The 56,513-nt window shown below is 63.6% G+C and carries 55 protein-coding genes and 1 pseudogene (1 of these 56 running past the window's edge); 23 read left to right on the top strand and 33 right to left on the bottom strand.

Going from position 1 to position 56,513, the window contains the following annotated elements; genetic code table 11:
• Positions 1-190 precede the first annotated feature (190 nt).
• Together GRX66_RS00660 and yciH are read left to right on the top strand one after the other, a co-directional pair.
• Positions 191-436 (top strand): hypothetical protein, encoded by a 246-nt coding sequence (locus GRX66_RS00660; protein WP_159524781.1) that lies wholly within the window; start codon positions 191-193, stop codon positions 434-436.
• A 34-nt stretch (positions 437-470) separates the two neighbouring features.
• The gene (yciH, locus tag GRX66_RS00665) at positions 471-764 is read left to right on the top strand and encodes a stress response translation initiation inhibitor YciH (RefSeq protein ID WP_058980746.1); all 294 of its coding nucleotides are present in this window, start codon (positions 471-473) and stop codon (positions 762-764) included.
• Positions 765-970: 206 nt separating this feature from the next.
• Here the strand turns inward: yciH and GRX66_RS00670 are convergent, their stop codons facing one another.
• Together GRX66_RS00670 and GRX66_RS00675 are read right to left on the bottom strand one after the other, a co-directional pair.
• Positions 971-1,357 carry a rhodanese-like domain-containing protein gene (locus GRX66_RS00670; protein WP_159524782.1) on the bottom strand — a complete coding sequence of 129 codons (387 nt, stop codon included), beginning with the start codon at positions 1,355-1,357 and terminating at the stop codon, positions 971-973.
• Between the two features lie 150 nt (positions 1,358-1,507).
• Positions 1,508-2,080, bottom strand: coding sequence for an NUDIX hydrolase (locus GRX66_RS00675; RefSeq protein ID WP_159524783.1), 573 nt, complete (start codon positions 2,078-2,080; stop codon positions 1,508-1,510).
• Positions 2,081-2,291: 211 nt separating this feature from the next.
• On the opposite strand from GRX66_RS00675, the gene GRX66_RS00680 reads away from it, so the two are divergent.
• Complete coding sequence (locus GRX66_RS00680) at positions 2,292-2,723, top strand: metal-dependent transcriptional regulator (protein WP_159524784.1); 432 nt, start codon at positions 2,292-2,294, stop codon at positions 2,721-2,723.
• Positions 2,724-2,771: 48 nt separating this feature from the next.
• Here GRX66_RS00680 and GRX66_RS00685 read toward each other — a convergent pair whose 3' ends face one another.
• The 5 genes from GRX66_RS00685 to GRX66_RS00705 all read right to left on the bottom strand — a co-directional run bounded on the left by GRX66_RS00685 (position 2,772) and on the right by GRX66_RS00705 (position 8,210).
• Positions 2,772-3,191 (bottom strand): DUF5809 family protein, encoded by a 420-nt coding sequence (locus GRX66_RS00685; protein ID WP_159524785.1) that lies wholly within the window; start codon positions 3,189-3,191, stop codon positions 2,772-2,774.
• Between the two features lie 24 nt (positions 3,192-3,215).
• The gene (locus GRX66_RS00690) at positions 3,216-3,767 is read right to left on the bottom strand and encodes a DUF5810 domain-containing protein (protein ID WP_159524786.1); all 552 of its coding nucleotides are present in this window, start codon (positions 3,765-3,767) and stop codon (positions 3,216-3,218) included.
• Positions 3,768-3,789: 22 nt separating this feature from the next.
• A complete protein-coding gene (gene rimI, locus GRX66_RS00695) occupies positions 3,790-4,290 on the bottom strand; it encodes a ribosomal protein S18-alanine N-acetyltransferase (protein ID WP_325063888.1) in 501 nt (166 codons plus the stop codon).
• 157 nt (positions 4,291-4,447) lie between these two features.
• A complete protein-coding gene (locus GRX66_RS00700; RefSeq protein ID WP_159524788.1) occupies positions 4,448-6,433 on the bottom strand; it encodes an aconitate hydratase in 1,986 nt (661 codons plus the stop codon).
• Between the two features lie 202 nt (positions 6,434-6,635).
• Positions 6,636-8,210, bottom strand: coding sequence for a S8 family serine peptidase (locus GRX66_RS00705; RefSeq protein WP_159524789.1), 1,575 nt, complete (start codon positions 8,208-8,210; stop codon positions 6,636-6,638).
• A gap of 177 nt (positions 8,211-8,387) precedes the next feature.
• Between GRX66_RS00705 and GRX66_RS00710 the strand changes: the two genes are divergently transcribed.
• The 3 genes from GRX66_RS00710 to corA all read left to right on the top strand — a co-directional run bounded on the left by GRX66_RS00710 (position 8,388) and on the right by corA (position 10,121).
• Entirely contained in the window at positions 8,388-8,864 is a 477-nt protein-coding gene (locus GRX66_RS00710) for a deoxyuridine 5'-triphosphate nucleotidohydrolase (RefSeq protein ID WP_159524790.1), read from the top strand.
• Positions 8,865-8,979: 115 nt separating this feature from the next.
• A complete protein-coding gene (locus tag GRX66_RS19355) occupies positions 8,980-9,144 on the top strand; it encodes a hypothetical protein (protein ID WP_201292867.1) in 165 nt (54 codons plus the stop codon).
• Entirely contained in the window at positions 9,141-10,121 is a 981-nt protein-coding gene (gene corA, locus GRX66_RS00715) for a magnesium/cobalt transporter CorA (RefSeq protein WP_325063889.1), read from the top strand. The genes GRX66_RS19355 and corA overlap by 4 nt, the downstream gene beginning before the upstream one ends.
• A gap of 100 nt (positions 10,122-10,221) precedes the next feature.
• Here corA and GRX66_RS00720 read toward each other — a convergent pair whose 3' ends face one another.
• Positions 10,222-10,773, bottom strand: coding sequence for a DUF7504 family protein (locus tag GRX66_RS00720; protein ID WP_159524791.1), 552 nt, complete (start codon positions 10,771-10,773; stop codon positions 10,222-10,224).
• 142 nt (positions 10,774-10,915) lie between these two features.
• Between GRX66_RS00720 and GRX66_RS00725 the strand changes: the two genes are divergently transcribed.
• The 3 genes from GRX66_RS00725 (at position 10,916) to GRX66_RS00735 (ending at position 12,905) form a co-directional block, all read left to right on the top strand.
• Positions 10,916-11,374: a flagellin gene (locus GRX66_RS00725; protein WP_325063890.1), complete on the top strand. Its 459-nt coding sequence runs from the start codon at positions 10,916-10,918 to the stop codon at positions 11,372-11,374.
• A 170-nt stretch (positions 11,375-11,544) separates the two neighbouring features.
• Positions 11,545-12,261 (top strand): DUF502 domain-containing protein, encoded by a 717-nt coding sequence (locus tag GRX66_RS00730; RefSeq protein ID WP_159524792.1) that lies wholly within the window; start codon positions 11,545-11,547, stop codon positions 12,259-12,261.
• A 230-nt stretch (positions 12,262-12,491) separates the two neighbouring features.
• Entirely contained in the window at positions 12,492-12,905 is a 414-nt protein-coding gene (locus GRX66_RS00735) for a hypothetical protein (protein ID WP_159524793.1), read from the top strand.
• 96 nt (positions 12,906-13,001) lie between these two features.
• Here GRX66_RS00735 and GRX66_RS00740 read toward each other — a convergent pair whose 3' ends face one another.
• Both GRX66_RS00740 and GRX66_RS00745 read right to left on the bottom strand, forming a co-directional pair.
• Positions 13,002-14,141, bottom strand: coding sequence for a site-2 protease family protein (locus tag GRX66_RS00740; protein WP_159524794.1), 1,140 nt, complete (start codon positions 14,139-14,141; stop codon positions 13,002-13,004).
• Positions 14,142-14,274: 133 nt separating this feature from the next.
• Complete coding sequence (locus tag GRX66_RS00745) at positions 14,275-15,453, bottom strand: M24 family metallopeptidase (protein WP_159524795.1); 1,179 nt, start codon at positions 15,451-15,453, stop codon at positions 14,275-14,277.
• Between the two features lie 272 nt (positions 15,454-15,725).
• Between GRX66_RS00745 and GRX66_RS00750 the strand changes: the two genes are divergently transcribed.
• Positions 15,726-17,072 carry an RNase J family beta-CASP ribonuclease gene (locus GRX66_RS00750; RefSeq protein ID WP_159524796.1) on the top strand — a complete coding sequence of 449 codons (1,347 nt, stop codon included), beginning with the start codon at positions 15,726-15,728 and terminating at the stop codon, positions 17,070-17,072.
• A 196-nt stretch (positions 17,073-17,268) separates the two neighbouring features.
• Here the strand turns inward: GRX66_RS00750 and GRX66_RS00755 are convergent, their stop codons facing one another.
• Together GRX66_RS00755 and GRX66_RS19710 are read right to left on the bottom strand one after the other, a co-directional pair.
• Entirely contained in the window at positions 17,269-18,660 is a 1,392-nt protein-coding gene (locus GRX66_RS00755; protein WP_159524797.1) for a permease, read from the bottom strand.
• Positions 18,661-18,758: 98 nt separating this feature from the next.
• Positions 18,759-19,127, bottom strand: a complete 369-nt coding sequence (locus GRX66_RS19710; protein WP_159524798.1) for an SHOCT domain-containing protein — start codon at positions 19,125-19,127, stop codon at positions 18,759-18,761.
• A gap of 252 nt (positions 19,128-19,379) precedes the next feature.
• Between GRX66_RS19710 and GRX66_RS00765 the strand changes: the two genes are divergently transcribed.
• Entirely contained in the window at positions 19,380-20,144 is a 765-nt protein-coding gene (locus tag GRX66_RS00765; RefSeq protein ID WP_159524799.1) for a DUF429 domain-containing protein, read from the top strand.
• A 188-nt stretch (positions 20,145-20,332) separates the two neighbouring features.
• On the top strand, positions 20,333-20,575 hold the full coding sequence (locus GRX66_RS00770) for a MarR family transcriptional regulator (RefSeq protein ID WP_159524800.1): 243 nt from the start codon (positions 20,333-20,335) through the stop codon (positions 20,573-20,575).
• A 168-nt stretch (positions 20,576-20,743) separates the two neighbouring features.
• Here GRX66_RS00770 and GRX66_RS00775 read toward each other — a convergent pair whose 3' ends face one another.
• The 9 genes from GRX66_RS00775 to GRX66_RS00815 form a co-directional block, all read right to left on the bottom strand.
• Positions 20,744-22,438 carry a potassium transporter TrkG gene (locus GRX66_RS00775; RefSeq protein WP_159524801.1) on the bottom strand — a complete coding sequence of 565 codons (1,695 nt, stop codon included), beginning with the start codon at positions 22,436-22,438 and terminating at the stop codon, positions 20,744-20,746.
• Between the two features lies 1 nt (position 22,439).
• On the bottom strand, positions 22,440-23,123 hold the full coding sequence (locus tag GRX66_RS00780) for a potassium channel family protein (protein WP_159524802.1): 684 nt from the start codon (positions 23,121-23,123) through the stop codon (positions 22,440-22,442).
• A 148-nt stretch (positions 23,124-23,271) separates the two neighbouring features.
• Positions 23,272-24,030, bottom strand: coding sequence for an Lrp/AsnC family transcriptional regulator (locus GRX66_RS00785; RefSeq protein WP_159524803.1), 759 nt, complete (start codon positions 24,028-24,030; stop codon positions 23,272-23,274).
• Between the two features lie 127 nt (positions 24,031-24,157).
• The gene (locus tag GRX66_RS00790) at positions 24,158-26,422 is read right to left on the bottom strand and encodes an amino acid permease (protein ID WP_159524804.1); all 2,265 of its coding nucleotides are present in this window, start codon (positions 26,420-26,422) and stop codon (positions 24,158-24,160) included.
• Positions 26,415-26,867: a universal stress protein gene (locus GRX66_RS00795; protein WP_159524805.1), complete on the bottom strand. Its 453-nt coding sequence runs from the start codon at positions 26,865-26,867 to the stop codon at positions 26,415-26,417. Before GRX66_RS00795 ends, GRX66_RS00790 begins: the two co-directional genes overlap by 8 nt.
• Positions 26,868-27,069: 202 nt before the next feature.
• Positions 27,070-28,623 (bottom strand): TrkH family potassium uptake protein, encoded by a 1,554-nt coding sequence (locus GRX66_RS00800; protein ID WP_159524806.1) that lies wholly within the window; start codon positions 28,621-28,623, stop codon positions 27,070-27,072.
• Between the two features lie 46 nt (positions 28,624-28,669).
• Positions 28,670-29,380 (bottom strand): potassium channel family protein, encoded by a 711-nt coding sequence (locus GRX66_RS00805; RefSeq protein WP_159524807.1) that lies wholly within the window; start codon positions 29,378-29,380, stop codon positions 28,670-28,672.
• Positions 29,381-29,436: 56 nt separating this feature from the next.
• Positions 29,437-29,880: a universal stress protein gene (locus tag GRX66_RS00810; RefSeq protein WP_159524808.1), complete on the bottom strand. Its 444-nt coding sequence runs from the start codon at positions 29,878-29,880 to the stop codon at positions 29,437-29,439.
• 1 nt (position 29,881) lies between these two features.
• Entirely contained in the window at positions 29,882-30,232 is a 351-nt protein-coding gene (locus GRX66_RS00815; protein ID WP_159524809.1) for a hypothetical protein, read from the bottom strand.
• Positions 30,233-30,515: 283 nt separating this feature from the next.
• Between GRX66_RS00815 and GRX66_RS00820 the strand changes: the two genes are divergently transcribed.
• On the top strand, positions 30,516-31,259 hold the full coding sequence (locus tag GRX66_RS00820; RefSeq protein ID WP_159524810.1) for a winged helix-turn-helix transcriptional regulator: 744 nt from the start codon (positions 30,516-30,518) through the stop codon (positions 31,257-31,259).
• Positions 31,260-31,661: 402 nt separating this feature from the next.
• Positions 31,662-31,913 (top strand): hypothetical protein, encoded by a 252-nt coding sequence (locus GRX66_RS00825; RefSeq protein ID WP_159524811.1) that lies wholly within the window; start codon positions 31,662-31,664, stop codon positions 31,911-31,913.
• Positions 31,914-32,168: 255 nt separating this feature from the next.
• On the opposite strand, the gene GRX66_RS00830 is transcribed toward GRX66_RS00825, so the two are convergent.
• Positions 32,169-32,558 (bottom strand): hypothetical protein, encoded by a 390-nt coding sequence (locus GRX66_RS00830; RefSeq protein WP_159524812.1) that lies wholly within the window; start codon positions 32,556-32,558, stop codon positions 32,169-32,171.
• A 213-nt stretch (positions 32,559-32,771) separates the two neighbouring features.
• Positions 32,772-33,494 carry a universal stress protein gene (locus GRX66_RS00835; RefSeq protein WP_159524813.1) on the bottom strand — a complete coding sequence of 241 codons (723 nt, stop codon included), beginning with the start codon at positions 33,492-33,494 and terminating at the stop codon, positions 32,772-32,774.
• 952 nt (positions 33,495-34,446) lie between these two features.
• On the opposite strand from GRX66_RS00835, the gene GRX66_RS00840 reads away from it, so the two are divergent.
• Positions 34,447-34,791, top strand: coding sequence for a hypothetical protein (locus GRX66_RS00840; RefSeq protein WP_159524814.1), 345 nt, complete (start codon positions 34,447-34,449; stop codon positions 34,789-34,791).
• A 26-nt stretch (positions 34,792-34,817) separates the two neighbouring features.
• On the opposite strand, the gene GRX66_RS00845 is transcribed toward GRX66_RS00840, so the two are convergent.
• The 5 genes from GRX66_RS00845 to GRX66_RS00865 all read right to left on the bottom strand — a co-directional run bounded on the left by GRX66_RS00845 (position 34,818) and on the right by GRX66_RS00865 (position 41,364).
• Entirely contained in the window at positions 34,818-37,304 is a 2,487-nt protein-coding gene (locus tag GRX66_RS00845; RefSeq protein WP_159524815.1) for a PAS domain S-box protein, read from the bottom strand.
• A 166-nt stretch (positions 37,305-37,470) separates the two neighbouring features.
• The gene (locus GRX66_RS00850; RefSeq protein ID WP_159524816.1) at positions 37,471-37,971 is read right to left on the bottom strand and encodes a hypothetical protein; all 501 of its coding nucleotides are present in this window, start codon (positions 37,969-37,971) and stop codon (positions 37,471-37,473) included.
• 291 nt (positions 37,972-38,262) lie between these two features.
• Positions 38,263-39,093, bottom strand: coding sequence for a YihY/virulence factor BrkB family protein (locus GRX66_RS00855; protein ID WP_159524817.1), 831 nt, complete (start codon positions 39,091-39,093; stop codon positions 38,263-38,265).
• A gap of 549 nt (positions 39,094-39,642) precedes the next feature.
• On the bottom strand, positions 39,643-39,957 hold the full coding sequence (locus GRX66_RS00860; protein WP_159524818.1) for a 2Fe-2S iron-sulfur cluster-binding protein: 315 nt from the start codon (positions 39,955-39,957) through the stop codon (positions 39,643-39,645).
• A 3-nt stretch (positions 39,958-39,960) separates the two neighbouring features.
• Positions 39,961-41,364 (bottom strand): selenium-binding protein SBP56-related protein, encoded by a 1,404-nt coding sequence (locus GRX66_RS00865; protein WP_159524819.1) that lies wholly within the window; start codon positions 41,362-41,364, stop codon positions 39,961-39,963.
• Positions 41,365-42,355: 991 nt separating this feature from the next.
• Here GRX66_RS00865 and GRX66_RS00870 point away from each other — a divergent pair.
• Positions 42,356-43,114 carry a creatininase family protein gene (locus tag GRX66_RS00870; protein ID WP_159524820.1) on the top strand — a complete coding sequence of 253 codons (759 nt, stop codon included), beginning with the start codon at positions 42,356-42,358 and terminating at the stop codon, positions 43,112-43,114.
• A gap of 77 nt (positions 43,115-43,191) precedes the next feature.
• On the opposite strand, the gene GRX66_RS19365 is transcribed toward GRX66_RS00870, so the two are convergent.
• The gene (locus GRX66_RS19365) at positions 43,192-43,332 is read right to left on the bottom strand and encodes a hypothetical protein (protein WP_201292868.1); all 141 of its coding nucleotides are present in this window, start codon (positions 43,330-43,332) and stop codon (positions 43,192-43,194) included.
• 25 nt (positions 43,333-43,357) lie between these two features.
• On the bottom strand, positions 43,358-43,846 hold the full coding sequence (locus GRX66_RS00875) for a type II toxin-antitoxin system death-on-curing family toxin (RefSeq protein WP_159524821.1): 489 nt from the start codon (positions 43,844-43,846) through the stop codon (positions 43,358-43,360).
• Positions 43,847-44,335: 489 nt separating this feature from the next.
• On the opposite strand from GRX66_RS00875, the gene GRX66_RS00880 reads away from it, so the two are divergent.
• The 3 genes from GRX66_RS00880 to GRX66_RS00890 all read left to right on the top strand — a co-directional run bounded on the left by GRX66_RS00880 (position 44,336) and on the right by GRX66_RS00890 (position 47,987).
• Positions 44,336-45,031 carry a hypothetical protein gene (locus GRX66_RS00880; RefSeq protein WP_159524822.1) on the top strand — a complete coding sequence of 232 codons (696 nt, stop codon included), beginning with the start codon at positions 44,336-44,338 and terminating at the stop codon, positions 45,029-45,031.
• A gap of 239 nt (positions 45,032-45,270) precedes the next feature.
• A complete protein-coding gene (locus GRX66_RS00885) occupies positions 45,271-45,726 on the top strand; it encodes a hypothetical protein (RefSeq protein ID WP_159524823.1) in 456 nt (151 codons plus the stop codon).
• Between the two features lie 1,250 nt (positions 45,727-46,976).
• Positions 46,977-47,987 carry a tyrosine-type recombinase/integrase gene (locus GRX66_RS00890; RefSeq protein ID WP_159524824.1) on the top strand — a complete coding sequence of 337 codons (1,011 nt, stop codon included), beginning with the start codon at positions 46,977-46,979 and terminating at the stop codon, positions 47,985-47,987.
• Between the two features lie 257 nt (positions 47,988-48,244).
• Here GRX66_RS00890 and GRX66_RS00895 read toward each other — a convergent pair whose 3' ends face one another.
• The 3 genes from GRX66_RS00895 to GRX66_RS00905 form a co-directional block, all read right to left on the bottom strand.
• On the bottom strand, positions 48,245-51,064 hold the full coding sequence (locus GRX66_RS00895; protein WP_159524825.1) for a hypothetical protein: 2,820 nt from the start codon (positions 51,062-51,064) through the stop codon (positions 48,245-48,247).
• Between the two features lie 83 nt (positions 51,065-51,147).
• Entirely contained in the window at positions 51,148-52,263 is a 1,116-nt protein-coding gene (locus GRX66_RS00900) for a tyrosine-type recombinase/integrase (protein WP_325063892.1), read from the bottom strand.
• A 2-nt stretch (positions 52,264-52,265) separates the two neighbouring features.
• Positions 52,266-52,523 (bottom strand): hypothetical protein, encoded by a 258-nt coding sequence (locus tag GRX66_RS00905; protein WP_159524826.1) that lies wholly within the window; start codon positions 52,521-52,523, stop codon positions 52,266-52,268.
• Between the two features lie 293 nt (positions 52,524-52,816).
• On the opposite strand from GRX66_RS00905, the pseudogene GRX66_RS00910 reads away from it, so the two are divergent.
• The 4 genes and pseudogenes from GRX66_RS00910 to GRX66_RS00925 form a co-directional block, all read left to right on the top strand.
• Positions 52,817-54,063, top strand: a pseudogene (locus GRX66_RS00910) (hypothetical protein).
• 120 nt (positions 54,064-54,183) lie between these two features.
• A complete protein-coding gene (locus GRX66_RS00915; protein ID WP_233745215.1) occupies positions 54,184-55,194 on the top strand; it encodes a hypothetical protein in 1,011 nt (336 codons plus the stop codon).
• A gap of 104 nt (positions 55,195-55,298) precedes the next feature.
• A complete protein-coding gene (locus GRX66_RS00920) occupies positions 55,299-55,595 on the top strand; it encodes a hypothetical protein (protein ID WP_159524827.1) in 297 nt (98 codons plus the stop codon).
• Positions 55,596-56,074: 479 nt separating this feature from the next.
• Positions 56,075-56,513, top strand: partial view of a type I restriction-modification system subunit M gene (locus GRX66_RS00925; RefSeq protein WP_159524828.1) — the 5' portion only. It continues 1,124 nt past the right edge of the window; only the first 439 of its 1,563 coding nucleotides appear in the window; the start codon lies at positions 56,075-56,077; its stop codon lies off the right edge, out of view.

Here is a 56,513-nt window from a genome sequence, read left to right on the forward strand (position 1 = left end):
ATGAGCGCGAACGTCAGGACGGTGGTCACGGCCGCGAGCTGGTACGAGCGGCGGGACATACCCGGGGCTTACCGCGCTCGATACGTATGGCTGTCGTCTTCTCCGGCGGTCCGGGAACGTGTGATTCCCCGGGCGGGTCTACCGCGCGCTCTGGCTGCGGTGGCTGCCGAGCGGGAGCGCCGCCGAGGAGGTGGAAGCCGCCTTCGAGCGCGTGGAGTACGTGATGGAGAAGCGCTATCGAGAGCGCAACGCCGGGGAGACGGTCCGCGAGTTCGTCAGGGACGTGCGCGCGAACGACCGCGAGCAGCGCGTGGCGGACATCCGCGAGCGCGCTCGGTACGCGCGCCGCGTCGACGACGAGGACGCTGCGGAGGCGAAACGCCTCGCGCGGTCGCTGGCTGCCGAATACAGCCGCCTCCCCGCACGCCGGCGATAGTGTTTAATAGGCGGATTTCGTATCCACACGTGTAATGTCTGAGGTGTGCTCGACGTGCGGGTTGCCCGAGGAACTCTGCGTCTGCGAGGACGTCGCCAAAGAGTCCCAGCAAATCGAAATCCGCATCGACGAGCGACGCTACGGAAAGGAAGTTACCGTCATCGAAGGATTCGACCCTAACGACGTCGACCTGGACAGCCTGTCGTCGGACCTGAAGTCGAAGTTCGCCTGCGGTGGCACTGTCGAGGACGGCGAAATCGAACTCCAGGGAAACCACTCGGGACGCGTGGAGGACTTCCTCCGCGATAAAGGATTCAACGTCGCCTAACCCGTTCGTCGACACGCGCTCGTTCTCTCGCTGGCCACACCGACTAGCCCGGCAGCCGCCGACTGCGACGCTGGCACAGCGACCGGACCACCACTACCCCGGGTCCGGGTCTGGTCCGAGGCGACCGGGCGAACGTTCCACCGGCAATCGATGCGTAGACAGCACTCTGGAGACGGGTCCGATCGTACTCGAGCGAAGCTGCACGCCTAGAACGGTGCGTCCGTCGCGGATTCAGCGTCGGCGTCTGATTCTTCGGTTCCCTGTTCGTCCTCGTCGCCAGCCACGACCGCCCCAGTCCAGCCGGTGATGCCGTCGGCGAGGCTCTCGACGCGGACGTCCTCGTCGAGGCCCTCGTAGGACTGGATGAGGTTGGCGGCCTGGACGCTCGCCTGGCCGTGCGGGCAGACGGTGACGACGTGGTCGGCGCCCTCGAGCTGGTCGACCGACTTCGGGAGGTCGCCGAACGGGATGCACTCGCTGCCCGGGATGTGGCCGCGCTGGAACGCCGCCGGCGAACGGATGTCGACGATGCGGACGTCCTCGTCGTCCTCCAGCAGCGACTGCAGTTCCTCGGCGGAGATCTCGCCGTCCATGCACGGTTCCTGGGACCGCGGCGAGTTACGGCTTGCGGTCCCTGGAGTGGCGCGGCGCCGGTACACCGAAGCGACATCGCGGGCTATCAAACCGCGTGATGGGGTCGGGGGTCCGGCCACCAGTACCGTGTTTTCCGAGCGCGGCGCTCCTCAGAGGTAGTCGTCGGCCCGTGCCAACAGCAGTCCCTCGATAGTGGCGTCGTTGGCCGGCGACGCACGGGCCACCGCCAGCGCGTCCTCGACGGGCACTCGCTCGACGGACAGGAACTCGTTGTCGTCCAGTTCGCGACCGACCGCCGTCAGGCCCTCCGCGAACACGATACCGCGTTTGTGGCGGAGGATGCCGGTCGCCGTCCAGAACTCCTCGACGAAGTGGACCTCGTCGGCGGCGTACCCCGTCTCCTCGCGGAGTTCCCGGCGGCCCGCCGCCACGTACGACTCGCGGTCCGGGTCAGGTGCGACGTCGCTCGTCTCCGCAGCCGATTCTTCGACGATTCCCGCGACCAACTCCAGGCACTGCTCGCGGATCGTCGGGCGGTACTGGTCGACGAAGACGACGTCGCCGTCGTGGACCGCGACGACCACCACCGCCGGCGGGAGCGCCGCCCAGTAGTAGTCCTTCCGGGAGCCGTCGGGCTGTTCGACGCGGTCGTAGCCGCCGTCGTACCACGGCGTCTCGTACTCCGTCACCGATTCGACGACCGGCCAGTCGTGGTCCGCCATGTGCGTGGCTACGCGCCCGCCGACAAATGACTCCCGGGACCGAGCGCCGTCGGCCCGGGCGACCTGCGCTGTCGACCCGGGAGACTCGCAGCGACGACCGGGAATACGTGCCTTCGATGACCAGAATCGCCGCTCAGGCCCCGGGACGCCGGCGTGCGGGCACAGCGCTGGGAACAGCCTTATCCCTCCGAGGACCGGAGCAGGGGATGTAATGAGTCGGGGCGAACTCTCGCAGACGGCGGGACGATACCTGAGCGCGATCCTGCTCGTGTCCGCCGAAGCGGGACGCCCGGCCAGAACCGGCGAACTCGCGGACCGACTCGGCGTCAACCCCGCGACTGTCACCGAGCGCCTCACTGACTTCGCCGAGCGCGGACTCGTCGACTACGAGCGCTACGAGGGCGCGACGCTCACCGACGACGGCGAGACTGTCACCCGCGAACTCATGTGGAAGCGCTGTCTCGTCGAGAACTTCGCCGAGACCGACCTCGGCCTCGACGACCTGGACAGCGAGACCATCGGCCAGTCGCTGTCCGAGGACGCCGCGCTCGCGCTCAAACGCCACATCGACCACCCCTGCAGGGGGAAGTGCTCCGCGCCCGACGCCGACTTCGAGGAGTGCTGTCCGGACTACCAGGCGTAGCGGGACGTCCACCGGCTGCCCTGCCTGGCCGACCCGGTATCCCAGCCGTCAGAGCACGTCCTGGTAGAAGCGACTGAATGCGATGCGCCGCAGCGTCGCCACCGCCGCGTCGGGTTCGTTCTGGAACGTCGCCGCCACCAGCGCGTCCGCGAACGGCACGTAGTGCCAGGCGGCCCGGTCGACGTCCGCGCTCCCGTTCTCGTAGAGGTCCGCGTCCGGGTAGTCGTCCTGGGCGGCCTCGAATTCGTCGTAGTCGCCGACAGTGACCGCCAGCAGGGACGCGAACAGCGCCTCCCGCGCCGTGCCGACGACGTCGCTGGTGACGCGTTCGTCGTACGCCTCCTTCGAGAGGTCCATCGCGCGAGCGACCTCACGGGTCACTGTCTGGGCGGCCGGCCCGAGGGCCTCGAAGCGCTCCCGGACCTCGGCGTCCGTCTGCGGTGCGAGCAACCCACGCGTCTCTGCCATGTCAAGGAGGGCGTGTCCCACGCCCTACTCGTTTTCGGAGTCCGCGCCGTCGCGCTCCCCGTCTAACTCGTCGCCCGGGTCGTCGCTTCCGGGGTCCGCAGCATCGCCCGCGTCGGCTCCGTCTGCATCGCCGTCCACGTCGGCTCCGTCTGCATCGCCGTCCACGTCGGCTCCGTCTGCATCGCCGTCCACGTCGGCTCCGTCTGCATCGTTGTTCGGGTCCGCGACCCGGGACTCCCGCATCGCTTCGGTGAGTTCCACGGCGTCGTCCAGAATCGCGGCGGCCTCCCCCGAGAGGTCCGCCTGACCCGTCCGCTCGACGGCGGTCATCTCGTGGTCGTGGTCGTGGTTCTGGTGGCCGCGTGGCTCCGTCACCGGTTCCGTGTCCGTCTCCGTGGCGTGGGGCGTCACGTCCGACGCCAGCGATTCGGGGTCCCGTGACTCCCAGTCCGGGACGTGCTCGTCGAGGAATGCCTCGTGGTCGCCGCCGCGGACGAGCGCCGTGAACGCGAGGTGGTTCGCGAGGTGTTCGCCGTCGGCCTCCTCGGCGTCACAGACCGGACACTCGTAGCCCATGTCCGGACCCTGGGGCTACCCGTTAAAACGAGTCACGGTCTTCGAGGTTCGCGACGAGGACGTAGGCGTCCTCGCCGTCCGTGTAGTACTGGGGGAGCGTCCGCAGGTACTCGAAGTCGAACTTCTCGTAGAGGTGCAGCGCTGGCTTGTTGCTCTCGCGGACCTCGAGTTTCACGGAGCGCGCGCCCCGCCGCTCGAGCACGTCCAGCGTCCGCTCTAACAGCGCCGCCCCGACGCCCTGATTGCGCGCGCCGGGCCGCACCGCGATGTCCTTGACGTGGCCGAGCGGCCGCTGGTGGTTCGGAATCGTGTCCGCGACCACGTACCCGTCGATCCGCTCGTCGGCCGCCAGTTCCGTCGCCTCGCTGACGAGGAACCCGGGCGTCCCGAGCTGGCGCTCGAACGCCGAGTACGGCCACGGCTGGTCGAACACCTGCTTCTCGATCCGGAACACGTCCAGCAGGTCGGCGCGGGTCGCCTTCCTGATGGACTCCCCGGACGACGGCGGTGCGACGGTCGTCACACCTCGCCCTAGGCCCAACGCCGGTAAATGTGCTACGGCCGTCCCTACTCGGCCAGAAACTGGTTCACAAAGTCGGCGTCCCGGCGAACGACCCGGCCGGGGCGGTCAGCCGTCGCTATCGGGTCGTCGAACGCAAAAGAACGGGGAGAACGTCAGATCAGTCGTCTGCCGGGCTGGCAGCGCCGCTGTCGCCGTGTCGCTGCTTCGTCAGCGAGAGCTTGCCGCCGGCGGCGAGCGTGCGGCGCTCGCGCTCGGAGGCGTCGAGGTGCGCGGTGGCCTCCCAGTCGTCGTTCACGCGGATGGTGAACTCCTCCTGGCCGGACTCGACGCCCGCGCGGGCGTCGTCGACGATTTCGACGTCGTCGCCTTCCTCGATGCGGTCGTAGGTCTCCTCGTCGATGGTGAGCGGGATGAGGCCGAAGTTGAAGAGGTTCGCCTTGTGGATGCGGGCGAAGCTCTGGGCGAGGACGGCTTCCACGCCGAGGAACATCGGGCACATCGCCGCGTGTTCGCGCGAGGACCCCTGACCGTAGTTCTCGCCCGCGACGAGCACGCTGCTGTCGGTGGCTTTCGCGCGCTCCGAGAACGTGTCGTCGATGCGGGAGAGCGTGAACTCCGAGAGCCGCTCGATGTTCGAACGGAACTTCAGGATGTCGGAGGTCGCCGGGATGATGTGGTCGGTGGTGATGTTGTCCCCCATCTTCAGGAGGGTTTCACCGCCGACGTCGGCGTCGATCGGGTCCTTGACCGGCACGCTGGAGATGTTCGGGCCCTTGATGAGTTCGTCGTCGATGGCTTCCTCGGGCGTGATGATGTCGACGTCGCCTTCGCCGTAGCCCGCGGTGTACTTCGTCGCCATCTCGAAGCCGGGGTCCTCGAGGTCGCCGAGTTCGTCGGCGAGGTCGCGCGGGTCGACGATTTCGCCCTTGAGGGCGGCCGCCGCCGCGACTTCCGGCGAGCAGAGGTAGACGGAGTCGTCCTCGATGCCGGAGCGGCCCTCGAAGTTCCGGTTGAACGTCCGCAGGGAGACTGAGTCGGAGGCCGGGACGTGGCCGATGCCGATACAGGCACCGCACGTCGCCTCCGAGAAGTTCACGCCGGCCGCCATCATCTCGGCGGTCCAGCCCTCGCGGGCCAGCATCTCCGAGGCCTGCTTGGAGCCGGGCGCGACGATCATCTCGGTGCCGGGGTTGATCTGGCGGCCTTCGAGCATCTTCGCGGCCGGCAGGATGTCCTCGTAGGCGCCGTTCGTGCAGGAGCCGACGACGACCTGCTCGACTTTCTCGCCCGCGACTTCGCGGACGGGCACGACGTTGTCGGGCATCGACGGCTTCGAGATGAGCGGTTCGAGGTCCGAGAGGTCGACGACGATCTCGTCGGCGTACTCGGCGTCCTCGTCCGGGGAGAGGTCGACGAACTCGTCTTCGCGGTCGAAGCTGGCCATCCACTCCCTGGTCTTCTCGTCAGTCGGGAAGATGGAGGAGGTGGCGCCGAGTTCGGTCCCCATGTTGGTGATGGTGGTGCGCTCGGGCACCGAGAGCGTCTCCGCGCCCGGACCCGTGTATTCGAGCACCTTGCCGACGCCGCCCTTCACGGAGAGGCGTCGCAGGAGCTCGAGGATGATGTCTTTCGCCGTCGCCCACTCGGGGAGCTCCCCTTCGAGGCGGACGTTGACGACTTCCGGCATCTCGACGTAGTAGGGGCCGCCGCCCATCGCGACGGCGATGTCGATGCCGCCCGCGCCGATGGCGAGCTGGCCGAGACCGCCGGGCGTCGGCGTGTGGCTGTCGGATCCGAGGAGCGTCTTCCCGGGCGCGGCGAAGTTCTCCTTGTGCACGTTGTGGCAGATGCCATTCCCGGGGCGAGAGAAGTACGCCCCGTACGTGCCGGCCGCCGAGCGCAGGAAGCGGTGGTCGTCGGTGTTCTTGAAATCGAACTGGTAGGTCTGGTGGTCGCAGTACTGCGCTGCGAGCTCCGTCTGGACCTCGTCCATTTCGAGCGCTTCGAACTGCAGCCAGACCATCGTCCCGGTGGTGTCCTGGGAGAGGGTCTGGTCGATCTCGATCCCGATCTCCTCACCGGGTTCGAGGTCTCCCTCGACGAGATGGTCGTCGAGGATTTTCTCCGTGAGCGTCTGTCCCATAGCGTCCGAAGTTGGACCTTCTACGATTATAAATCCCGCGTGTTTCAGGATTCCGGGATTCGCCTAATACAGAGCCTCATTCCTTATTTGAGGCTTGTGGCCACGACCCACGGAGCGGCGGCTCGCGGGCGTCCGAACTGTCGGGCAAACAGCGCGCAGAAGCGGGGATCCAGCTGGGACTGTGCGCCAGGTCGTCGCAGCGTTACTCGTACTCGGTAATGGTGAGCGTGTACTCGCCGCTCCCGCTGTAGGAGTCGACGAGCGCGTGGAGGTCAGTGGACGCGTCCGGGCTGTCGATGGTGATGGTCTCCTGGGAGTCGGTCGTCCACGAGCGGTAATCGTAGTCCGACGTGGTGGGGCACGCGTCGACGCCAGTGTTCGCGTAGAGGTCGAAGTCGGCGTCCGACGGGCCGTCGAGCTCGACGACGACCTTGCTCGGACTCGAGTACTCGAAGCCGTACGACCAGCAGTTGCTGTCCCAGTAGCCGGACAGCGAGTCCGTCACGGTCGTCGACGTCGAGCCGTCGCCGCCACCGCCACCACCGCCGCCGTCGCCGGAGCCGGGTTCGGTGGTGACCGCGTTCCCTGCGTCCACGCGGCCCGACCCCTGCTGGTCGGCCGAGAGGCCGACGTCGACGGCCGTCGCCTTCAGGTGGTCGCGGAGTTCCGCGTTCGTGAGGTCGTACTGCGCGAGCGCGAGGCCGGCGACGCCAGCGACCACGGGCGTCGCCATCGACGTGCCCGAGATCGAGTCGTAGCCGTCGTCGGTCCACGTCGACAGCACGTTCGTGCCGGGCGCCGCGAGTTCGATCTCGCTTCCGTAGTTCGAGTACGACGCCAGCGTCTCGTCGGGATCGAGGGCGCTCACCGCGAGACACTCGCTGTACGCGGCCGGATACGAGACGGAACCCTGGCCGTCGTTACCGGCGGCGGCGACGACGAGCGAGCCGTTGTCCGCCGCGTAGGAGACGGCGTTCTTCATCGTGTCAGTGTACCCGCCGCCGCCCAGCGAGAGGTTGATGACGTCGGCGCCCTGGTCGGCGGCCCACGTCACGGCGTCAGCGATGTCGCTGGTCGAACCGGACCCGCCCTCGGAGAGCGCGCGGCCGGAGAGCACGCTGGAGTTCCCGATGCCGGTGACGCCCTCGCTGTTGTCGATTTCCGCGGCCGCGATGCCGCCGACGTGCGTCCCGTGGTACTCGTCGCTGAGTGCGTCCGGATACGGGTCGCTGTCGTTGTCGACGAAGTCCCGTCCGTAGTTGGAGACCGACCCGTCCATGTTGCCGTCGAGGTCCGGGTGGTCGTACTTGATGCCCTGGTCGACGACGCCGATAGTGACCGAGGTGTCGCCGAACGTGACGTCCCAGGCGTCGGGCGCGTTCACCTGCTGGTCGGCGTACTGGTCGTCGTACCGCGGGTCGTTGGGTGCGACCTGCGCCTGCAGTTCGGCGTTCTCCTCGACGTACTTCACGGCGTCCGCGGACTCGAGGCGGTCGCGGAAGTTCTCGTGCGCCGGGTCGGCGGCGTTCTCCGGGAGGCCGACGACGACGGAGTTGAGTGTGTCGTTGGCCTTCGTCGCGTCCTCGTTGCCTTTGAGGTGCTGCTTGACGTACCCCTTCGGGTCGTCTTCGGTGGCGGAGACGCCGACGATGTACTCGCGGCGGTCGGTCCCGTTCCCCCCGCCGGGTGCGGCCGAAGCCGCTCCGACCATCGCGACGGTGCTCGCTGCCGTTGCCCCCAGGAAACTGCGTCGAGTCAGGTTGGTATTGTCAGCCATACCAGCCAAATCGACGCCCCCACCGGGGTTAAATTTTTTCTAGGGCGAGATTAAAAATTATGTTCAACGCATGCAGAGTTTATTCGCGCCGGTCGCCTGGAATCAGAGACCCCGGCCAGCGGTTCGGGCGGCCCCGAACCGACAGACCATTACTGAACGCACGCGACACCCCCGACAATGTACGCGAGCGGGGCGTTCGTCGCCGAGCACGTCGAACCGGTGTCCGAGCAACAGGTCCAGCCCAACGGCGTCGACCTCACCGTCGAAGCAGTCCTCCAGCAGACCGACACCGGCCGCATCGGTCGCGACGGGAAGGCCATCGGTTCCCGCGAGCCGGTCGAGCCAGCCGCGGACGGCGGCACGGACACGTTCCGCCTGTCGCCCGGCGGCTACGTCCTCCAGTACGCCGAGACCATCTCGATTCCCGATGACCACGTCGGCTTCCTCTACCCGCGGTCGTCGCTGATGCGCAACTCCTGCATGCTCAACACGGCCGTCTGGGACGCCGGCTACACCGGAAAGGGTGAGGGACTGCTGCAGGTCCACCACGACGTCGAACTCGAGAGCGGAGCGCGCGTCGCACAGCTCGTGCTGGCGGACGCCGACCACGAGGGGTCGTACGACGGCTCCTACCAGGGCGAACGAGTCGAATAAACCCCGACCGCGTCGACAGTACCGAAATCTGCAACCGGTCGCCGACGACTGACCCGTCGAGCGGACGGCGGACGCGGGGCGCGGATTTTTGGTGGCCGGCCGTGAGACGTGGTGCATGCACTGGCTGCGAGCGGCGGGCGTGGCGGCGACAGTCGTCGGCGTGGCTGGCTACGTCGCCGGGGTCGTGACGCCGTACCCGGGGCGGGCGTTCAGCGTCACCGCCGTCATCGTCGGCATCACGCTGTTGAGTATCACCGCGGGCGCGGAGGTGGGAACGTGACTGTCGACACCATCGTGTACTCCGCCGACGGCAGAACACCGTGGGAGGACCCCGCCGCGGCCCGCGACGCCGACGGTACGACGTGGGTGCGGGTCGTCGACCCGCCGGCTGACGCCCTCGACGAGGTCGCCGACGCCTACGACATCCACCCACTGGAGATCGAGGACGCGCTCGGGAACGTCCGACCGAAAGTCGAGGAGTTCGACGACCACACGTTCGTCCTCGTGAAGGACGCGACGCTGCGGCGCGGCGACGTGACGTTCGCGGAGGAACTCCGGGTGCTGCAGACGGCGTTCTTCCTCGGCGACGACTGGCTCGTGACCGTCGAACCACAGCGAGTCGAGGCCATCGAGACCGTCTGGGAGCGCGTGAACCGGGAGGAACCGCGGCTGGCGTCGCGGGGGGCGGACTTCACCGCGTACCGCTGCATCGACCACGTCGTCGACGACTACTTCTCGATCCTGGACGACATCGAGGACGACATCGAGGCCGTCGAGGACGAGGTCGTCGACGCGGCCGGCGGGGACGTCCTGGAACGCATCAACGACCTGCGGCGGGACCTCCTGTCCGTGCGTCGACTGCTGTGGCCGACCCGTGAGGCGGTCGGCGTGCTCGCTCGCGGCGACCCGGTCCAGATCAGCGAGGACACCGAGAAGTACTACCGGGACGTCTACGACCACCTCGTCCAGCTCGTGGAACTCGTGGAGACGTACCGCGACCTCACGAGCGGCGCGCGCGACATCTACCTGAACGCGCTGTCGATGTCCACGAACGACGTGATGAAGAAGCTCACCGTCGTCGCCACCGTCATCCTCCCGTTGACGTTCGTCGCGGGCGTCTACGGCATGAACTTCGGGGGGAGCCCCGTGAACATGCCCGAACTCGGCTGGCAGTACGGCTACCCGGCGGTGATGGTCGGGATGGGCGCGATGGCCGGGATTCTGCTTGTGTACTTCCGCCAGGAGAACTGGCTCTAGGCTCGCCGGGCCCTGGAACCCGAGCGGCGATAGGGAAGCGGCACACAGAAGTTCGTTCGCTCTCCTCCGCCGGCGAGCGCGTCGTTCGCCGAGCGCTCGCTCAGGCGCCTTCGCGAACTTCGTCGAACAGTTGCGCGAACGTGTCGACGACGTGGGGCGGTTGCTTGCTCGTGTCGAAGCCAGCGACGACGCGGGCGTCCATCGAGGACGACCGAGCAAGCAGCGCGTGCACAAATCGGAACGCCGTCTCGGCGGACACGACGTCGAGGACGGCGCCGAGGTCGTCGATGAACACGGTAGTGTCGCCGGTACCCTGCCACGCCGAGAGGTAGTCGTTGACGAGCATCCCGACCGACGCGACGTCGTCGACCTCCGGAACAGTCTCTACGGTGCCGGTGACCGACGCGAGCACGTCCATCCCGGCGTCCTGACTGGCTGTTGCGCCGACGGCCGTTCGCGAGTGCTCCCCGACACTCACGACGGCGACGCGGTCCTGACCGGCCTGGAACTGACCGAGCCACGATTCGGCGTCTGTGCTGTACGTCACGCCGATAACGTTCGACGTTCCCGCCTGGTCCGCGTCGGCGGCCGATGCTGTCTGACCGACGACGAGAATGTGGTTCGGTTCGGTACTGTGACCCTCCCCGCGCATTGCTTGCATCGGTGAATCACCCCCACCACCATAAGCGTTGACACATTCTCTCACGGGCAGTGGTGGCGCAGTCCGTACTGAGAACATTGAAACGGCTCCGCCAGCAGAGGTGCATGCAATGACAGGCACGGGTGGTCCCTGAGTGGCGTCCGTGTCCTCGGCGCACCTCGTGTTGTTCATCGCTGCTATCCTCGTCTCCGCGGCAGTCGCGGGCACGGTCACGGAGAGCGCGTCGCGCGTCGGCAGCGCCGTCGAAGCGGACAGCGACCTCGAGAGTCAGCGGGTCGACGCAGACGTTCGCATCGTCAGTGACGCCGACAGCCCCACCGCAGTCTACGACGACTCCTCGGAGACACTCACACTCTACGTGAAGAACGTCGGCGGCCGCACACTCCCTTCGAAGCCCGACGACGTCCCGGTGCTCGTGAACGGCAACTACCAGTCTGACGTCCAGACGACCGTTCTCGACGGCGACGCCTGGCGGCCCGGCACGCTGCTCGAACTCAGCGTGAACGTCACCCTCGCCGACGGCGCGGAAACCCGGGTGGTGGTGACACCGACGGGCGCCCGCGACCTGTTCGTGTTCACCACGCCGGGCTGACTCGGCGAACGCCACACGACTGACTGGCTCGGCGGGGACCACGCCGGACGACTAACCGGCGAACGCCACACCGCCGAGGCCGCCGTATCGCGCCCGCTATCGCGGTACACGCCACGGTCCCGTCCCGAATCCACCGCCACGCTTTTCTCTGGCGCGGACACCTTCGAGGTATGGGTCTCAAGGAGTCACTGAAGAGCAGTTTCCTGACGGGGGCGCTCCTGGTCGCGCCGCTGGTGGTGACGATCGTCATCCTGCGATTCCTGTCGGACCTGCTCGCCGGCCAGCTCGAACCCGTCGTGGAGGGGACGCGGCTCGCCACGTACACCGCGAACAACCACCTGCTGGCCCAACTGCTGGCGCTCGGCGTGATTCTGTTCGTCGTGACGCTGCTCGGCGCGTTCGCGAACCGGCCCGTCGGCCAGCGGACGCTCGGCCGGACCAGCCGGCTGGTCGGGTTCGTACCAGTGTTCCGGACCATCTACGGGAGCGTCAAACAGATGGCGTCCTCGGTGTCCACGCGGGACTCCGAGTTCGACTCCGCGGTGTACGTCGAGTACGAGCGCGACGGCCTCTACCGCCTCGGCCTCCAGACCGGCCACAGCCCGCAGGACGTCGAGGACGTGGCGGGGGAGCCCGCGCGAAACGTCTTCGTTCCGGGTAGCCCGAATCCCACGCAGGGCGCGCTGTTGCTCGTCCCGGAGAGCCGCGTCTACGATTCGGACCTGAGCGTCCGTGCGGCCATCCGCATCCTGATGACGACGGGGATGGCGGACGGGTCGCGCGACGACGCGGTCGTCGAACTCGACGAGGGCGAGTTCCCGCCGACCGTCCGAGGCGGGGGCGGCGAACCCGATGACAGGGCTGGCAGCGAGCAGGCCGACGACTGACGAAACACCGGACGCGCCGGCGGCTGACCGGACAGCGAGCACTGGACCGGGACGACGTGTAAGGCGACCGCTTCGGGAGGCGGTCGGCGGCCACGTCGCGCCCCGGCGACAGGACGACACCACATTCTCGCAGTGACCGGCCGATTCCGCTGGAAAATATTGTAAATTTTCGCCATCGGTCGCCCCAATGTTAAAGTCGGTGCTGCCGACAACACGGAGACGCACCAAATATGTCCGGTTCGAACACGCCGGGGTGTACGTCGCTGGACACGCCAGCCATGCAGGAGGCGGTCGAGGGCACCATCGATGGCACGCTCAGGTCGTTCGTCGAGTTCGACAGCGACAACTTCACCGTCGTCCACTACGACGACCGCACGCGCTCGTTCTACGACGACGAAGCCCACATGATGGAGCACTTCGAGGAGATTCACTCCTACGTCCACATCGACTTCACCGAAGTCGACTTCTTCACTGAGCGACTGTTCCCGATCACCGACCACGTCCGCTACTTCGCCACGAGCTTCGACGTTTTCACGCTCCTCCGCGTCTACTTCGACGACGAGGGCCTGTTCCTGGCGCTCGACCGGGACGAACCGGTCGAACCCGTCGTGGAAGCCATCGAAGCCGTCCACGGCAGTCGCTGACGACACCCTCGGCAGGCGGATACGGGGTTCGTCGTCGCGGCCGCCAACGAGGAGTCGCTGCTGGCGTTCGGCGAACGCCTCGGCGTCGATTCGCCGTTACGCCGCCGGGACGCCCTGGAAGCCGCGCCGGACCGTCAGGGCGTGCGCGTAGTCAGACTGCGACAACACGCCGACGACGTCGCCGTTGGACGCGACGAGCGCGTCCGTGCTGCCGGCCTGATTGAGGACGGCGAGCGCGTCGAAGGCGTCGTCGGTCGGTTCGACGCGAACCGCCTCCCGCAGGACGTCCGCGACGAGGATGGTCTCGTGGTCTTCACCGGCGACCCCCTGGACGTCCGCCAGCGTGACGACGCCGAGCGCCGTCCCCGAGTCGTCAGTGACGAGGTGGCGGGTCTGGCGGTCGTGCAGCAACTGATCGCCGAACGCCGCAATCGTCGTGTCGGCGTCCACCGTCGGCGGGTCCGTCGTCATGATGTCGCCGACGGTGAGGCCCTCGAGGAGTTCGTCGAGGAGCACGGTCCGGGACTCCGTGGTCGCGGCGCCGTAGATGAACCACGCCAACAGCAGCATGATGAGATTGAAGCTGAGCACGCCGACGATGGCGAACAGGAACGCGAAGACGACGCCGACGCGGGCCGCGATGCGGGTCGCGGTGCCGTACGGGCGCCGCCGCGCCAGCAGCGCGCGGAAGATGCGCCCGCCGTCCATCGGGAACGCCGGCAGGAGGTTGAACCCCGCCAGCAGCAGGTTCGTGAGCGCGAGGTAGCCGACCACGAACCGGGAGACCTGCAGGGACTCCGGCGCCGCCACGACGGCCGCGTAACACGCCGCGGCGACGAGGACGCTCACTGCTGGGCCGGCGATGGCGATCCAGAACTCTCGGTTCCACTCCTTGGGCAGCGTCTTCAGGGACGCGAGGCCGCCGAGAATCCACAGCGTGATCGACTCGATCTCGATGCCGTAGCGCAGCGCCACCCACGAGTGCCCGAGTTCGTGGAGAGTGACGCTCACGAACAGGCCGATTGCCGCAGCGACGCCGATTATCCACGGCGTCGACCCCGCGCGGAGCACGCCCAGGTCGAACCCGGCGCCGGTCACGCGCTCGATGAAGCCGGCGTACAGCTCGATCTGCTGGCCGCTTCCGATGAGCCACGCCAGAATCGGGAGGAAGACCAACAGCGAGGTGTTGACCCGGATCGGGATGTCCCAGATTCGCGCGACCGTGTAACTTCGCATACCCACCTCGTTCACCCGCCGGTCGTTTAGCTACCGGGGAAGCGGCTACCGGGCGACAGACTGTCTGCGACTGCCGGGCCAGCGCGCTGCCGTCCGGCCGAGTGGTGCCGGCAAGCTGGAGCCGGCACCGGCTTCAGACGACGCGCAGGTCCCGCGGATAGTCGGTGAGGTTCTCGTAGCCGTCCTCGGTGACGACGACGAGGTCCTCGAGGCGGACGCCGCCCGTTCCCTGCTCGTAGAGGCCGGGTTCGACGGTGACGACGTGGCCGGCTTCGAGGTCCCCGGCGTTCTCCGCGAGGTAGGGGGCCTCGTGGACGTCGAGGCCGACGCCGTGGCCGGTGCTGTGGAAGAACCCGTCCTCGGGGGAGTCGTGCGTCCGCAGGGTCGGGTAGCCCGCGTCCTCGAAGACGTCGCAGACGGCGTCGTTGACGGCCGCCCCGGAGACGCCGGCTTCGATGGCGTCGAGGGCGGCCTCGTACGCCTCGACGGTGCGGTCGTACCACTCCTCGACCTGGTCGGTGGGTTCGCCTTTCACGAACGTCCGCGTCACGTCCCCGAAGTACCGGGTCTCCTTGTGTCGCGGGAAGACGTCGACGACAATCGGGACGTCCGCTTCCAGCGGGCCCGACCCGGAGTCGTGGGCGCGTGCGGCCGACGGGCCGGACGCGACGATGCACTGGTCCATGGCGCAGTCCTCCTCGAGGAGCGTTCGCTCGATTCGTCGGCGAACACGCTCGCTCGTGAGCACGTCCCCGTCGAGGTGCAGGACGCCGTCCGCGACGGACGCGCGTTCCAGCAGGCCCTCGACTTCGGCCAGCGCCACCTCGTTGGCCTGCTGGGTCTGCCGGACGTGCTCGAGTTCCCGGTCGCTCTTGACCGCGCGAACCTCGTCGGCGACGACGTAGTCGAAGTCGGCGGTGACCGCGACGCCGTGCTCGCGCAGCAGGTCCGCGGTGCCGGTCGGGAACGACACGGGGACTGCGACCGATTCGACGCCGTAGTCTGCGAGGAACTCGACAGTCACGAGTTTCTGGGCGCGGCGTGGGTCCATCCGGGCGGCCTTCTCGCGGTACCCGAACTCGGCGTAGTTCCGGACGTCGTCGGCGTCGCTGTCGGTCTTCGCCCGCGTGTACTCCAGCGGTGAGACGAGGACGGCCACTGCGCCGTCCGCGTACAGCGTCACGAACTCGTCGGGGGCGTGGTACCCCGAGAGGTAGTACTGGGTGCTGTCGTCGCCGGCCGCGTCGACGAGGTAGCCGTCGACATCCGTCTCGTCGAGATGCGAGGACAGGCGGGGAATCGCTGGCGTCATGGGGACGACATCGTGCGACCCACGGATAAACGGCACTGTGGCTGGCCAGCACGCCACACGCCGGCCGCGCCCGTCCCGGACAGTACTTACGGCGTCGTCCCCGACGGTCAGGTAACCGAAACACGCGTCGTCCCCGAGGAGGACGCGGCCCGGCCGTCCCTGTCGATACTCGCACGCTGCGGTGTTGCCCGTTTTCGGCCGCGGTCCCGCCTCCTCTCCTGCTGTCGGCGGACTCGCTGCGAGTTCTGGGATTGCTCTGATCGGACCCACCTATGGACATCGAAATTGCGACTATCGGCGGCTACGAGGAAGTCGGGCGACAGATGACCGCAGTCCGTGCGGGCGACGACATCGTCGTCTTCGACATGGGGCTGAACCTCTCGAAGGTACTGATCCACGACAACGTCCAGACGGAGCGCATGCACTCCCTGGACCTCATCGACATGGGCGCGATTCCGGACGACCGCGTCATGTCCGACCTCGAGGGCGACGTGAAGGCCATCGTGCCGACGCACGGCCACCTCGACCACATCGGCGCCATCGGGAAACTCGCCCACCGCTACGACGCGCCCATCGTCGCGTCCCCGTACACGCTGGAGCTCGTCCGCGAGGAGATCAACGACGAGGGCAAGTTCGCCGTCGACAACGACCTCGTGGAGATGGACGCCGGGGAGACGATGGCCATCGGCGACCGCTGCGAACTCGAGTTCGTGAACGTCACACACTCCGTCATCGGCGCCATCAATCCCGTCCTCCACACGCCGGAGGGCGCCGTCGTCTACGGCCTCGACAAGCGCGTCGACCACACGCCGGTCGTCGGCGACCCAATCGACATGCAGCGGTTCCGCGAGATCGGCCGCGAGGGCGACGGCGTCCTCTGCTACATCGAGGACTGCACGAACGCCAACCGCAAGGGCCGCACGCCGAGTGAGGCCGTCGCCCGGCGCCAGCTCAAGGACGTCATGCACAGCATGGAGGACTGGGACGGCGGCATCGTCGCGACGACGTTCGCGAGCCACATCGCTCGCGTGAAGAGCCTCGTGGAGTTCGCCGACGACATCGGCCGCGAGCCGATTCTGCTCGGCCGCTCGATGGAGAAATACTCCGGCGCCGCCGAGCGCATCGGCGCCGTCACGTTCCCGGACAACCTCGGGATGTTCGGCCACCGCAAGTCCGTCGACCGGTCCCTGGAGCGCGTGATGAACGAGGGCAAGGAGAACTTCCTGCCCATCGTCACGGGCCACCAGGGCGAGCCCCGCGCGATGCTGACGCGGATGGGCCGCGGCGAGACCCCCTACGACATCGAGGACGGCGACAAAGTCATCTTCTCGGCGGGCGTCATCCCCGAGCCGACCAACGAGGGCCAGCGCTACCAGAGCGAGCAGTTACTGCGGATGCAGGGCGCCCGCATCTACGACGACGTCCACGTCTCGGGCCACCTCCGCCAGGAGGGGCACTACCAGATGCTGGACGCGCTCCAGCCCCAGCACGTCATCCCCGCCCACCAGGACATGGAGGGCTTCTCGGGGTACGTCTCGCTCGCGAAGAGCCGGGGCTACACGCTCGGCCGCGACCTCCACGTCACCTCGAACGGCAACACCATCCAGCTCGTCGAGTAACCCCAGGCGCGGTCCTAGCAGTACTGGTCGTAGCAATCGCGTCCGTCACAGTCGCAGTCGCAGTCCCGGTCGTCACAGTCGGGGCCGTCACAGTCGTGGTCGACACAGTCGGGGCCGTCACAGTCGGGACCGTCACAGTCGTGGTCGACACAGTCGTGGTCGACACAGTCGGGGCCGCACGAGTCCCGGGGCCCAGTTAGTGAGCGTGGTCGTGCCCGCTGGCGCTCGCCATCGGCCCGTGAGCGGCGTACTCCTCCGGGTTCGTTTCGAACGCGCGCTTGCAGGTCGCCGAGCAGAAGTGGTACGTCTCGTCGCCGTGGGTCGCTGCCGGGTCGCTCTCGTCGGCCCGCATCCCGCAGACCGGGTCGCGGTACTCGCCTGGCGCGCCGAGGCCGCGGCGATAGACGTACAGGAGGAACCCGGAGAGCGCGAACGCGACGAGGTTCAGGTAGAACGTGTAGTTCAGTTCGAAGTACGTCTGCTCGGTCGCAGTCTGGCCGCCCGCGAGGTTCGGCACGACGTCCAGCGCGGAGAACAGTTCCTCCATCAGGAAGCCCGTGAACGCCATCGTCACGAAGAACACGCCGAGGACGTACAGCATCACCCTCCAGCCGTAGTACTTCCGGTAGACGTTCAGGACGGGAATCGTGATGAGGTCGGCGTAGACGAACGCGATGACGCCCGCGAAGCTGACGCCGCCGCCCCAGAGCGCGACCGCGAACGGCACGTTGCCCATGCTCCCGACGAAGCTGACGACGGCGATCGCAACGCCCATCACCGCGTTCTCGGCGGTGACGAGCAGGCCGTCGCCCTGCAGGAACAGCGCGTTCCAGACCCACTGCGGGACGAACACGATGACGAACCCGGAGACGAGGAACCCCGCCACGACGTCCGTCCAGATCATCGACCACTCCTTGCGGTACTGGTTCGCGAGCCGGTACCAGCCACCCCAGGACTGGAGGTCCGCGCGCCAGCCGCCGGCGGCGGTCGTCTGCTGTCGGTACGTCTCCATGCAGCCCGCCGAGCAGAACTGCAGCGTCTCGCCGTCGTCGGTCGTGATGGTGTACTCGTCGCTGCCAGCCATGCCGCAGGTCGGGTCCTCGGTCACGCCGTGCTCGCGGTCGCGTTCGGCGAGCGTCTCGCGGACCTCCGCGAACAGCGACTCCGGGAGCGTGAGGTGGACGATGCCCGCCATCACGGCGATGAGCACGAGGCCGCCGAGCAGTTCGGCGACCAGGAACTCCCACCCGAGCAGGATGAGGATCATGAGGCCGAGTTCGACGATGAGGTTCGTCGACGCGAACATGAACGCGAGGACGTTCACGGCGTGCGCGCCCTTCTTGAACAGTCCCTTCCCGATGGCGACCGCGCCGAAACTACAGCCGCTGCTCGCGGCCCCGAACAGCGTCGCCTTCGCCAGACCGTCGAGGTCGCCGTTCCCGAGGACCGCCGCCATCCGCTCCTTGGAGACGTAGACCTGGACGAGACTCGTGACGGTCAACCCCATGATGATCGCCCAGGCCGCCGTCCAGAGGAAGCCGACGCCGATCCGCAGCGCCTCCAGGGTGGTCTCGAGAATCGGGCTCATGGTGTGCTGTCAAGGTCGCAGTCCAGCGTGGGATTGCTGCCACTGGCGGACACGATACAGCGCGGCCCGTCGGCGCTGGCCGGACGTCACTGCGTCTGTCATTGTTCCTCCCCGAGCAGCGCCTGTCGCCGGGTTTCGAATTCGTCGTCGTCGATGTCGCCGGCCGCGTAGCGTCGCCGGAGCACGGCGAGGGCGTCGTCGGGCTCGTCGCCGTCGGCGTCGCGACGAGAGAGCAACACGTAGCCGGCGTACACGGGAAGCCCGACGAGGACGAGGGTCCACACGAGCAGCCACAGGAACCCGAAGCCGCCAGTGTGGGTCCCCATCCAGCCGTCGTGGTGGTGGGTGCCGGCGTCGTCCCCGTGCGCGGCTGCCGTGCCGCTGAGGGCGGCGACGCTGACCAGGACGACGACGACAGCGACGGCGACGAGGTGCGCGAGCGAGCCTCGGCGGGTGCGTGCTTTCATATGTGGATGTACGCAAGACTGGTTCACCTCAATTGTGGTTGTAAATCTAACGTATCGACGCCCCCCGGATTTGGATTCGAAAGTCGCCCGGGATTCCCGCCGGAAGACTCGGCTCGGCGGACCCGAGTCGTCGACCGGGCAACCGGGGGGTCGTAGTCGTAGCCGGGCACCGCGGCATCTCGCCGGTCGCGTCGTCCGGCCGGACCGCGTGCGATGTCAACAACTATTGTCCCGCTTCGATAGCGTGCGTGTATGTCGAAGTACATCGGCGTCGATTGGGCGTCGAAGGGCTGGTTCGGCGTCATCCTCGAGGACGACGGCTGGGACGCGGACCTGTTCCCCTCGATCTGGAGCCTGTGGAAGTACCACAGCGACGCGTCCCGCATCTGCGTCGACGTCCCCATCGGCCTGCCGTCCGACGAGAAGCGGCCCTGTGACGTCGAGGCGAAAGCGAAACTGGGGCGCCGGCAGCGCAGCGTCTTCTACACGCCGGTCCGGGACGCGGTCTACGAACAGAACCTCGACGACGCGAAGGCGCTGAACGAGGCCCAGGCGGGGTTCAGCATCCAGAACCAGGCGTGGAGTATCGTCCCGCGGATCCGGGAGGTCGACGAGTTCCTCGACATGTATCCCAGCGCCCGCGACCGGCTCTACGAGACCCACCCCGAGGTGTGCTTCTGGGCGCTGAACGGCCGGACGCCGGTCGGCGAGTCCAAGCAGACGGCGGCCGGAGTCGACCGGCGGCGGGAGCTCCTCGTCGACGAGTACCCCGAGGCGGCCGACATCCTCGAGGAAGCCGTCGACACGTACACGACGCCGAGTTACGCGCCGATGGTGAGCGGGGTGGACGACATCCTTGACGCGCTGGTCGCGGCCGTTACGGCTCGGCGGTCGACTGACGCGTGGGCGACGCTCCCGGTGGCGCCCGGGACCGACGAGCGCGACCTTCCGATGCGGATCGTCCATCCGTCCACGACGAACCAGACCCGGCTGTCGACCCTGGAACCGGACGCGTGACGCCGCGGCCCGGACTCGGTGGGGGAGCCACCAGGCGAACGCACCGGGCGAATTCTGCCACAGCCCTCGAGCGGTCCAGTCGCTGCCACGTCGCCAGTGGCGGGACGTTATTTATACTTCCATGATAATCCCTGAACGTTGTTTCACCGGGCGGTAGAATTATCTGATTGCGTCCTATGTATGGGCGTATGAGCACGACCAGTACTGACGAAGAACCAGTCGGCGCGCTCGAGGACATGCCCCCGAGCGCGAAACTCGTCGCCAAGGTACTCGAGTACAACGACGGCCTCACCCAGAAGCAACTCGCCGAGGAGACGCTGCTGCCCGACCGCACGGTCCGGTACGCCCTCACCCGCCTCGAGGAACAGAACCTCGTGGACTCCCGATTCTCGTTTTCGGACGCACGCAAACGCGTCTACACGCTCAGCTGACGCCTCGCCCGTCCCACCGCCGCGGCTCACCGCCCACCACGCACGACCCTCGATCCGAGAGCGGTTCGCCCGGACTCCTCGGTTCTCGAAACTACCCTTCAACGCCGGACGTTCAACGATGGCCGGACGCCGGTCCGCGGCCAGACGACTGCCTCGCCGACAGCGAGGTCAGGGGTTCAGGCCCCAGAGGCCCGCTCGAACGAACACGAGCACGGGGATGATCTCCAGGCGACCGACCCACATGTTCAGGACGAACATCGCCTCAGCCAGCCGCGACATCGTCGGGCCGGTGATGCCCGAGGAGAGCCCGACGTTCCCCTGCGCGCTGGCGACCTCGAACAGCGCGTCGGCGTAGCCGAAGTCCGGGCCCGCGACGTTCACGAGGACGATGCTGCCGGTGACGAGAACGAGCAGCCACAGCAACGTGACGATGGCGGCCTCGCTGAACTCGCGTTCCATCGCCTCGCGGTCCAGCGTGCGGTCGCCGATGCGGGCCGTGACGACCGCGTTCTTCGGCAGGAACACGCGAGAGAACTGCCAGATGATGCCGCGAGCGATGGTGTACCCGCGGATGAGTTTGATGCCGCCGACGGTGGACCCGGCGGCGCCGCCGAGCACCATCGCGCCGACGACCATCACCTTCGCGCCCGCCAGCCAGCGACCGATGGGAGCCGACTGGAACCCCGTACATGTCAGCGCGCTCACCCACTGGAACGTCGAGTCCCGGATCGCGTCGAGTTGCGCCGGGTCGAGCGACGGCACCGAGAACGGCAGGAACGACTGCGTGGCGAACGCGCCGGCCGTCGCCGGCGCGGACGACGCGTTCTGCAGCGAGAGCACGGCGACGCCGAACGCCAGCAACAGGAACAGCCACCGCGTCTGGAGGTCCGACACCAGTTCGCCGACGTCGCGGTCGTGCAGGACGACGTAGTGTACCGGGAACGCGATGGCGCCCAGAATCATGATCGGGAGCAGCGTCGTCTCCACGAGCGGGGAGTTGTACGTCGCGATGGAGTTGTCGGTGACCGAGAACCCGCCGGTCGTCAGACCCGTCATCGCGTGGTTGAGCGACTGCCAGGCGACCTCCCACACGGACAGCGACTCCGCGTACTCGCTGCCGCTCGCGCGGATGGCCGCGAACAGCATGACGAACGCCAGCAGCGTGTACCCGACGACGAGTTTCCAGACCGTGCGGACCGTCGAGACGATGCTCGGGTGAATCCGCTCTTCGCGGGTTTCGCTTTGGTAGAGCGCGTAACTCCCGCTGCCGGGCCGCGAGAGAATCGACACCGTGAGGACGATGACGCCGACGCCGCCCACCCACTGGATGAGCGACCGCCACCACTGGATGGTCCGCGGCAGCGACGGTTCGCGGACGGCCATCGTCAGCCCGCTGCCCGTCCACCCGCTCATGCTCTCGAAGAGCGCGTGCAGCGGGTCCCGGAAGTACGCGAGACTGGACAGCGTCGTCGTTCCGCCGACGCTGACCGGCGCCCACGTGCTCGTGTCCAGTCCCACCGGGACGAACGTGTCCATGACGGCTGGCGGCGTCAGCCACGCGGTCAACAGGAAGGGGAGCGCGCCGAACGTCGCCACCATGAGCCACCCGACCGCGGCGATGACCATGCCGTGTTTCATCTTCGGGTTCGGGGCGTCCGCGAACCCGCGTCTGGCGAGGCCGCCGATGCCGGCGAGCACGCCGCCGGCGATCAGGAACCCGAGCGCGGCGTAGAACTCGCGGAACCCGAGCGCGACGACGGTCGTGAACGTCATCAGCGCGGCTTCCATCAACAGCAGCGACCCGACGTCCCGCGCGATGATCTGCAGGTCCGTCGGGAGCACGTCGTCGTTGCGTGCAGCCATGCTAACTCTGATCTTCAGTGTGACCGAAGATGTCCGTCACCTCCGGCGTCGCGCCCTCGCCGGAGTAGACCGTGAGTAAGTCCCCGGCTTCGATGCGGGTGTCCCCACGGGGTGTGATGGGGTCGCCCTCGCCGTTCCGTTCGATCGCGACGATCAGCATCTCCGGCCCCAGGAGGCCCGCCTCGTCGGCCTCGAGCAGCGTCTTCCCGGCGAGTGGCGCGTCGTCCTCGACGGTGATTTCGAACACTTCCGCCGCCTCGCCGATGCGCATGAAGTCGACGATGGACGGCCGCTTGACCGCCCGGTAGAGGTTCTCGGCGATGAGTTTCTGGGGGTTCTGCATCGTGTTCACGCCGATCTGGCGGAACACGTTCATGTGTTCGGGGTTGCGGACCACCGAGACGATGTTCGGCACGTCAAGTTCCTGGGCCAGCAGGCTCACCATGATGTTCGTGGCGTCCTGGTCGGTCGTCGTAATGAGGGCGTCAGCGCGGTCCGCGCCCGCGTCGTTCAGCGTCTCCTTCGTCGTCGCATCGTCGTTGATGACGAGGCAGTCGTACTGCTGGGCCGCCGCTTCGGCCCGCTCCTCGTCGTACTCGATGACGACGACCTCGTTGCCCCCCGACGTGGCAATCTCGATGAGGGGGACCCCGATATCACCGGCGCCGACGATCACGATGTACATTTGCCGCAGTGTTCAGAACCGATGCCTGAAATACTACCGTTCTCCCCGTGGTCGGGGACCCCGGCGAACCGACGAGCGGTCCCCCGTCGCTGACCCGGTCGCATCGACGAGCGGTCCCGTCTGCAGACCCGACCAGAACGACGAGGGGTCAGGACTGTTTCGCGTTGATTCCGCCGAATCCCTCGAGGGTCTCGTCGCCGATACCCGCGGGAGAGAACACGGACACGAGGTCCCCGGGGCGAATCTCCGTCCCGCCGTTCGCCGACAGCACCTCTTCGGCTCGCTCGATTGCCACCACGAGGACGTCGTCCCCGAGCAGCGCCTGGGCTTTCGCTTCGGCCAGCGTCTTCCCAGCGATTGGCGCGTCCTCCGTCACGGTCAGGTCCACGACCTGTGCCCCACCCACGAGGCTCGTCACCTGCGTCGCCGGCTGCGCGTGCGGGGCGTCCGCCGGGCCGTACGGCTGGTATGACTGGTGGTACTCCTGCCGAATGAGGCTCTCCTCGTCGATGGTGACGCCGAGCTCCTCGATCTGGCTGGCGATCCGCTGGAGCGAACTCGTGTCCTCGCCGACCGCCTTCACGTGGAGGCCGTCGTCACCGGCCATCACCTCGCGGACGTTCACCACACCCGGGATGTCCAGTACCTGCCTCGCCAACTGGTCGCGTTCGGAGACGCGCACGCTGCAGACGTACAGCCCCGTCAGCAGCCCTTCGGCGCGTTCGTAGTCGATGTCGGCCGGATAGCCGCGGACGATGCCGTGCTGTTCGAGCTGGCTGATGCGGTTGCGCACGGTGCCCGCCGACACGTTCAATTCCTCGGCGATCTCCGTTGCAGTCGTGTTCCTCGCGTCCGACCCGAGGTAGTACAGCGCCAGCCGGTCGATCTCGTCGAGTCGGTAGCCCATCCTTGGTGTCCGTTGGGCGGCGAGCGCAATTGATTTTTCCATCGTGACGGTCCCGCGCCCACAACGCGTTCCGCCGAGAAAAGGCGCCGCCAGGCGTCGCGTGAGTTGGCGTGCCCGCCGCGACTGGCTACCGGGACAGGCGCTCGATGATGGCTTCGCGTATCGACTGCGGGGACGTGGACGCGCCCTGTGCCATCACGACCGTGCCGGACGCTCGCTCCCCGAGCGTCTCGGGCAACGACCCGAACAGCGTCTGGGAGACCGCGCCCTCCCGCGTCGCGCCGACGCAGACGGTGTCGTAGGCGTCCACGGCTTCCAGGGCCGTCGCTTCGACGTCGTCGCCGACGACGACCTCGGTGTCGTAGTCGACGTCCAGCGAGACCTCAGCTGCGACTCGCTCGATGAGGTCGCGACCGCGTTCCTCGGGGGACGCGTCGGCGTCGGCATCGGCGTCCGGCGCCTGGATGTTCAGCAGCGCCAGCGTCGCGTCGTCCTCGATCGCGGCGAACTCCGCCGCTCGCCTGACAGTGACAGGCGCGTTCGGCCCCTCGCCGACCAGCGCCACCACGTCTCCGACGCGGTCCGGTTCGGTCTCGGACGCGAGGTTGATCAGCGAGGCCTCACAGGACGACCGCTCCACGACCGGATCGAGGGTCGACCCGAGCACGTGTTCGCGAGTCGTCCGCGACCCCCGCCAGCCGAGCACGACGTGGTCGGCGTCCTCGTCCTCGACGACGTCGAGGATGGCGTCCCCGGCGTCGTGGCTGACGATGGCGCGCGTCCGGAGGCCGACGTCGAGTTCGGCAGCGATGTCCCGCGCCTGGTCCAGCAGTTCCTGCTGGCGGCTCACGCGCTCCTCCTCGAACGCGACGTCCTGCTCGAGAGATGTCTGTCGAGGGACCTCGATGACGTTGACCGCGACGAGTTCGGCGTCGCCGTCCTCGTGGGCGTGGGCGCTCGCGGCGGCGAACCGCAGCAGGTCGCGCTCGGTCTTCGGGTTCGCCAGCGGCACGACGACGCGGTACCCGTCGCCGCCCCCGTTCGTGGTGGCCGGCGTCGGTTCCGGAGCGATTGCCTCGCCGACCAGCCCTTCCTTGATGTCCTGGTTGCGGGCGTACCCGAGATACCAGACTACGCCGACGCCGACGATGGTGATGCCGACCAGCGTCACGACGGTGTTCATCTGGGCCAGAATCGCCAGGCTCGCGACGAACCCGACGGCGGGCACCACTGGATAGAGGACGTCCGGAATCTGGAACGCGGGGTCGTAGTCCTCGGGGTCGGCGCGCCGCATCACCATGACCGAGACGTGCACGAGCGAGTACGTGACGAGGTAGGAGAAGCTCGCGACTTCCGCGAGCGTCCCGATGGGGACGGGGCTGGCGATGAGCGCGAGGATGAAGACGCCGGTCGCGAGAATCGCGCGGTAGGGCGTCCGGAACCGGTTGTGGACCTCGTTCAGCCAGTTGGTGAGGATGTTGTCCCGCCCCATCGCGAAGTTGACGCGCGCGGCGGAGAGAATCGAGGCGTTCGCCGAGGAGACGGTCGCCAGTACGGCGCCGACGACCATCGCGAGCGCGCCGACCGACCCGAGGAACTCTTCGGCGACGTCCGCGACCGGAATCGACGAATCCGCGAGGAGGTCGATGGAGAGCGTGCCGGTGCTGACGAACATCACGAGGACGTACAGCAGCGTCGGCGTGACCACCGCCGCAATCATCGACAGCGGGAGGTTCCGACTCGGGTTCTTGATCTCCTCGGCGCTCGTGGCGATGACCTCGAAACCGATGAACGTCACGTAGACCGTGCCCGCCGTCGCGGCGACTGCGCCCCAGCCCTCGGGGTTGAACGGGCGGAGCGTCGACATGTCGACGTTCAGCACGCCGAACGCGACGAACACGATGATGAGGCCGACGAGCGCGATGACGATGACGTTCTGGAGCGCGCCGGTCTCCTTGACGCCGTAGTAGTTGACGGCGACCAAGAGCGCGGCCATGCCGAGCGCTGCGATGGCGACGCCGGTCGCGCCCATCGGGACGAAGTACGTGAGGTACTGGCCGAACCCGAGCATGTAGAACGCGGACGCGAACATCAGCCCGCCCCACATCCCCCAGCCGACGATGCTGCCGAAGAACCCGCCGAGCGCGCGGTTGACGTAGTAGTAACTCCCACCGGCTTTCGGCATCCCGGTGGCGAGTTCCGACAGGGAGAGCGCGGCCAGCAGTGAGACGACCCCGCCGATGAGGAACGAGATCATGCTGGCGGGGCCGGCGGCATCCGCGGCGATGCTCGGCAGCACGAAGATGCCCGCGCCGATCATCGTCCCGAGACCGATGGTGTAGGCCTCGAGGAAGCCGAGGTCCCGCGCGAGTTCCTGCTGCTGGTCAGCCATCCGTATCGGCCTCCTCGACGTCCGGGAGCACCACGACCGGCCGGTCGCTTTGGGTGACCAGCGAGAGGCTGACGTCCCCGGTCAGCAGGCGGAGCCACCTGCTGCCGCCGCGCGGCGTGAACACGATGGCGTCGGCGTCGAACTCGTCGGCGGCGTCGATGATGGTGTCGGCGACGTCGGTGCCGTAGCGGACGTGGCACTCGTGGCTGATGTCTTCGTTGGCAAACTCGTCGTCGACGACCTCGAATATTTCCTCCGCGAGCCGTTCGCGCTGTTCGACTGAGGCTTTGTCCGGCGCGCCGCCCGCTTTCTCGATGACGTGGCCGACGACGACGGTCGCGTCGCGGTCACGGAGGTACGGCGTTACGGCGCGGGCCGTCGCACGGGCGTCTTCCACCGAGGCAATCGGGACGAAGACGCAGTCGAGTAGTGGTTTGTGTGCCATGTGGAATCACGAGCGGTTGCGTGAGGGGGCTCCGCCTCCCGAGAGACGCGCGTAGGTTCGTGGCCGGAGGCGGTCCACCCCATGTCGTACGACGGGGTATTTTCCCCGGTACTAAATAGGACGGGGTTCAGATTGTTGCAGCCGGAACTATACACCCGCTATATTGTTGTGGAAGTAGATAGCGGCCCGGTCTGCTTGCCGGCTACCGGTAGAGGTCGAGGCGCTGAAGAATCGACCCGAGCAGCACCGCGACGGGAATGATCTCCAGGCGACCGACCCACATGTTGACAATCAGCATCGCCTTCGCGGTACCGGGCATCCCAGGGCCGGTGATTCCGGAGTCCAGGCCGACGTTGCTCTGCGCGCTCATCACGTCGAAAATCACGTACTCGAGCGGATGCGCCGGCGAGAGCACGCGCAGGAGAACGGCCACACCGATGGCGAGGAACGTCATCCAGAGCACGAACACGACCGTCGCCTCGGTGTACTCGCGTTCGGCCTGCGCCTCGCTGAGCTTGCGGTCCCCGATTCGCAGATACCGGATTGCGTTCGCTGGCTGGAACACGTCCTGTATCTGCCAGATCGTCCCCTTGACGAGCGTGATGACTCGAATCAGCTTGAGACCGCTCACCGTGGACCCGGCCGCCGCGCCCGTGAGCATCCCCAGGCACGCCAGCAACGTCGCGCCCGCGCTCCAGACCTGCTCGGTCCCACCGCCGATTGCGGCGCTCCCGAAGCCGGTGTTCGACGTCGCCGAGACGAACTGGAACAGGCTCACACGGAACGTCTCCTCGAGGGTCGCGTACTGGCCGTTCGCGTACAGAATCGCGGTGAGCACGAGCGACCCGACCGTGAACCAGATGAACACCCACCGCGTCTGCAGGTCCGCGTAGAAGTTCCGCAGTTCGCCCCTGAAGATCAGGTAGTGGATGGGGAACGCGATGCTCCCCGCGACCATTATCGGCACTGTCGCGTACTCGATCAAGGGACTCCCGTAGTGGCCAATCGAATCCGCGTGCACGGAGAACCCGCCAGTCGCAATTCCGGTCATGCCGTGGTTGATCGCGTCCCACAGCGGCATCCCGGCCAGGAGGAACAGGACGACGGAGCCGACGGTGAGGGCGACGAAGATCTTCCAGATCTCCTGGACCGTCGTCACGATGCTCGGGTGGATCTTCTCCGAGCGCGCCTCGCTCTCGTAGAGCGTGTACGACCCGCTATTCCCGCCACCACGCCGGAGAATCGCCACCGTGAGGACGATGACGCCGACGCCGCCGACCCACTCGATGAACGACCGCCACCAGTGCAACGACCGCGGCAGTTCCTCCTCAACGGCAGCCATCGTGAGCCCGGTCCCAGTGAACCCGCTCGTGCTCTCGAACACCGCGTCCAGCGGGCGGAGAAACACCGCGGTCGTCGGGTCCACTGCCGGCGTATTCGCCCACACGGGGAGCGGATCGACCTGAATCGTCCACGCGACGAGGAGGAAGGGGAGCCCACCGAGGACACCGACCAAGGCCCACGCGGTCGCCGCGGTGACCATCGCTTCGCGTTTCTCCGGCGGCGCCGCGTCCCGGTACCGCCCGACCAACCCGGTGCCGATGCCCGCCATCACGACCGCGGACACGACAAACGCGGGAATGGCGTAGAATTCTCTGTTGACGGCTGCCACGACGACAGACACTACCAGCATCAGCGAGACAGCCTGGACGATGCGACCGACGTCGCGTCCGACCGTGTCCATCTCGACTCTCATTTGTCACTCGGAGTCGCGTGGCTGCGCCACCGGTCCGCCGGGCAGTTCACAGTCCGAATCCGTTCGAGGAGGTTCGTTCTCTGTCCTCGTAGTGCCCGAAGATGTCCGTCACGTCCGGGGTCGCGCCCGTGCCGGAGTACACCGTCAGGAGGTCGCCGCGCTCGATGCGGGTGTTCCCGCGGGGAGTGATGGGCGCTCCCTCGCCGTCACGTTCGATTGCGACCACGAGGGTGTCCTCGTCGAGTAATCCCTCGTCGTCGGCCTCGCTGAGCGTCAGGCCGGCGATGGGGGCGTCCTCGGCGACCGTGATTTCGAACACTTCCGCCACCTCGCCCACCCGCATGTAGTCGACGATGGACGGCCGTTCGACCGACCGGAACAGCGACTCCGCGATGAGTCGCTGCGGGTTCTCCATCGTGTGCACCCCGATCTGACGGAACAAGCTCATGTGCTCGGGGTTGTGCACGACGGAGACGACCGTTGGGATCTCGAGCTCCTGGGCGAGCAGCGAGACCATCACGTTCGTCGCGTCCTGGTCGGTGGTCGTGATGATGGCGTTTGCGCGGTCGGCGCCGGCGTCCAGCAACGTCTCCTTGACCGTCGCGTCCGCGTTGAGCACCAGGCAGTCGAACTCGCTGGCGACTTCGTCCGCTCGTTCGGGCCGCTTCTCGATGACGACGACCTCGTATCCCGCTGTCGTTGCGATTTCGATGAGCGGCGACCCGATGTCGCCCGCTCCGACGATGATGATGTACATAGGTTGGGTTCTCTAGATAGCTGTCGGTCACCTGTGCAGACGTACTGCAAATCCGTTCACGCGTCGCTCACCTCTCGGTCGGGCAGGACCAGAACCGGAACGTCACTGGATTCGACGAGTTTGTGCGTGACGTCGCCGCTCAGCAATTTCCTCCATCGGCTCCCGCCGCGGGGCGTGAACACGATGGTACTGGCGGTCCACTCGTGGGCGGCGTCGATGATGGTCGCCGCGACGTCGGTCCCGTAGCGGAGTTCCGTCTCGAGCGTCACCGCGACACCCTCGAATCCGTCGGCGACGGTGTCGAAGATTTCCTCCGCAGTCTGTTCCCGTTGCTCGACAGACGCCTTGTCCGGTGCGCCACCGGCTTTCTCGATGACGTGGACGGCAATCACCGTGGCACCCGAATTCTCGACGTAGGGAACGACTGCATCGGCAGTCGTCGCTGCATCGTCGTGGTTGGCTACCGGAACGACGACCCGCTGGAAGAACGAATCTGGCATCTCAGCCACCCCCGGAGTCGCCGTAGACCTTGCCGAGATAGTGCCACCGGTACTTGCCCTCCCCGCCGTCGATGTCCGGGGCCCAGTTGACCCGGTACGCGAACGGGCCGCGTGCGTCGCCAGTTTCGTCCGGGCGTTCGACGACGACAATGGTGTACGCGCCGTGGTCCTCCACGCGAACGAGGTCTTCGCCCGTTCGTGCTTCGATTGCGTCCGTGAGCGGGGGGTGCCCCTGGAGGAGTCGCTGCGCGTAGTGAATGACCGCCCGGAGTTCCCCGTCACTGCTCCCTTCGAGGGCCGCAGCGACGTCCGTCGGAATGTCGTCCGGGGGTTCGATGTCGGATGGTGTCATGGGTGGGTCACACCGGGTTCTGCGCCGGTCGGCCGTCCCGCGATGACCGGCGAGAGCGTGTGGCGAGCGACACTGTCGTGGTCACGAATGCACGCTACGCCCCAGCTATATTATCGCTGCAAAATAAATATTGGCATTGAGTTTTTGTGATCGAAATATACGCGTAGAATTTTTTACTCTGCAGAATATCTATCCGCCACGATGATATATCGGCGGTGCCACACTACCAGCTCGCGGGCCCGCGTATCGGGGATTAATTATGCGTTCTGACCGTAATTCACGTATGGACTACCGGGTCGACGAGATCGACAAGCGGATCCTCTATCATCTGGCGCGGGACGCCCGGAACACGACGGCTGCGGACGTCGCCGACGAGATGGAGGTGACGCCCGCCACGATTCGGAACCGCATCCACCAGCTCGAGGCGGAGGGGATTCTGCGTGGTTACCTCGCGGACATCAACTACAAATCAATCGAGGGCCACGTCACGTACCAGTTCAGCTGTACGGCGCCGATCCCGGACCGGGACCGGCTCGCCCAGTCCGCCCTGGACGTCTCCGGCGTGGTGTCCGTCCGGGAGCTGATGACGGGGAAAACGAACCTGGCTGTGACGGCTGTCGGGTCGGACACGAGCGACATCAGCCGCATCGCCAGCGAACTGTCCGACGTCGGACTCGACATCGAGGACGAGAGCGTCATCGAAGCGGAGTACCACCAGCCGTACAACCCGTTCGGCCCGGAAGACGCACCCCTCGGTCCGTCGCTGACCGATTTCATGAGTCTGGCCGGCGGCGCGGAAGTCGCCGAGTTCACCGTCTCGGACGGCGCCGACGTCGCGGGGCTGACGATCGAAGCGGCAGTCGAGGAGGGCCTGCTGGGCGAGGAGATGCTGGTGGTCGGCGTCGAACGGGACGGCGACGTACTCACGCCGAAAGGCGAGACCAACATCCGGCCGGGGGACGTCATCTCGCTGTTCTCGAAGACCGGCATGGAGAAAGACGCCCTCGAAGTGTTCGGAACCCAGTGACTGGCAGTAACTACGCGTCAGAGTGAGTGCGTACAGCGGATCCGGTCGGCAGTGCGAAGCCTTAATGTGGTAAGTATCGCCACGACAAGTGTAACAAGGGTGTTGCTGCTTCGGCGTCGAACTGTTCGGGGAGGTTGCGAGACGAACAATGAACAGCCCGGAACACACGAACCACAGCGACACAACGGATAGAACGGAAGTCGCTCCCGTTCAGACGTCGTGGCCGGAACTCCCCTGCTTCGGCTGTGGACCGGCGAACGAGGACGGCCTACAGCTCGAGAGTTACAAGCTGCCCGACGACCGGGGCCTCGAAACCACTGTCCGGCCCGCGGAGCGGTTTCGCGTCACTCCGGGTGTGGTCTATGGCAGCTATCTCGCGTCGGTAACCGACTGCAACTCTATGTGGACGTCGATGACATACGCCAGCCCCCGGACGATAGACCGCCCGACAGCAGACCCGAGGCTGCCTACGCCACTGCCGAACTCACCGTGGAGTACCACGAGACGACGCCGATGGGCGTTCCGCTCGACGTCACTTCCCGAGTCGTCGGTGAAATCGACCGGAGTGCACAGGTCCAGACGGAAATTCTCGCCGACGGTGCGCTAACCGTGACGGGCGACGTAACCGCAGTGCGGATGGACGGAGTACTGTGAACGATAGCAGGTGCTCCGTCACCACTCTCTTCCCCTTGCCGGAGGTGTCCGCAGTTGGCAGGGAGTGGATACACACCGCGAAGAGAACCAGATAGCGCCTGGCGAATATCCCCCGCTCAGAAACGGCCGCCAAGGGGCACCGTATACGCTGACCCGGCCAGCGACGGTCGGGGGCGCGGACAGACACCGAACTGGCCAATCCGGGAACGCCAGTTGGGATGCATGAATCGGGCGTCGACGGCCGTTCCGGGCGGGCTACTGCTCAATCCGTTCCCGGAGGTCGGCTAACTCCGCCTGGAGGCTGTCGATGGCGTCAGTCGCCTCCGTTCTGGCGTCCTCGCTCAGCTCCGACGTTTTGGTTCGCAGCGTGTCGAGGCCGGCTTCCAGGTCGTCGATCGTCTCGTTCGCTTCGTCCCGAACCTCCTCGCTCAGTTCTTCGGACTCCTCGAAGGCCTCGTCCAGTTCCGCCCTGGTCTGGCGCTGTACGCTGTCGAGTCGCTCCTCCAGGTCGTCAATCGAGCGTTTCACCTCGGTACGGAGTTGGTCCCCGACCGCCTGTGATTCGTCGATAGCCGCGTTGACTTCGTCGCGGACGCGGTCGAGTCCCTCGTCGAGTCGCTGGAATACGTCGCGTTCCCCACTCATAATACGATTGAAGCTTCTCCCCCGCAACGGATATACGTTGGGTGCTTGTCGAGTTCAGTCAGCCCCGAGTTGTTCTCCGGTGACGAGGGGGTCTGGGCAGTCACGAAGTGCTCGAAGGCCACTCCGGCGAGGAGTGCGTCGAAACCCGAGACGGAACCAAGTTCGGACAGCGGCGAGGGACCAACTGCACTGCGCTGCCCGCGAAACGCTCGGTCAGTCCCGCAGGACGACGACCGGAACGTCCGCCCGATCGGCGAACGTGTGATACGCCGGGCCGAGGAATTCCGCCTCTGACGGGCGTTCTTCGGTCTCACCCATCACCACGAGATTGTGTCGCTGCGCGCGCTCGGCGATCGCCTCACCGGCGTCATCGTGGACCTCGACGGTCACCTCGACGACGTCCTCGGGGAAATCGTGCTCGACGAGTTCCGCACGCAGACTATCGAGCATGGCTTCGCCCGCTTCGACCGCCGCTGGCCCGGCAGCGACGTGATACAACTCCAGCGTGAATATCGAGTCGGTGTCCAGTCCGGCGAGGAACGCCACGAGTTCGGCTCGGTGGCGAGCGTCCCGGAGTGGCACCAGCACGTTGGCCCACATCGTAATGGGGGCGCCCAGCAACACCGCATCCGCGTCGGTCTCGTCCGCGATGCGTTCCTGCAGCGCCGCCTCCTCGGGCCCTGGCTGGCCGAAGAACAATCGCACCGACGTGGACGCGCCGCCGCGGCTGAACGCCGCCGCCATCTCGTAGAGAATCTCCTGGGCCTCCGCCTCCTTGTTTGCGCGTGCCGTCTCCCGCGACATCCCCTCGGGGAGCTCCCAGTACCCGAACAGAACGACGTCGAATCCGCTCAATCCGACGATATTCCCGCTGTCTAACGGATAGACGTCCGGCTCCGGGAACACCACCGGGACGAGTAGCGTCGGTTTGGACATCGCCAACGGGTCCAGATGAACACACCCCACAGATAGCCCTATCGGAGGGCCACGAAGCCGCGACGGACCCCACGAGTGCCGGACAGCGGTCGGGGGAGTGCGTGGAGTCGCTGGGTCGGGTCGGTGAGTTCAGGGTCGCCACCCCGGTTTCAGCCATCAGCCGCCGATTGCGGCCCGGGTACAGTGCTCTCGATGGCTGCCCCGAATGGGTGACGTGGACGGAAGAACAGTCCAGCGGGTACGAATCGACAGGACTGAGAGTCGCTACTCGCACACAGGTGGCGGTGCGCAAGCAGACTCACCGCGCAGTGCAGGGTCTGTTTCTGTCGACTGGTCGCGGGTTCGCGAAATCGGAGGAACGAACGCACGGTTGCGCTGCCGGGGTGTGGCCCCGACAACATGTGGCAGGGTGTGTCAATGGGGTGGACCTGGATGCGAACCGTGCTCTCCTCCGGCTGGCTGTAGCACCCTCGAAACGATAAAATCGGCACATTTTCACCCCAATCTGTCGTTTCAATTGTTTGTCCGCACCGCTGTCAGCCAGCGGGCTGCGTTGCCCGCTGAATTCGATTGCCTGTGGTCAGGGTGCAGCAGTAACCCGATGATAGCAGTACGTTTCCAACAGCAGCTACCGGCGCGCCACGCGAGTCACAACTCCGCCCACTGACGCAATACTGAGTTGTTACGATGATTTTCCTAACAATGTATTGGTACGTTCGCCCCCTCTCTCGTCGGTCGGGTTTACGCTCCAGTCAGAACGCGGTGGTTCGCAAAAGACCCCCGACTGGTCGGCTGTCGCATCCGCTGCCGCCATCACTGAGTGTCTCGCTGAGTCGATCACAGCGTTCGAACTCGGTGAATCCAACAGAACCGAAGCCGAGCCAAGAATTGGTCTGGCAGGGCGTATTCTTGTACCAACGGGGATAGTCTCTGGCCGTACGCCGACGGTATCATGCTCTTGGAAATCCTGCTCGGAGCCGGACTCGTTGTCGGTGCGGTCGTCGCCGCCCTCGTGGATCTGGACTGTGGGCGGCGAGCACTGCCAGCACGGAGCCGGCTCGCCTGGACACTCGGTTGCGGTGGCGGGAGTGTCGCCGGGTTTCTCGTCCCATACGTATTTTACCAAGAGCTGACATCCCTGTACGTTCGCGTTCTCAAACCCCGGCCGATTACGGTCCACTCGCGGGAGTGGCTGGCAATCGCACTTACGACCGGCCTCACGATTTGCGCAGTGCTCGTGGGCCTGTATCTGGCTGGGAGCCGATTCCGGAACTGGACGGCGGCAGAGACGCAGTAGACGCCAGATCGAGCAGTATCGCCCGCTCAGGTATCGTCGACGGTCGGTAGCGAAATTGTGAACGTCGTCCCCGCACCCGGTTCCGAGTCCACTCGGATTTGGCCCCCGTGGTGGGTGACGATACGTTCGCAGAGCGCGAGACCGATTCCTGTGCCCTCCTTCTCTTCGCGCGTGTGGAGTCGCTGGAAGATCTCGAAGATGCGTTCCTGGTCTTCAGGATCGATGCCGATACCGTCATCTCGAACAGAGATCTGCCACGTCTCCCCCGCTCGTGTCGCCGAGATATGGACCCGTGGCGGCCCCTCGCCGCTGTACTCGATCGCGTTGTCGACGAGGTTCTGGAAGAGTTGACGGAGTTGGCGTTTGTCGCCTCTGACCGCCGGGAGGTCCTCGGTCGTGATTTCGGCGTCGTTGTCCTCGATCTGGAACCGGAGGTCGGCCTGCACGTCTTCGAGGACTGCCTCCAGGTCCACCGGTTCATCTGGGCTCCCCTGGGTTTCGATCCGGGAGTACTCCAGCAGGCCATCGATCATCTCGGTCATTCGATCGGCCCCATCGACTGCGAAATCGAGGTACTCCAGCGCGTCCTCGTCGAGGTCGTTCTCGTACCGACGCTCGATGAGCTGAAGATACGATGAGACCATCCGCAGTGGCTCCTGGAGGTCGTGGGAAACAGCGTACGCGAACTGTTCGAGGCGCTCGTTGGATGCATCCAGCCGTTCGACGAGTTCCTCGAGCCGTTGCTCGCGTCGTTTCCGGTCGGTGACGTCGTTTTGAACGGCGACGAACCTGTCGATTTCACCGTTCTCGTCGGTGACCGGAGCGATAGTTTGTTCGGCGTAATAGCGCTCGCCGTCTTTCCGGTGGTCCGTGATCTCCTCTTCCCAGACGTCCCCCTTCTGGATCGTCTCCCACAGCGTCTGATAGTACGTGGCCCCGTGTTCGCCTGATTGGAGGATGGTGGGCGTTTCGCCGATGGCTTCTTCGGCGGAGTATCCGGTCGTTTCCTCGAACGCTGCGTTAACGTACGTAATCTCGCCATCCGCGTCCGTCATGTAGATCGCGTGACCCGACGCCTCGACCGCGCGCTTAAACCACGAGAGTTCCCGCTCACGCAGTTTTTGTTGGGTGATGTCAGTGTAGTGTTCGATGCGGCCGCCAGCGTAGAGCCCGGACTGGATTGGCTGACTCCAGTGTTCTAACCACCGTTCGTCGTGGGTTTCGTCACCCACGATGTGGCACTCGAACTCCTCGGTGTAGCTGTTGTCCTCGTAGGCCGCAGTCACGCGGTCCGCGAACGCCTGCGGCGCTTCGAACAACCCGGCGACGTGCTCGTCTATGACCGCCCGTTTGTGTCGTCCGAGAATCGCCTCGCGGTCGAGGTCGAAGTACTCCTCGACCGCTTCGTTGACCCACACGACGTTGAACTCCGAATCGAGGATGAACGTTCCGACGTCGGAGGTATCGAGAACGTCGTCCGTGAGTGACCGGTAGCGCTCCTCGCTCTCCCGTAGCGCGCGTTCGCGTTCCTTCCGCTCGGTGATGTCCCGGAAGTACACCGAGAGACCGGATTCGGAGGGATAGACGCGGACCATCTCCCACATTCCCAGCGGCTCGGAGTACCGTTCGAAGGAGACCGGCTCCTGGGTCGCCAGTGCCGTCTCGTACTTCGCGAAGAGCGGGTCGTCCTCGTCGACGTCAATTACCTCCCAGGGAGTCCGTCCGAGGAGTTCGCCCGCCGACGTACCGAGGTACTCCGCGGCACGGTCGTTGACGTGCTCGAACCGGAACTCGTCGTCGAGGGCGTAGAAGGCGTCATCGACCCGCTCGAAAACGTCCTCGAGTTCGGCTTCAAGCTCGTCGCGCTGGCGTTCGAGTCGCTCGGCTTGCGCCTCGAGTTGTTGCTCGTATTCGCGGCGCTCGGTCATGTCGCGGGTGACCTTCGTGAACCCCTCGAGTTCGCCGTATTCGTTTCGGGTTGCGGTGATCGTCACGTTCGCCCAGAAGCGCGAGCCGTCCGCTCGAACGCGCCAGCCCTCGTCTTCTATCCGCCCCTCCACCGCGGCGGTTTCGAGGTTCCGCTCGGGCACGCCCGCAGCGATGTCCTCGTCGGTGTAGAACGTCGAGAAGTGCTCGCCGATAATCGCTTCGTCTTCGTAGCCTTTGATGCGTTGGGCCCCTTCGTTCCACGTTGCGACTGTGCCGTCGGGCCGGAGCACGAAGATGGCGTAGTCCTCGACGGCACTCACGAATGCGCGGAACTGCTCATCGTCGCCCTGGAGGCCGACGTGGTGAGGCCTGTTGTTCGCCCACCAGATGGCGTTCGATTCACTCACTTGTTTCCCCCGGATTTGCTCGCGCTCGGCGAGTGCTTCCAGGTGGCGTCGAACGGTCTGCCGCGAACACTCGAACGACTCACAGACGTCCGCAGTTGATACTGGTGCCGACTGGTGTCGGAGAACTCGCAGGACGTCATCTGGGGTGATACCGTCTCCGGGTCCAGAGGGGTCCATTAGACCCAGGTACGAGCGCGAGGGTATATGCGATTAGTGCCCACTCTGGGAAGGGGTCGCCAATGGATCTCCCGGTGCGGCGTGAGACGGGCGACGTCACGGTGTACAGAGTAGTGCCGCGGGCGAGTCTGTACCGGGCAGAATCGGGACGCCCCTGTCGGGCGTTCTATCGAAACCACCGCTGAATTGACAGAATGACGCGACGAGTCAGCGAACGCGACCGACCACCATCCGACATCGTAGAGCGCGACCCCGACTCCGCTACGTCGTCCGTCTGCCCCTCCGCGTCGCCTCTATCGGGGTCCATCCCGTCCGGCGCCCCTCCCGGGTCCGCGAGCCGGTTCTCCGGTGAGTGAGTGTCCGGTTCGGCGCAGAATTTGCGTTCGAGGAATCCCATGATTTCGTCGTGGTGGGACTGCGTTCCAGTAACTGTGTAGTCTACTGCATCCGACCGGAGGGTGTACTCACTGTGCTCGATGGTGATTTCGCGGATATCCGGCGTCTCTTGCTCCGGATCTGCGACCCGTGACCGCAGTTCGTCTGGCCGGGGACTCACCGTGTGCTCTCCAACAAACGACTCCGTTTCAATCCGCACGCCGCCACTCGTCAGTTCGAGAACTGTACTCTCTTGGCTGCCGAGCGCCCCCTTGACGAGCGATTCTGCCATTTCAGTGTGCCCCTCCTCCAATAGATCAGAGAGACGGCTTTCTAACCCCATTTTGTTAGTAATATCATAGAACACGCTCTTAATATTTGTGACCAAATATCTCGGCGCGCCGGGACGCCGTCTGATAGGGACGGTTCGCAGAGCTACCTCCACGTCTTTCCAGCCCGCGATAGCGTGGATTACTCCGCGACACCCCGAGCCGCTTCTCGTCGCTCACCCGTCTGCCGAAAGCCCACACGCCACCGATCACCGAATCCACCCGACGCGTCCCTCCGGAACAGGCCGGGGAAGCTACCCAATTTCCGGCCTGGTCTCGCGGAGGACGGCGTTGACCGCGCCGCCGAGCAAGACGACGATGCTGGCGAAGTACAGCCACGTGACAAACAGGAGAACGGCGCCGATCAACCCGTACGCTGCGTAGCGGGTGGCGTTCGCCGCGTAGATCCGGAACCCGAGCTGTAGAATCACCCACCCGCCAGCGGAGACGGCTGCCCCCGGAAGCACCTCGCGTATCGACACGTCCACCGGCGGGAGCACGTAGTAGATCGGCAGGAACGCGAGTCCGAGAACGGCGGTCAGCAGTAGCGACCCGAGAACGTTTAGAAGGGGGACGTCGAGTGGCAGGGCCGAGAGCGCGACGCCGACGGCGACCACCAGTCCGACGGCGAGCGCGATGCCGACCACCACGACGAAGCCGTTCCGGACCTGCCCGAGAAGCGACGTGTCCACGTCGTCGAGGTACAGCTCGTCGAACGCCTGGTCGAGGCCGCGAAAGAGCTTGAGGGCGCTCCAGGCCAACCCCAGGAACCCGACGACGGACGCAGTCCCTCGGCCGGACGTGCTCGTGAGCGTCTGCGTCACACTGTCCTGGCCCGCTGACGAGAGCTGCTGGCTGAGTATCCCCGTCACGCGGTCCGCCAGCGCTTCGCCACCGAGGAACGACGCGCCCGCCACAATGAGCAGTATCAGGGGGATGATTGAGACGAGCGCGTAGAAGGCGATTCCGGCCGCCAAGTACGTGAGATTGCGGTCCGCTGCGAGGACGACGGTCGCGCGGATGGTCGCGGCAGCTCCCTCCAGGGGAGCGAGAACGTATTGGCCAATCGGAGGACCGCTGCTCATCGTAATTTCTATACAGAGACCACCGCTTCCGGCGGTTAGTTACTCGATGCGTATCATCGGAGGACGACGAACCCCGGGAGGGAAGGGGGCCGATATGCCGACGTTACCGGGAACAGGGCGGACGTACCGCGACCTTCGGTCGAGGACGCCCAGCCGGGCTCCAGACTGACCGCTGTCGTGACGGCCAGCCGGGTATGGTTTGTCGACGTATCTACGTGCGTATGTGAAAATCGCCTACCGGAGCACTACAACTCGGTTTCCGCCACTGCACCCTGGGTATACGTATCACGCATCCATCACAACGCGGCGGTTCGCGCGCCAAGAATTCCGAATCCGGGAGCGACGCACGAGACCGCGAGCGCCGTGTGCGTAGACGTGCCGTCGAAAAATGGTGTGGCGCGCCCGGTTCTGCCGCTGCGCGTGAGTACCCGCAGGGCTTCGTTCCGGAGTTAGGTTTCCAGCGCGCAACGCTCGACCACGCGGGACGACGAGACGCCCGCTGGTGTCGCCGTCATCCGGACCAACCCACGTAGCGAGCGGCAGCCATCGTCACTTCCACGGGGTGCGCATCATTTCCGCCTGGAGTTTCGCGCCGACCTCGAGCCGTGAGTCGGTCGTCGGTCTCGCGATACAGGTGAGGACGTACCCGTCCACCCGATGGCGGTCCTTGAGCGCGCGTGGCGGCCGCGTGTACTCGATCTCGCCATCGAGCAGTCGGGCCGTACACGTTCCACAGGCGCCGTTTTGGCACCCGTACGGGAGGTCGATGCCGCAGTCCTCGGCTGCTTCGAGCACCGTCTCGTTCTCACCGACGTCGATGGATTCCTCGCTGCCGTCCCGCCAGATCAGCGTGACCGCGACCATCCCTCACTGCCAGACGTCGCTCGTACAGTCCCCGCCGGGCCAGCGGATCTCGTGCGCACGCGCTGGGCCGCCCGGCGCCTCGCCGAAGTCCACGAGGAAGTCCTCATCGAGTTCCATCCGGCCCTCCTCCGGGTAGACGTCGGCCTTCAGCATCAGCGAGCCCTCCTCACCGATTTCGGGGAAGAACTGGTTGTCCCACGAGGAGAACAGTGAGGTCGTCCAGTAGAGCCGCCGCCCGTCGCGGGAGAGCTGGAGCATTTGCGGGGCGCCACGGATGTCGGTCCCGGCCACCGATTGGCGGTCGCCGAACAGCCCGCCGGCCCAGATTCGGTCGACGAGCCGGGGGTTGCCCGCGTCGCTGACGTCGTACATCCGGACATCGCCGTGGAGCCAGTTGGAGAAGTACAGGTACTGGTCGTCCAGCGACAACACGACATCCGTGATGAGTGGCGGGACCGGCATGTCCCAGTCCTCGTGCTCGCGCGATTCCTCGTCGATGACGACGTCCCAATCCCAGCGGCCGTCGGTCGTCTCGTAGAAGCGGATGACATTCGAGGAGAGGGCCGCCCCGACGTACCCCTGGGTTTCCTCGGGATTGTGGCTCATCCTGACCTCCAACGGGATCAGTCCCGGCTCGCCGAACTCGAGTGTCTGGACGTGCGACCGGTCCTCCCAGTCCCAGATGTGGATGCTGTCGCCGTACTTCCCAGCCTCGACGTCCTCGAGGTCGAATCCGGGATAGTAGGTGTTCGGGGCGGCCCACTCGCTGGAGATGAGGACGTCGTGCCGTGGCTGGTACCAGTAGTCGTAGTTCAGCTCCATGGCGCCCCGATCGACCTCCCAGTGGCCGTCGATGCTGAAGTCCTCCTGGTCGAGTTGCAGGAAGCCCCCGGGGAGCTCACCGTTTGCGTCCCCGAGCATACTGATGACGACTTTGCCTCCGGGGACGCAATGGACGGTATGGGGGGCCGACAAATCGTGTTCGTAGACCTCCTCCGGTTCGATCACCTTCACCATCTCCGGGTTTCGTGGGTCCTCGGCATCGATGACGTGTATCCGGGAGGAGCGCTGTCCGGGGACGACCAGATATTGCCGGGACAGGTGTTCGTCGTGGCAGGACGACGAACACGCGTTCCACCCGAAGTGGTGGAGTTCGTCACCCTTGTTGGGCATCTCGACGACGTCGATTAGCTCGCTGTACGTATCCGAACTCGGATCGACGTCGACGACGCCGACAATGTCAGGCCCGTCGTTCTCCATCCCGACCCGTGGAGCCATAACGTACGCCGTTTTCTCCCGTCCAGATTCCGTGCGCATCGCCATCGGCGTCGGGTACCCCGGCCCCTCGACCTCGTGGTGTTCGTGCCCCATCTCTGCGTGACTCGGAGACCCCTCAGTTCCGTTCATATGCAGCACAAATATTGTTAATGAATTATAATAAAGGTTCCCTCAACGGTGGGGGGAGAGCCTGGCAGGTTCGACGGTATCGCACCCCGAACACAGGTACTCGGAAGGATTCGCCAACGAATCGGAAATGTCGATTTCGACGTCGATCCGGCCTCCACATCCAGGACCCCCGGGGTCCTGGATCGGCCGTGATTCCTCTGCGCCGGGTGTTCCACGACCCCCCACATCTATCAAATATATTACCATTTCAAGTCGTGGGTTGGCACCGTTCACAGAACCCAGGCGGACGCACCACCGATGTAGTCGTCACCGTGGATCGCGAGGACGTCGTCGAAAGCTTCGGCGGGCACGGCTTCCTGCTGGTCCTCGACGGGCACGTGGTGTATGTCTCCTGGAGGGTCTCGACGAAGTGGTTGACAGTGGCTCAGTTCAGGGCTGTCTCAGCCATCTGATACCCAGACTAGTCTCAGAGAAGAATGGTGAGATGGTGTCGACACCCGTAGTTGGGAGAGCCGCCACCGCGGGTTCGAATCACTGCCGCCACGCCCGTATCAAACCAACCGATGCTAGAAACGGACCCACTAGTTCGCACGACGCTGCAAACACCGACCGTAGCTGTTAGACCCCGGCCGTACATTCACAGACCCACCTCGAAGTCGCTCCAGCGTCGGAGAACGCGGATTAATCCGCGATACACCCGGCTACTTCTCACGGTTCACTCGTCGAACGAACGCACCCGGTCCCACCGTCGCTGAAATATCACACCGCCTCCTCGCGCCCAGGTGCGGGCACGACGGGCGTTCGTTCGACCGATGAACGAATCGTCCCTGCAGGCGTGAGACGGCGATAGTCGAGTGATTCAGAAACAGACCCAGTTGAGCACTGAGTCGGTGTGAAGAGGATACATAGAACACAGTTGTTACCGGGATTCTCTGGTTTGTCTGGCCCCCGTGTGGCAAATTTTTAACCCATCGGCGGTAACTGCGACTGTATGCCTTCTCGCGGGTCAGTACTCCTTGAGGAGATGGTATGGCCAGACGTCGAATCGGCGCTCGAAGACGGAACGCGGACGGCGATCGTGTCCGTCGGCTCGTTGGAGCAGCACGGACCACATCTCCCGTTGAACATGGACACGCTGGACGGTGACGAACTCTCACGCCGGATTGCAGCGAAACTGGGGGATGCACTTGCTGCACCGACGATTCGCCCCGGCTGCTCGGGACACCACATGGAGTTCCCGGGCACCATCACCGTCCCGCCCGAGACACTGATGGACGTGGTACGGGCGTACTGCCGGTCACTCGACGAACACGGCTTCGAACACATCGTCTTGGTCCCGACTCACGGTGGGAACTTCGGCCCGGTCAAGACCGTAGCCCCTGACGTCGCCCGGGAGATCGATGCTACCGTGATTCCCCTCGCTGACCTCGACGAGCACATGCAGTTACTGAACGACGGCCTCAGCGAGGCGGGAATCGACTACGAACAGGACGTGATCCACGCGGGCGCAGCCGAAACGGCGGTGATGCTGGCGGTGAATGAGGACCTCGTCAGGCTGGAAAATGTCGAGGTTGGTCCTGAAGGCGACATCTCTACCGCCCGCCTGCTGAGCCGGGGGTTCAAGTCGATTACCGAAAACGGCGTGCTCGGCGACCCGACCGAAGCCACCGCTGAAGCCGGCGAAACCATCATTCAGAACGTGGTAGACACCTACGTTGACCACATCGAGAACGAACGTCGCTCAGTCTGACTACAGTTCTCTACCCGGGCGAGTTCCCAGCGCCCGTTCGGTACTGAGCCAAGACCAGCACCGGACTGACCGGCCGACTACTCGTCTTCGAGCGCTTCGTAGACATCGCGGTTGGCCTCCCGGTCGGCCGCCGCCACGCGTCGCACCAGTTCGTGGCGGATGTCCGCCATCACCGCATCAAGCGGCGACCCGGCCTCGGCCTCCTCTTCAGTTGCCATACCCTCACTAGGACGCTGGATGTCGTTAATCGTTCTGGTCGGCCGTGTCCTCAGTCAATTGCTCGACCCCGTACTGGAGCAGGTCGTCGCGCCACTGCTCGATCTCCCCGACCAAGTCCAACGGCTCGGTGTGTGCGCGAAGATACTCGACCGTCTCTTCTTCACTGACAGTCCGTTCGTCGGTGCCGAACTGCTTCAAAACCGACCTGATCTCGTCGTCGTACGCGAACCGGTGGCCGTTCAGGAAGTAAAAGACAGTTACCGTGTTCAGGGCGGTGCGCTTGTTCGCATCGACGAACGGATGGTTGGCGACGAGCAGCCGCATCAGGTGATACGCTTTCTCGTGAATCGACTCCGGCGCTGCACCGAAGTGTCCCTCCTCGATGTACGTTAGCGCGAACTCGATATCACCCCGGTTCTGGACGCCAGACGGGGTGTCGGTGTACTCCGCGACGATGTCCTCGTGGATGGCGAGAACGTCCTCGACCGACGGATACCACAGCGAGTCGCCCATTCGCTCCGACATCGAAACCCCACGGGCGTAGTCGTTTCGCTCAAGATGACTGGGAGTGGTGATGGCCACCATACTTGGATCACAGATCCACGATACCGAACGAAAGGACACACACTGCGTTCACCACCCTCTGAACCAACTGCTAACTGGCTGTTTCAAGCGAAAATCCCGTTACGGGCGCGAAAGGCGTTCGTTTCACTACCGAACGAATCGTCCGTTACGGCGTGAGACGGCAATTTTCGACCGTCTCAGTGGCGGTATTCGAGAGTACGCTGAATCGCTAAGTGGAGGTGGTAGCTGTACCACGGCGATGTGCAGTCCCTACAAATTCTGTCAAAGATGACGTGCTAAATACAGAGGGTGTATCCAGCAGTGGGTTCGAATCTTGCCCGTACTCGATTCCGTCCGATACTCAGCTACTACTTCATTGTCGAACTCGCCACGGGTTTCTTCAAAAACACTTTCAAAATCCGCCTCACGGTCGAATTTATGGTAAACCTTCCAGACTTCCGCTACTACACCGAGTGGCACTCCCACGCTAATCACAAGCACTACGACGCCCCCGCCGATCCCTGGACCCAGATTTGCGTCGACCCAGCAACCCCCGACCGGTTCACTGTCGTCTCCCTGCTATGGGGGCTCGGTCGCGTGAGGGAGGGTACCTGGGACCGCCCCGAGAACTGCCGTCATCTGACTGACAACCGGATGTATGAGGGGCTTCGCCAGCACTTCAAGGAGGGCCGGGACTGGGAAGTGACGGCCTACCATGACTGGGTGGCGGAATCCATCGAGGGCGAAGGCCATTTTCGAGGGTGCGAGGATCTTGAAACGGTCATCGAGGAGCACTATCCTGCTATTGACGAACTCTATGAGTGCATGCGTGAGGAGGGATACCGGGCCAACCACGGGAACGTCTACGACCATCCCGGGGGGATCGAAGGGGTTCACGAACTTGACCCGATGGTACTGGTCGGCAGAGCGGGCGAGGTAATTTGGACTGAAGGGTTTCACCGACTATACGTGGCACGATTCTTGGGGATTGACGAAATTCCGGTGTACGTGCTGCGCAGGCACGTAGAGTGGCAGCGGATCCGCGAACGGACCGACGCCGCCCCGGACGGCAAAGTGCCTGATGACCTCAGTGAGTACGCGAATCACCCGGATCTCCGGAATGTGGTCGGGTAAGGAGGATCCATCCCCTCACGCCCATGCAGACCCCTCACCGCCGTGTCGGATTTCTACCGGAACAGCTTGCAGTAAGGTAGATACACACACTCCCGTAGGTGGCTAGACACGAGCGTTTCGGGACGGTTCTGTCTCGCTACTTATAGTCCGATAACTGGATAGACTCGTACGCCGGTGTTGCTGAATCAGGTGTTTTGGCTACCGGTGGGTTTTCCTACTGTGTTCAAGAGGTACTGGGCATGATTCGCGTGCCCAGTATCTCGGTTGTGCTGGTCATCATCCTCGTTGCCGGGTGTGCCGGTCTCGGCACAGAGAACCCAGCAGAACCACCTGCGGCGACGCCGACGGAGACAACCCGTACCGCCCACGAATGTGACACATTCGGGACGGGTGGCGTTGCGCCCCTCGGCGAGACGAACACCACCGTGACAACGGTTGGACAGGCGAATGCGTCGCTCCGCACGGTCGTTCTGGAACGGGCAGACCATCCATTCGATGTATCGGATCTCGAATACGTTCCACGGGACGAAATTGACGAGACGGGAGCAGTTCGCAACGAGCTCGAACGATACGACACGTGGTCGGCGAACACAACGCTGTACTACTTCTCACCAAGAAATACGACGGGACTCGACGAAATGCACGTCGTCACTGACGGTGGTGCTGTGTTCATTATCTATATCGGCGCCTGTTGACACCGAGCAATTCGTACCTGTAGCCGTGAGACGGCTAAATCCGGGGGACCAAGGTTCGCTTTCTAACTGGATGTTGGGTCGTTACGTACCGCTGAGCTACTCACCGGTGGTTCCGATCCGCCGCTGGTATCTGTCAGTAACGCCGCGACCGATACAGGAGGTGTGTCCATCCCAGTCACCTGGTTTAGCCTCTCTCTGCTGGACCAATTGCTCAATCTGTCCGTGATGACCGAGCCTGGACTGCTATTCCGCGAAGATTCTCGCTGGTGGTATTCACGCTGTCGGCCCCTACGCTCTGGAAGCGCGCCGCCGGACGCGGACCACGAACAGCCCACAAAAAATACCACCCGTGATCGTGAGGACGCCACTGAACAGTACTGAGAACACAGAGAACAGCAGCGGAGACTCGATCATGACGCGTAGTGCCGGCCACCCACCGGGCAAAAACAGCGGTCCCCCAAGTGTATACAACCCCCACGTCAGCGGATGCGCCAGCACGCCGACGAGGAACCCGACTACGATAGCCCGTCGGTCAGTTAGACAGCAAGAACGCTCAACGAGGACCCACCAGAGTGTTCCGCCGAGCATCCCGGTCGCAACGACCGTCGGCGGAACGAGCAACACGTCGAAACTACCCGCGGGGTTTCCGAGAACGTAGTTGATGATAGCGAGGCCGATACCCCAGCGGCAAGGGCACTCACCACCGCCATCACACTTGCCCACTTCACACCTTCGCGCATACACGCTGCTTCGCATCAGCTCGACTAAAGTTCAGGGTGCCCGGAGATGAGTCGCAGACGGTTACTCTCTCAAGCAATCCACCTGTTCTCTGCCGATAGCTGCGGCAGACCACCTCTCGTGACCTTGTCGCTACCAGCCCTGAATAGAGGGACTCAATTGCGCCGTGCTAAATCCACCCAGTGCAAGATATACGCCCTCGAGCTCGCACGGCCACACGACCATCCGCTGATTTTGATAATGACACGGCAGTCAGTTTGCACACCCACTCAGCGGTTGTTCCAATAACTGAAAGTCGAAAATCCGGGAGCTCTCATAGCTTCTCGTCTCACGCTCTTCGAACGAAAGGATACACAGTTCGATCACCCCCGAGAGTCCCGGCAGTTTCGGGGGCTTACATCCTGAGAATCCGATACGGGCGCGAAGGGGTTCAGCCCGCAGCGGCGAAAAATTGGGGATTCACGGCCCGAGCGGGGTGAATCGTCGTCGTGTGGTTCGCAAGCGAGCGAACCATGGAACTCGAACCAATCGACCCCGAAACGGCGCTCGAGTTGTACATCGCGGAGAAAGAAACAGCGGTCTCGGACGCGACAGTGTACTCGCACAAGTCGCGACTCGGCTTCTTCGTCGAGTGGTGCGAGGAACGCGACATCGAGAACCTCAACGAGTTGACCGGCCGCCGTCTCCAGGAGTTCCGGCTTTGGCGGCGCAACGTCGGCGACCTCACGAAGGTCAGCGAGAAAACCCAGATGGACACCGTCCGTGTCTTCGTGAAGTGGCTGGAATCGGTCGACGCCGTCGAGCAAGACCTCCACCTGAAGGTCCGCTCACCGGACGTCACGCCCCGAGAGAACAGCCGCGACGTCATGCTCGACGTCGAGGACGCTGAGAAGGTGCTGGCGTATCTCGAACGTTACGACTACGCCTCGATCCGCCACGTCACCGCGACCATCCTCTGGCACACGATGATTCGGATGGGCGCGGCGCGGAGTCTCGACGTTGAAGACTACGACCCCGAGGAGCAATCGCTTCGCCTCCGACACCGACCAGAGACCGACACTCCGCTCAAGAACAAACAGCGCGGCGAACGCATCATCGCGCTCTCCAGTGAGGTCTGTCTCGTCCTCGACGACTGGCTCCGGGAACAACGACCCGCACAGACCGACGAGTACGGCCGACGCCCGCTTCTCACGACAAACTACGGGCGGGTGCATACAGGCACAATTCGACACTACTGCTACCAAGTCACCCGGCCATGCGAATACGGACAAGAGTGCCCCCACGATCGCAGCCCGGATGACTGCGAGGCCACCGACGATTCCGACGCATCAAGGTGTCCGTCGAGCCTCAGCCCGCATCCGTTCCGCCGTGGCGCCATCACGCACTACCTCCACAGTGACGTTCCTGAGACCGCAGTCAGCGACCGTGCGAACGTGACCACTGACGTCATCGACCAGCACTACGACCAGCGCTCACAGAAAGAGAAAATGGAGCAACGGCGGCAGTATCTAGACAAGTTGTAAGGGTACTCAAAGAACTGTCTTGCTCTGACTACTATTTCAGCGAGCACGATCCCTCATCAGCCCGATACGGAGTGTCCCGAAAATCGAGAAGAAAGTCATCGCCTACATTACGTATTGAAGGGTGTAGGACGTGTATTCCCGCACGATTGACAGACATCACTATATCAAACCCCAAAAGTACAGAAGACGAAAACAATCCCCTGCTAATTTTCCGGTAGATGGGTCCATCAGATCAGATTCATACTAGCCGAGAAGATTTAATCGAGTTCGGGCATCTGATCTGTAATTCTGGAATCCTCAACCAAGACCAAGTCTTCCTCGCCAATTGAATACAGAACCTGATCATCGGATTCCTGAATGATTTCCAGAGGCATGTAATAATACGACCCCACATTAAGTTCAGCCTCAGTATTAATGAGAATATGCCTTAGTCCTCGCCACCAGTGGATCCGAGCCGTGTAGACACCAGCAAGGTTCTTATCCTGAATAGATACCGCAAGTGGCGCATCCCCTACACTGCTACGAAGGAGTTCGAATACCCGCTCTCGAATTGATTCAAATGTATCCTGGTCTATATGCCCCGTATATGCGTGGTCGAGCTTGTTTCGCATATCAATCAAATTCGCGAACTCAGCGATATCTGCGGTTAGAATAGAATCCAATTCGTCCGTATTCTGTATTTCTGTGGCTGCATCAGACGTGAATATGCGTGAAAGCACGCCAATGCTGAGGTTTTCTTCGTCTTCATCTTCGGTCACCAATTCTGACCGCCAAGTGTCCCCCCAGTAGTGCTTCCCGTGGAATTCCACAAGTAACGCTAAATAAAACTCCAACAGTTCAGCGAGTAGCAGTGTTACACTCTTGTAATTGCCAGCAGTCGAGGCCTGTTCCAGCTGAATTTCTTCTACGCGAGATAGAACTGGGGAGGGGAGCCGCTCTCGCCAAAGCCGGTCAATCGAGATATCCTCAAGATACGTTTCTTGGACAAATTGCTGGTTTTGTCGAGGAGTAAATGAACGATTGATTGAGAGCTGGATGAGTGATCGCAACAAATCTTCTGGAAGGTCCGTCTGGTTGAGACGCTGAAGGGCCAGCACAACGACAAACAGTTCAGTATAATCGTAATCAACCCCCAGAGGATGGGACGGCGTCTTATTCTGATTGGACGTTGTGAACTTCTCAAGGGCCCGCTTGGCATTCGTGACTTCGCCATTCTCGTAGCTCAGCAGGAGCTGGTTGAGAATTCCTAAATCGAGGGCGTCCTGCTGCAGTTCGTCAGACTGTCGGTTAATCTCTCGAATCCGTTCAAGAGCAATTTCATAATTGCCATCGATTGTTTGGGCCTTGGCGCGACAGATTTGAGCGCGGATTTCGTGGACGTTTCGCTTCGATTTGTTGTAGTGGTCATTTTCCGAGATTTGGTCATGGGAGGCTGCGGCTTCAGTGAAATTGCCGTTAACTTCCTCAATCACCACTGATACCTCCTTCTTTTTATTGAGGGTGTTATCGCCCGCCCTCTCCAACCCGCCTTCTTTGAAGAGGCCAATTGCTTTACCTAATACCTCTTCAGCACGTTCGTATTCACCATTATTGAGGAACTTATCGGAGAGAATCCGGAACCGCTCTCCACCAATTGCTGATGTGATCCGTTGAATGCTGTCTTCACTTAGAGAGCCGAAGTCCTCGAACACCTGTCCGCGCTGCTTCAACAACTCAGCGGCGTCCTCACGGCGCCCTTCAGCAGTCAAGGTCCTCGCATCAGCCAAGGCCTTGTAGATTACCGGTGTTGTTAACCACTCAGGATACGCGTTTTCGTACTCTCCAGACACGTTAGTGGCTGTTTCAATTGCACGTTCCATCTCCCCACTGGCGTCATTGAGTTCCGTCTCATGATAGTGTAATAATCCCTTCCGGGTATGGTGATCAAATAGTGCGCGCTGAGAGATTGCAATATCTAATTCGTCATACCATGCGCCAGCGGCGGCATATAGCTGCGGTGTTATGTGATAGTATCCGTCGACGTCGTTATACGCCTCTGCCGTATTGAACAAGAGATTGGCTACTGTGAACTTCAGGGAGCCAGTGCCGGGATTGGAGCCTGCGGACTTGACGATCTCGAACCAGTCAGCGGGGTTCGGTTCATCCACAGCTTTCGCGTCTTTGACAGCATTCTGGAATTCGTCTTGATCAAACTCGGAGTCGATTTCATTCTTGAAGTACCGATCAAGTAGATTCTGTACCCCAGATTCGCTTTGGCGAAGGACTTCCTCGGCGAGCACGAGGTGAAATAACTTGTCGGTCATCACATCGTGATGGCTTTCAACTATGTTGAATTCAAAGACCAGATCGATAATTTGGTCTGGTTCCTGTCGTTTGTGGAGTGCATCAACGGCATATTTGATTGAAAGGCTCGCATCGATTTGTGCACGATCATCTATAGAAGAGAACGCCTCAACAGTCGTTTCTAACGTAGATAGCTCCGAAATTTCATGGCGCCCGTCACAACACTCACCGAGAATTAAGCGCTTGAGGAGAGTCTCAAGGATATTATTCATTTCATTCCTGACCCTCGGATAAGAGGTGATGATTTTCTCCAAGGAAGACAGATACGTATCAAAAGGCACTAATTCACCCAGGGAGCATGCGAAATCTACTAACGGCCAGATATCCGTATTTTCACGCCGATACGCCTGAACGCCTGTTTTAAATTCGGTGGGATTGAATACGTCATCTTGGAGAATCTCGTTGCCCAGAGACAGCAACCGGGTATCAGCGATATCGACGCAGTAGGCCTCTTCACCACTGTCAAGACGAATCGAAATCGAGGAGCAATCAGGAGGTAAGTAAAGCTCAAATTCAAACCGGTCGGCAGAGGTTTCAATAATTGATCGGGAAACGCGGATTCCGTCTCCCCCCTCAATATGTAATTTCTCACCGCGTAATTTCGAAGGGAGATCGGTGAGTTCGAGAGTCGCATCAAGATATCGCCCCGCGTCAGACTCTCCAATATAATACTCGACGAAGAACATGCCAGAAAGCCCTAATTCATCTGTAGAAAACTTCCGTGAATACTCCATAGAACACCGCCCGTCTGTCAAAGCGATAAATGTTCCGCAGGCTCTATTTCTGAATCCGATTAATTGTGCGCCAGACCTCCCAGTCAGACATAAAATGAACCGTTCCCCGTTACGTCCGCCAATACCGCCTGGCGTTGCCGCATCTTGTCCTCCTCGGAGCGAACGTCGTAATGCTGGTCGATAATAGTGGGCGTGACGTTGCACCGGTCGCTGACGACTTTGACTGGCACGCCAGCGCGGAGTAATTGGGTGATGTAGCCCCGACGAATCGGGTGGGGCGTCACACTCGACGGACACCTAGCCATCCGGTCATCGTTCGTGACCGCCTCGCAGCCCTCCGGGTCGCGGTCGTGTGGACACCCGGCACCGATAGCACAGGGCCGGGACCACCGGTAGACGTAGGACCGAATCGTCGACGTTCCGGGGCGGCCTTGCGTAGTCGCGAGGAGTGGCTGCCGGCCGTGCTCATCGGTGATATTCGGTCGGCGCTCCTGGAGGTAGTCGTCGATGACCTCACAGGCCTCCGAGCTGACAGCCACGCGTCGCTCACCGGGCGTCTTGTTCTTGATCGGGGTCTCGGTCTCCGGCCGGTGGCAAATCTCCACGTGTGGCGTCTTCGCGTCAGGTCGGTAGTCACGGACGTCGAGAGCACGGGCGGCTCCGAGGCGCATCCCGGTCTCGGTCAACACCACCCAGGCGACGTGTTCGGTCGTGGCGTACTCGTAGCGCTCGAGGTAGTCCAGTATCTCCCGGGCACGCTCGGCGTGGAGCACCGTATCCCGTGCGTTCTCGCCGTCGTCCAGACTCGGGGAGTCGACGTTCTTGAACAGGCCCGACTCGACGGCGTCGATGGTCTCGCACCACTGGATGAATACCCGCAGGGAGTCCATCTGAGTCTTCTCGCTGACCGTGTTCAGGTCCTGGCGGCGCCACACGCGGAACTCGTGGAGGTCGCGCGCACTGAGGTCGTTCAGGTTGTCGATGTCCTGGTCCTCGCACCAGTCGACGAAGAAGCCGAGCCGGGACCGATGTGCGTCGACAGTCGCCTGCTGGCAGTCCCGGGACTTGTCGTCAAGGTAGAGTTCCAGAGCTCGCTCGGGAGTGGTCGGTTCGAGCGATTCGGTGGTCTGGTCCAGGAGGTCAGCGAGTCGGTCCTCCAGGTCGTCGCCGTTGTCGATAGCGGGAACGTGGTTGGACACGACTACTCCAGGCCCTCCAACATTTGCTCGATGAAGTTCTGCTCAGGCTCGTTCTGCTGTGGTCGATTCGTCTCTGTGGAGTCACTGGACGCATCCGATGCCAGCGCTCGCAGACCGCTCGGATTCTCCTCGATGTGGTCCTCGATGACCGATTCGAGGTACGCCGACATCGAGGTGTCAGACTCCTCAACAGCGAGTTCTAGCTTGGTCTTCGAGTCGACGTCGATGCGGGAAGCGACCGATTCTGTGTTGGAGCTCACGTCAACCAGCCCCAGACCGGGCCCACATATATAGATTGGAGAAAAATTGGATTGGGGCCAGAAATCCCCCAATTTCGTCGAGAAAATCAGTAGATTCTGGCTCAGAAGACCGCATATACAAACTATTTCCCCAATTCAGAGTTTGTTTTGGAATATCGACTCCAATTCCAGTACTCGCTCGTGAGAAACTCCGCCAATTCACGTCGACGAACGTCCGATTTACCCGAATCGCAACACAGCAGTACGAAATTGGCGACCCACAGGTTGATTATGGCGTTGTCACAATCGGGAATATGGCATCGGCGGCCGGCGAGCTCGCGGAACCGCAGGTCCTCGCGCACACCAAGCGCCGCCTGATCCGGAGGAGGAAGCGGCGAATACGTACGCCGTCGTGGACACCCAGTTCTCGACTACCGAGTGGTTGTCGGGCCAACGCATCGACCCGGCCATCCAGGACCGGCTCGCGCCGTTCAATCACGTCCGAGTCGGCGGTGGCTACCCCGACCTCGTCGGGGTCCGGAACCTCGAGTCGGAGCTACTGGCGGTCGAACGCTTCGGCGAGGACCCACCGCTGATTGCAGTCGAAGCGAAGGGGCAAACCGGGGACGGCACCGTCGACACGCAGCGCGGTATCCTTCAGGCGTACGACCGACTCCACGAGGCCAACGCCGCCTACCTAGCAGCCCCAGCAGCGGTCGTTACACAGACGGATCGAACACTCGCCCGGGAACTGAACGTCGGAATCCTCGGGGTCGACCGGGGCGGTGACGTCACGCCACTGGAGGTGCCGCGGGTCGTCGGTAACCGGACCACAGGCGAGGTAACGGCGATCCGCTTCCAGGCGAGCGCGCAGGGCGTTGCCGACAAATCCTTTGGGCTGAACCACCCGAAGAACTACCTCGGCTACCCTCTCGCACACTACGCAAACGGCGATACCGCCCAACTCCTCCGGGACTACAAGGTCGTTGGCGCCGTCGAGGACGCACGTCGCGGGGCGGCGTTCCTCGGACTCGTCGAAGAGAAGCCGAACCGCGTGGTACTGACCTCGCTCGGGCGAGAGGTGATTCGGTACGTTACGAGCCGTTACGGCACAGTCGAGGCCGGGCTCGCCGAATTCGAGAACTGGTACCGGAAGTCCCAGCGGTTCTACGACCTCGCCCCCGAATGGGGCCAACTCGCCCGGCGCGTCGTCTTCGCCTACCCGGCCACCCAGTTGCTCGTCGAGGAGTTACAGCAGATGCACGACGACCGCATCCGGGAGCCAACGTTGGTAGAATTGGTCGCGTGGCTGCACGTCCAGCATCCGTCGTTCACCGTGGAACTGTTCATCCAGGGCGACCAGGACGTTCGCAGCCGGGTGCTGACGCCGGACGGTGAACTCCGCGAACAGGCATTACACGACGGTAACGCCTATCACTCGCCGACTGTCTTCCAGTTGAAAGCGATGCTGTACCACGTTGGCATTCTGACCGAGCGTGGGGCGGAACCGTCCAATCTGGACCCGGGAGCCGACATCTGGGCACTCCGAGATCCCGTTTGATGGGGGTGAGGACGTTCCGATGATTTCCGAGAGGATTGTTTTGGAACGGCATACTGCGCGTTCAACTAGTGTCAAGGGTGGAAACAAAGAAATATTACGCAGGGAGATAAGTCGAATATAGTGTATCTCTATACGCCGGACGAGATCGACCGTGCCCGTGCCCACCACCAAGCGGTCATCCAGGGCGCCGACGACGTCGACGTCAAACGCATCGGGAACCTCGGTGAACTCGCCTTCGAACAGTTCTGCCGCGAATACCTCCCCGTCGAGATGTGGAACTGGAAGAACGAGGAAGCCATTCGTCGGTGTAACCCCGAGAGCTTCGCCGCCTACGACTTCGAGGTCTTCGACTACACCGTCGACGTCAAGACCTCCCGAGACGTCTCCGCGTTCCGGCCGGGGGCGCTGCTCGATAACGATCCGGACGACGATATTCTCGTGATGGTCTGGCACCGGGACAACGAGGATGCGCTGATTCTGCTGGGTTGGGAGCGTACCGAGACACTGAAATCCAAGGTCCGAACTCAGGAGGAGTACTCGGGCGAAGAGCCGGAGAAGCTCGCGCATCTCGCGACGCGCCCGATGAACGAACTGCACGACCTCGGGCCCAATACGGCGCATTTGAACCAGAAGCCAGAGAACCCGTTCAAGCCGGGTGACCGTGTCGTCAAAGCTGAGGACGAAGACGCGTCTGTCGCTGTCGTTGTAGAGATTCTGCCGCCCGAGAAAAACGCCACCCTGTACGGCCAAGAGTTGGAGGTCGAGACGGTGAGCGTCGCCTTCCCCAGCGCCCTCGACGACGGTCCCGGTGACTGGCGGACAATCCATCCAGCCAAGCTTTCTTCGTATTGCGCCGACCAAGACATCAAACTCTACTCGTACAAGCAAGAGAATCTGAGGTACGCCGACCATCCCTTCACTACCGGCGACTACGTCATCAAGCCTGACTACAAGGACCCTGACCTAGCCATTGTCACCAGTGTCGAAAACGAAGAAGTGACCGTCGTTTTCGAGCATTTGATTGAAAAGGACTACTTGCAGCCCCGGCGACTCGAAGAAGTCTGCGAGAAGCACGACCTCAGCCAGTACTCGTTCAAATCCGAGGAAATGGCGTTTCAATCACAGCACTGACGCCTGGCCGTCGGTACGAGTGCTTCATGTGTTAGAGTTCCGTGAAGATTAGATTGACAGCCCACTCGTAATCTTTTCCGGTTGATGTTTCCAACGAACAGGGTATGATTAGACCGCTTGAAGATATACCGGGCTACATCGAACAAGAGGTTCGGGACAGGATAGCCGCCGGCGTCGACGGGAGCACCCTAATTGTAGACGAGACGGAAGAAGAGTTCCTCGTGGCCTATTCGGGTTTCACCCGGACTCTCCGGGAGAAGTACGAAGAGCACTGTGAAAAGCGCGGTGAGGATGCTATCAGAGTCTACCAGTTGGCGCGAGAGGGGGCAGGGTATCAACTTAGTCGGTACGAGAGCGCGGATGGAAAGAACGCTGAGGAAGTCTGGATAGAGAGCGTTTAGAGGAACCGCCACCTCCGATGCGAATAGTGGGAAGATTCAAATAATTGCCTTCTCTTCTGGGAGATAGACCGCAGACGGCTCAATGAACTAGCAAGCAGGCGTGAATCATGGCACTTTCGGGGTTCGATTCCCCGGGGGGAAGTGGTCTAGCCGGGCTAAAGAGTAGCGCTCGAAATCTAGTTCATCAGACCATGTTAGGAATAATAACCGCTGGACTATCAGGAGTCGTCTTCGCAAACGCCGGCGTGGCGCTTCCGGTCACCCTAGCGCTCATCGCGTACATTGGATTCTCCCAAAGAACGTTCTTCCCCTCACCTTTGCCCGGTACGCAATGAGATACATCTCTAAGGATTCCCTCGTCAAAAGGCTCTTACCTATCTCCCGGAACCTTGAGTCGGGTAGACACACTTCCAAGTGCGTGGTTTCTGTTTCAATAGCATCCAGCAAGTTCTAAACCCGTGTCGTGATAGAGTGATAGCATGGCTGCAGAAAACGAGGATCTTCGCTACTACGCCGATGGTGAGAACCTCGATTTGGACACTCTCGAATCTCATCTCTGGGAGGCGGCAGACATCCTCCGTGGGAGTATTGACGCGGCGGACTACAAGAACTACATTTTCGGACTGCTCTTCCTGAAGCGCATCAACGACCGCTTCGACGAGGAAACCGAGGAGATCGTTGAGAAGCACGACGTCGACGAGGAGACGGTACGCGACGACCGCGACCTCCACGAGGAGTTCTGGGTGCCCGAGCGCGCTCGCTGGGACCACATCACCGCCCAGAGTTCCGACATCGGCGCGACCCTGAATAAGGCCCTCGAAGCCGTCGAGGACGAGAACGACGCCATCGCTGACCGCGTCCTCACGACGGTCGACTACAACGACAAGGAGCGCCTCGCAGACTCGACCCTCGAGGAGC

Origin of the sequence: Halobacterium bonnevillei, assembly GCF_009831555.1 — an archaeon.
Lineage (GTDB): Archaea > Halobacteriota > Halobacteria > Halobacteriales > Halobacteriaceae > Halobacterium > Halobacterium bonnevillei.

What these genes read in the sequence shown, in the direction of transcription:
- GRX66_RS00735 (WP_159524793.1), top strand. Translation starts at nt 12,492, where the DNA reads ATGTCCGGTTCGAACACGCCGGGGTGTACGTCGCTGGACACGCCAGCC.
- GRX66_RS00855 (WP_159524817.1), bottom strand. Translation starts at nt 39,093, where the DNA reads ATGAGCAGCGGTCCTCCGATTGGCCAATACGTTCTCGCTCCCCTGGAG.
- GRX66_RS19710 (WP_159524798.1), bottom strand. Translation starts at nt 19,127, where the DNA reads ATGAAAGCACGCACCCGCCGAGGCTCGCTCGCGCACCTCGTCGCCGTC.
- GRX66_RS00720 (WP_159524791.1), bottom strand. Translation starts at nt 10,773, where the DNA reads ATGCGCGGGGAGGGTCACAGTACCGAACCGAACCACATTCTCGTCGTC.
- GRX66_RS00800 (WP_159524806.1), bottom strand. Translation starts at nt 28,623, where the DNA reads ATGAGAGTCGAGATGGACACGGTCGGACGCGACGTCGGTCGCATCGTC.
- GRX66_RS00785 (WP_159524803.1), bottom strand. Translation starts at nt 24,030, where the DNA reads ATGGGCTACCGACTCGACGAGATCGACCGGCTGGCGCTGTACTACCTC.
- GRX66_RS19365 (WP_201292868.1), bottom strand. Translation starts at nt 43,332, where the DNA reads ATGGCAACTGAAGAGGAGGCCGAGGCCGGGTCGCCGCTTGATGCGGTG.
- GRX66_RS00810 (WP_159524808.1), bottom strand. Translation starts at nt 29,880, where the DNA reads ATGCCAGATTCGTTCTTCCAGCGGGTCGTCGTTCCGGTAGCCAACCAC.
- GRX66_RS00700 (WP_159524788.1), bottom strand. Translation starts at nt 6,433, where the DNA reads ATGGGACAGACGCTCACGGAGAAAATCCTCGACGACCATCTCGTCGAG.
- GRX66_RS00745 (WP_159524795.1), bottom strand. Translation starts at nt 15,453, where the DNA reads ATGACGCCAGCGATTCCCCGCCTGTCCTCGCATCTCGACGAGACGGAT.
- GRX66_RS00895 (WP_159524825.1), bottom strand. Translation starts at nt 51,064, where the DNA reads ATGGAGTATTCACGGAAGTTTTCTACAGATGAATTAGGGCTTTCTGGC.
- GRX66_RS00880 (WP_159524822.1), top strand. Translation starts at nt 44,336, where the DNA reads ATGGTAAACCTTCCAGACTTCCGCTACTACACCGAGTGGCACTCCCAC.
- GRX66_RS00740 (WP_159524794.1), bottom strand. Translation starts at nt 14,141, where the DNA reads ATGCGAAGTTACACGGTCGCGCGAATCTGGGACATCCCGATCCGGGTC.
- GRX66_RS00850 (WP_159524816.1), bottom strand. Translation starts at nt 37,971, where the DNA reads ATGGCAGAATCGCTCGTCAAGGGGGCGCTCGGCAGCCAAGAGAGTACA.
- GRX66_RS00780 (WP_159524802.1), bottom strand. Translation starts at nt 23,123, where the DNA reads ATGTACATCGTGATCGTCGGCGCCGGTGATATCGGGGTCCCCCTCATC.
- GRX66_RS00670 (WP_159524782.1), bottom strand. Translation starts at nt 1,357, where the DNA reads ATGGACGGCGAGATCTCCGCCGAGGAACTGCAGTCGCTGCTGGAGGAC.
- GRX66_RS00890 (WP_159524824.1), top strand. Translation starts at nt 46,977, where the DNA reads ATGGAACTCGAACCAATCGACCCCGAAACGGCGCTCGAGTTGTACATC.
- GRX66_RS00680 (WP_159524784.1), top strand. Translation starts at nt 2,292, where the DNA reads ATGAGTCGGGGCGAACTCTCGCAGACGGCGGGACGATACCTGAGCGCG.
- yciH (WP_058980746.1), top strand. Translation starts at nt 471, where the DNA reads ATGTCTGAGGTGTGCTCGACGTGCGGGTTGCCCGAGGAACTCTGCGTC.
- GRX66_RS00765 (WP_159524799.1), top strand. Translation starts at nt 19,380, where the DNA reads ATGTCGAAGTACATCGGCGTCGATTGGGCGTCGAAGGGCTGGTTCGGC.
- GRX66_RS00830 (WP_159524812.1), bottom strand. Translation starts at nt 32,558, where the DNA reads ATGAGTGGGGAACGCGACGTATTCCAGCGACTCGACGAGGGACTCGAC.
- GRX66_RS00875 (WP_159524821.1), bottom strand. Translation starts at nt 43,846, where the DNA reads ATGGGCGACTCGCTGTGGTATCCGTCGGTCGAGGACGTTCTCGCCATC.
- GRX66_RS00755 (WP_159524797.1), bottom strand. Translation starts at nt 18,660, where the DNA reads ATGAGCCCGATTCTCGAGACCACCCTGGAGGCGCTGCGGATCGGCGTC.
- GRX66_RS00675 (WP_159524783.1), bottom strand. Translation starts at nt 2,080, where the DNA reads ATGGCGGACCACGACTGGCCGGTCGTCGAATCGGTGACGGAGTACGAG.
- GRX66_RS00860 (WP_159524818.1), bottom strand. Translation starts at nt 39,957, where the DNA reads ATGGTCGCGGTCACGCTGATCTGGCGGGACGGCAGCGAGGAATCCATC.
- GRX66_RS00770 (WP_159524800.1), top strand. Translation starts at nt 20,333, where the DNA reads ATGAGCACGACCAGTACTGACGAAGAACCAGTCGGCGCGCTCGAGGAC.
- GRX66_RS00705 (WP_159524789.1), bottom strand. Translation starts at nt 8,210, where the DNA reads ATGGCTGACAATACCAACCTGACTCGACGCAGTTTCCTGGGGGCAACG.
- GRX66_RS00805 (WP_159524807.1), bottom strand. Translation starts at nt 29,380, where the DNA reads ATGTACATCATCATCGTCGGAGCGGGCGACATCGGGTCGCCGCTCATC.
- GRX66_RS00790 (WP_159524804.1), bottom strand. Translation starts at nt 26,422, where the DNA reads ATGGCTGACCAGCAGCAGGAACTCGCGCGGGACCTCGGCTTCCTCGAG.
- GRX66_RS00820 (WP_159524810.1), top strand. Translation starts at nt 30,516, where the DNA reads ATGGACTACCGGGTCGACGAGATCGACAAGCGGATCCTCTATCATCTG.
- GRX66_RS00870 (WP_159524820.1), top strand. Translation starts at nt 42,356, where the DNA reads ATGCCTTCTCGCGGGTCAGTACTCCTTGAGGAGATGGTATGGCCAGAC.
- GRX66_RS00730 (WP_159524792.1), top strand. Translation starts at nt 11,545, where the DNA reads ATGGGTCTCAAGGAGTCACTGAAGAGCAGTTTCCTGACGGGGGCGCTC.
- GRX66_RS00795 (WP_159524805.1), bottom strand. Translation starts at nt 26,867, where the DNA reads ATGGCACACAAACCACTACTCGACTGCGTCTTCGTCCCGATTGCCTCG.
- GRX66_RS00920 (WP_159524827.1), top strand. Translation starts at nt 55,299, where the DNA reads ATGATTAGACCGCTTGAAGATATACCGGGCTACATCGAACAAGAGGTT.
- GRX66_RS00690 (WP_159524786.1), bottom strand. Translation starts at nt 3,767, where the DNA reads ATGGGCTACGAGTGTCCGGTCTGTGACGCCGAGGAGGCCGACGGCGAA.
- GRX66_RS00685 (WP_159524785.1), bottom strand. Translation starts at nt 3,191, where the DNA reads ATGGCAGAGACGCGTGGGTTGCTCGCACCGCAGACGGACGCCGAGGTC.
- GRX66_RS00865 (WP_159524819.1), bottom strand. Translation starts at nt 41,364, where the DNA reads ATGAACGGAACTGAGGGGTCTCCGAGTCACGCAGAGATGGGGCACGAA.
- GRX66_RS00775 (WP_159524801.1), bottom strand. Translation starts at nt 22,438, where the DNA reads ATGGCTGCACGCAACGACGACGTGCTCCCGACGGACCTGCAGATCATC.
- GRX66_RS00840 (WP_159524814.1), top strand. Translation starts at nt 34,447, where the DNA reads ATGCTCTTGGAAATCCTGCTCGGAGCCGGACTCGTTGTCGGTGCGGTC.
- GRX66_RS00885 (WP_159524823.1), top strand. Translation starts at nt 45,271, where the DNA reads ATGATTCGCGTGCCCAGTATCTCGGTTGTGCTGGTCATCATCCTCGTT.
- GRX66_RS00835 (WP_159524813.1), bottom strand. Translation starts at nt 33,494, where the DNA reads ATGTCCAAACCGACGCTACTCGTCCCGGTGGTGTTCCCGGAGCCGGAC.
- GRX66_RS00710 (WP_159524790.1), top strand. Translation starts at nt 8,388, where the DNA reads ATGTACGCGAGCGGGGCGTTCGTCGCCGAGCACGTCGAACCGGTGTCC.
- GRX66_RS00750 (WP_159524796.1), top strand. Translation starts at nt 15,726, where the DNA reads ATGGACATCGAAATTGCGACTATCGGCGGCTACGAGGAAGTCGGGCGA.
- GRX66_RS00845 (WP_159524815.1), bottom strand. Translation starts at nt 37,304, where the DNA reads ATGGACCCCTCTGGACCCGGAGACGGTATCACCCCAGATGACGTCCTG.
- GRX66_RS00815 (WP_159524809.1), bottom strand. Translation starts at nt 30,232, where the DNA reads ATGACACCATCCGACATCGAACCCCCGGACGACATTCCGACGGACGTC.
- GRX66_RS19355 (WP_201292867.1), top strand. Translation starts at nt 8,980, where the DNA reads ATGCACTGGCTGCGAGCGGCGGGCGTGGCGGCGACAGTCGTCGGCGTG.